The 56,826-nt window shown below is 74.3% G+C and carries 54 protein-coding genes (1 of these 54 only partly in view); 27 read left to right on the forward strand and 27 right to left on the reverse strand.

From position 1 onward, the window contains the following. Positions 1-60 precede the first annotated feature (60 nt). The 3 genes from ACRYR2_RS15345 to ACRYR2_RS15355 all read right to left on the reverse strand — a co-directional run bounded on the left by ACRYR2_RS15345 (position 61) and on the right by ACRYR2_RS15355 (position 2,380). On the reverse strand, positions 61-666 hold the full coding sequence (locus tag ACRYR2_RS15345; RefSeq protein WP_432563754.1) for a DUF2332 family protein: 606 nt from the start codon (positions 664-666) through the stop codon (positions 61-63). A gap of 51 nt (positions 667-717) precedes the next feature. Then, positions 718-1,287 carry a maleylpyruvate isomerase family mycothiol-dependent enzyme gene (locus ACRYR2_RS15350; RefSeq protein WP_432563836.1) on the reverse strand — a complete coding sequence of 190 codons (570 nt, stop codon included), beginning with the start codon at positions 1,285-1,287 and terminating at the stop codon, positions 718-720. Between the two features lie 64 nt (positions 1,288-1,351). Next, a complete protein-coding gene (locus ACRYR2_RS15355) occupies positions 1,352-2,380 on the reverse strand; it encodes an aldo/keto reductase (protein WP_432563755.1) in 1,029 nt (342 codons plus the stop codon). Positions 2,381-2,468: 88 nt separating this feature from the next. Between ACRYR2_RS15355 and ACRYR2_RS15360 the strand changes: the two genes are divergently transcribed. Both ACRYR2_RS15360 and ACRYR2_RS15365 read left to right on the forward strand, forming a co-directional pair. Next, positions 2,469-2,732 (forward strand): hypothetical protein, encoded by a 264-nt coding sequence (locus tag ACRYR2_RS15360; protein WP_432563756.1) that lies wholly within the window; start codon positions 2,469-2,471, stop codon positions 2,730-2,732. Between the two features lie 54 nt (positions 2,733-2,786). Continuing rightward, the gene (locus tag ACRYR2_RS15365) at positions 2,787-3,674 is read left to right on the forward strand and encodes a DUF418 domain-containing protein (RefSeq protein ID WP_432563757.1); all 888 of its coding nucleotides are present in this window, start codon (positions 2,787-2,789) and stop codon (positions 3,672-3,674) included. A 7-nt stretch (positions 3,675-3,681) separates the two neighbouring features. Here the strand turns inward: ACRYR2_RS15365 and ACRYR2_RS15370 are convergent, their stop codons facing one another. After that, a complete protein-coding gene (locus ACRYR2_RS15370; RefSeq protein ID WP_432563758.1) occupies positions 3,682-4,740 on the reverse strand; it encodes a winged helix DNA-binding domain-containing protein in 1,059 nt (352 codons plus the stop codon). Positions 4,741-4,768: 28 nt separating this feature from the next. Continuing rightward, positions 4,769-5,524 carry a sulfite exporter TauE/SafE family protein gene (locus ACRYR2_RS15375; RefSeq protein ID WP_432563759.1) on the reverse strand — a complete coding sequence of 252 codons (756 nt, stop codon included), beginning with the start codon at positions 5,522-5,524 and terminating at the stop codon, positions 4,769-4,771. Positions 5,525-5,628: 104 nt separating this feature from the next. On the opposite strand from ACRYR2_RS15375, the gene ACRYR2_RS15380 reads away from it, so the two are divergent. From ACRYR2_RS15380 to ACRYR2_RS15390, 3 genes are all read left to right on the forward strand, one after another. Beyond that, positions 5,629-6,948, forward strand: coding sequence for a DNA polymerase IV (locus ACRYR2_RS15380; RefSeq protein ID WP_432563837.1), 1,320 nt, complete (start codon positions 5,629-5,631; stop codon positions 6,946-6,948). Then, positions 6,945-7,814 carry an AlkA N-terminal domain-containing protein gene (locus ACRYR2_RS15385; RefSeq protein WP_432563760.1) on the forward strand — a complete coding sequence of 290 codons (870 nt, stop codon included), beginning with the start codon at positions 6,945-6,947 and terminating at the stop codon, positions 7,812-7,814. The genes ACRYR2_RS15380 and ACRYR2_RS15385 overlap by 4 nt, the downstream gene beginning before the upstream one ends. Positions 7,815-8,119: 305 nt before the next feature. Next, entirely contained in the window at positions 8,120-8,854 is a 735-nt protein-coding gene (locus ACRYR2_RS15390; protein WP_432563761.1) for an SDR family oxidoreductase, read from the forward strand. 17 nt (positions 8,855-8,871) lie between these two features. Here the strand turns inward: ACRYR2_RS15390 and ACRYR2_RS15395 are convergent, their stop codons facing one another. Next, on the reverse strand, positions 8,872-9,783 hold the full coding sequence (locus ACRYR2_RS15395) for a LysR family transcriptional regulator (RefSeq protein ID WP_432563762.1): 912 nt from the start codon (positions 9,781-9,783) through the stop codon (positions 8,872-8,874). Positions 9,784-9,856: 73 nt separating this feature from the next. Here ACRYR2_RS15395 and ACRYR2_RS15400 point away from each other — a divergent pair, with 73 nt between their 5' ends. After that, entirely contained in the window at positions 9,857-11,098 is a 1,242-nt protein-coding gene (locus tag ACRYR2_RS15400; RefSeq protein ID WP_432563763.1) for an MFS transporter, read from the forward strand. Beyond that, entirely contained in the window at positions 11,095-11,940 is an 846-nt protein-coding gene (locus tag ACRYR2_RS15405) for an NAD-dependent protein deacetylase (protein ID WP_432563764.1), read from the forward strand. The genes ACRYR2_RS15400 and ACRYR2_RS15405 overlap by 4 nt, the downstream gene beginning before the upstream one ends. Here the strand turns inward: ACRYR2_RS15405 and ACRYR2_RS15410 are convergent. Then, positions 11,912-13,153, reverse strand: coding sequence for an APC family permease (locus tag ACRYR2_RS15410; protein WP_432563765.1), 1,242 nt, complete (start codon positions 13,151-13,153; stop codon positions 11,912-11,914). The two genes, ACRYR2_RS15405 and ACRYR2_RS15410, sit on opposite strands and share 29 nt — an antisense overlap. A 55-nt stretch (positions 13,154-13,208) precedes the next feature. After that, the gene (locus tag ACRYR2_RS15415) at positions 13,209-13,802 is read right to left on the reverse strand and encodes a TetR/AcrR family transcriptional regulator (protein WP_432563766.1); all 594 of its coding nucleotides are present in this window, start codon (positions 13,800-13,802) and stop codon (positions 13,209-13,211) included. A gap of 38 nt (positions 13,803-13,840) precedes the next feature. Here ACRYR2_RS15415 and ACRYR2_RS15420 point away from each other — a divergent pair, with 38 nt between their 5' ends. Continuing rightward, positions 13,841-14,302, forward strand: a complete 462-nt coding sequence (locus ACRYR2_RS15420) for a GNAT family N-acetyltransferase (protein WP_432563767.1) — start codon at positions 13,841-13,843, stop codon at positions 14,300-14,302. Between the two features lie 58 nt (positions 14,303-14,360). After that, positions 14,361-15,479, forward strand: coding sequence for a 23S rRNA (uracil(747)-C(5))-methyltransferase RlmC (gene rlmC / locus ACRYR2_RS15425; protein ID WP_432563768.1), 1,119 nt, complete (start codon positions 14,361-14,363; stop codon positions 15,477-15,479). 109 nt (positions 15,480-15,588) lie between these two features. Here rlmC and ACRYR2_RS15430 read toward each other — a convergent pair whose 3' ends face one another. The 3 genes from ACRYR2_RS15430 to ACRYR2_RS15440 form a co-directional block, all read right to left on the reverse strand. After that, positions 15,589-16,224, reverse strand: a complete 636-nt coding sequence (locus ACRYR2_RS15430) for an acyl-CoA-like ligand-binding transcription factor (protein ID WP_432563769.1) — start codon at positions 16,222-16,224, stop codon at positions 15,589-15,591. 315 nt (positions 16,225-16,539) lie between these two features. Next, complete coding sequence (locus ACRYR2_RS15435) at positions 16,540-18,072, reverse strand: chemotaxis protein CheW (RefSeq protein WP_432563770.1); 1,533 nt, start codon at positions 18,070-18,072, stop codon at positions 16,540-16,542. Continuing rightward, positions 18,069-20,132, reverse strand: coding sequence for a PAS domain S-box protein (locus tag ACRYR2_RS15440; RefSeq protein ID WP_432563771.1), 2,064 nt, complete (start codon positions 20,130-20,132; stop codon positions 18,069-18,071). The genes ACRYR2_RS15435 and ACRYR2_RS15440 overlap by 4 nt, the downstream gene beginning before the upstream one ends. 127 nt (positions 20,133-20,259) lie before the next feature. On the opposite strand from ACRYR2_RS15440, the gene ACRYR2_RS15445 reads away from it, so the two are divergent. Beyond that, complete coding sequence (locus ACRYR2_RS15445) at positions 20,260-20,820, forward strand: NYN domain-containing protein (protein ID WP_432563772.1); 561 nt, start codon at positions 20,260-20,262, stop codon at positions 20,818-20,820. A gap of 122 nt (positions 20,821-20,942) precedes the next feature. Here ACRYR2_RS15445 and ACRYR2_RS15450 read toward each other — a convergent pair whose 3' ends face one another. Together ACRYR2_RS15450 and ACRYR2_RS15455 are read right to left on the reverse strand one after the other, a co-directional pair. Continuing rightward, positions 20,943-22,475 carry an ATP-dependent DNA ligase gene (locus ACRYR2_RS15450; protein ID WP_432563773.1) on the reverse strand — a complete coding sequence of 511 codons (1,533 nt, stop codon included), beginning with the start codon at positions 22,473-22,475 and terminating at the stop codon, positions 20,943-20,945. Between the two features lie 57 nt (positions 22,476-22,532). Then, the gene (locus ACRYR2_RS15455) at positions 22,533-22,883 is read right to left on the reverse strand and encodes a DUF3817 domain-containing protein (RefSeq protein WP_432563774.1); all 351 of its coding nucleotides are present in this window, start codon (positions 22,881-22,883) and stop codon (positions 22,533-22,535) included. Positions 22,884-23,281: 398 nt separating this feature from the next. Here ACRYR2_RS15455 and ACRYR2_RS15460 point away from each other — a divergent pair, with 398 nt between their 5' ends. Then, a complete protein-coding gene (locus ACRYR2_RS15460; protein WP_432563775.1) occupies positions 23,282-24,148 on the forward strand; it encodes an LLM class F420-dependent oxidoreductase in 867 nt (288 codons plus the stop codon). Positions 24,149-24,232: 84 nt separating this feature from the next. On the opposite strand, the gene ACRYR2_RS15465 is transcribed toward ACRYR2_RS15460, so the two are convergent. Both ACRYR2_RS15465 and ACRYR2_RS15470 read right to left on the reverse strand, forming a co-directional pair. Next, positions 24,233-25,162, reverse strand: a complete 930-nt coding sequence (locus tag ACRYR2_RS15465) for a cation diffusion facilitator family transporter (RefSeq protein ID WP_432563776.1) — start codon at positions 25,160-25,162, stop codon at positions 24,233-24,235. Continuing rightward, the gene (locus tag ACRYR2_RS15470) at positions 25,159-25,509 is read right to left on the reverse strand and encodes an ArsR/SmtB family transcription factor (RefSeq protein WP_432563777.1); all 351 of its coding nucleotides are present in this window, start codon (positions 25,507-25,509) and stop codon (positions 25,159-25,161) included. Before ACRYR2_RS15470 ends, ACRYR2_RS15465 begins: the two co-directional genes overlap by 4 nt. A gap of 70 nt (positions 25,510-25,579) precedes the next feature. Between ACRYR2_RS15470 and ACRYR2_RS15475 the strand changes: the two genes are divergently transcribed. Together ACRYR2_RS15475 and ACRYR2_RS15480 are read left to right on the forward strand one after the other, a co-directional pair. Then, entirely contained in the window at positions 25,580-26,401 is an 822-nt protein-coding gene (locus ACRYR2_RS15475; protein ID WP_432563778.1) for an alpha/beta hydrolase, read from the forward strand. A gap of 96 nt (positions 26,402-26,497) precedes the next feature. After that, positions 26,498-27,475, forward strand: a complete 978-nt coding sequence (locus ACRYR2_RS15480) for a glycerophosphodiester phosphodiesterase (RefSeq protein WP_432563779.1) — start codon at positions 26,498-26,500, stop codon at positions 27,473-27,475. A gap of 7 nt (positions 27,476-27,482) precedes the next feature. Here the strand turns inward: ACRYR2_RS15480 and ACRYR2_RS15485 are convergent, their stop codons facing one another. The 4 genes from ACRYR2_RS15485 to pdxA all read right to left on the reverse strand — a co-directional run bounded on the left by ACRYR2_RS15485 (position 27,483) and on the right by pdxA (position 31,500). Further along, the gene (locus ACRYR2_RS15485) at positions 27,483-28,043 is read right to left on the reverse strand and encodes a Clp protease N-terminal domain-containing protein (protein WP_432563780.1); all 561 of its coding nucleotides are present in this window, start codon (positions 28,041-28,043) and stop codon (positions 27,483-27,485) included. A 17-nt stretch (positions 28,044-28,060) separates the two neighbouring features. Further along, positions 28,061-28,282, reverse strand: a complete 222-nt coding sequence (locus ACRYR2_RS15490) for a helix-turn-helix domain-containing protein (RefSeq protein ID WP_432563781.1) — start codon at positions 28,280-28,282, stop codon at positions 28,061-28,063. Between the two features lie 93 nt (positions 28,283-28,375). Beyond that, the gene (locus ACRYR2_RS15495) at positions 28,376-29,188 is read right to left on the reverse strand and encodes a DeoR/GlpR family DNA-binding transcription regulator (protein ID WP_432563782.1); all 813 of its coding nucleotides are present in this window, start codon (positions 29,186-29,188) and stop codon (positions 28,376-28,378) included. Next, entirely contained in the window at positions 29,185-31,500 is a 2,316-nt protein-coding gene (gene pdxA, locus ACRYR2_RS15500) for a 4-hydroxythreonine-4-phosphate dehydrogenase PdxA (protein WP_432563783.1), read from the reverse strand. Before pdxA ends, ACRYR2_RS15495 begins: the two co-directional genes overlap by 4 nt. A gap of 183 nt (positions 31,501-31,683) precedes the next feature. On the opposite strand from pdxA, the gene ACRYR2_RS15505 reads away from it, so the two are divergent. Genes ACRYR2_RS15505 through ACRYR2_RS15545 form a run of 9 tightly spaced genes read left to right on the forward strand, consistent with a single transcriptional unit; the run spans position 31,684 to position 40,706 of the window. Then, positions 31,684-33,306 (forward strand): ABC transporter substrate-binding protein, encoded by a 1,623-nt coding sequence (locus tag ACRYR2_RS15505; RefSeq protein WP_432563784.1) that lies wholly within the window; start codon positions 31,684-31,686, stop codon positions 33,304-33,306. A 4-nt stretch (positions 33,307-33,310) separates the two neighbouring features. Further along, complete coding sequence (locus tag ACRYR2_RS15510; protein ID WP_432563785.1) at positions 33,311-34,246, forward strand: ABC transporter permease; 936 nt, start codon at positions 33,311-33,313, stop codon at positions 34,244-34,246. Next, positions 34,243-35,211 carry an ABC transporter permease gene (locus ACRYR2_RS15515; protein WP_432563786.1) on the forward strand — a complete coding sequence of 323 codons (969 nt, stop codon included), beginning with the start codon at positions 34,243-34,245 and terminating at the stop codon, positions 35,209-35,211. The genes ACRYR2_RS15510 and ACRYR2_RS15515 overlap by 4 nt, the downstream gene beginning before the upstream one ends. 14 nt (positions 35,212-35,225) lie before the next feature. Then, positions 35,226-36,122, forward strand: a complete 897-nt coding sequence (locus ACRYR2_RS15520) for an ABC transporter ATP-binding protein (RefSeq protein ID WP_432563838.1) — start codon at positions 35,226-35,228, stop codon at positions 36,120-36,122. 25 nt (positions 36,123-36,147) lie between these two features. Next, positions 36,148-36,975, forward strand: a complete 828-nt coding sequence (locus tag ACRYR2_RS15525) for an ABC transporter ATP-binding protein (protein ID WP_432563839.1) — start codon at positions 36,148-36,150, stop codon at positions 36,973-36,975. Positions 36,976-36,998: 23 nt separating this feature from the next. After that, entirely contained in the window at positions 36,999-37,991 is a 993-nt protein-coding gene (locus tag ACRYR2_RS15530) for an aldo/keto reductase (protein WP_432563787.1), read from the forward strand. A gap of 29 nt (positions 37,992-38,020) precedes the next feature. Continuing rightward, the gene (locus tag ACRYR2_RS15535; RefSeq protein ID WP_432563788.1) at positions 38,021-38,815 is read left to right on the forward strand and encodes an HpcH/HpaI aldolase family protein; all 795 of its coding nucleotides are present in this window, start codon (positions 38,021-38,023) and stop codon (positions 38,813-38,815) included. A 47-nt stretch (positions 38,816-38,862) separates the two neighbouring features. Continuing rightward, positions 38,863-40,038 (forward strand): sialidase family protein, encoded by a 1,176-nt coding sequence (locus tag ACRYR2_RS15540; RefSeq protein ID WP_432563840.1) that lies wholly within the window; start codon positions 38,863-38,865, stop codon positions 40,036-40,038. Positions 40,039-40,052: 14 nt separating this feature from the next. Continuing rightward, entirely contained in the window at positions 40,053-40,706 is a 654-nt protein-coding gene (locus tag ACRYR2_RS15545) for an SDR family NAD(P)-dependent oxidoreductase (RefSeq protein WP_432563789.1), read from the forward strand. A gap of 80 nt (positions 40,707-40,786) precedes the next feature. Here ACRYR2_RS15545 and ACRYR2_RS15550 read toward each other — a convergent pair whose 3' ends face one another. Next, entirely contained in the window at positions 40,787-41,218 is a 432-nt protein-coding gene (locus ACRYR2_RS15550; protein WP_432563790.1) for an SAM-dependent methyltransferase, read from the reverse strand. 402 nt (positions 41,219-41,620) lie between these two features. Between ACRYR2_RS15550 and ACRYR2_RS15555 the strand changes: the two genes are divergently transcribed. After that, positions 41,621-42,841 (forward strand): alpha/beta hydrolase family protein, encoded by a 1,221-nt coding sequence (locus tag ACRYR2_RS15555; protein WP_432563791.1) that lies wholly within the window; start codon positions 41,621-41,623, stop codon positions 42,839-42,841. Between the two features lies 1 nt (position 42,842). Here ACRYR2_RS15555 and ACRYR2_RS15560 read toward each other — a convergent pair whose 3' ends face one another. Further along, on the reverse strand, positions 42,843-44,990 hold the full coding sequence (locus tag ACRYR2_RS15560; RefSeq protein WP_432563792.1) for a RecQ family ATP-dependent DNA helicase: 2,148 nt from the start codon (positions 44,988-44,990) through the stop codon (positions 42,843-42,845). A 262-nt stretch (positions 44,991-45,252) separates the two neighbouring features. On the opposite strand from ACRYR2_RS15560, the gene ACRYR2_RS15565 reads away from it, so the two are divergent. The 3 genes from ACRYR2_RS15565 to cls are packed head-to-tail and all read left to right on the forward strand — an operon-like array spanning position 45,253 to position 48,429. Further along, positions 45,253-46,290 carry a ketopantoate reductase family protein gene (locus ACRYR2_RS15565; protein ID WP_432563793.1) on the forward strand — a complete coding sequence of 346 codons (1,038 nt, stop codon included), beginning with the start codon at positions 45,253-45,255 and terminating at the stop codon, positions 46,288-46,290. Between the two features lie 13 nt (positions 46,291-46,303). Continuing rightward, positions 46,304-46,954, forward strand: coding sequence for a VOC family protein (locus ACRYR2_RS15570; RefSeq protein WP_432563794.1), 651 nt, complete (start codon positions 46,304-46,306; stop codon positions 46,952-46,954). Continuing rightward, on the forward strand, positions 46,954-48,429 hold the full coding sequence (gene cls, locus ACRYR2_RS15575) for a cardiolipin synthase (RefSeq protein WP_432563795.1): 1,476 nt from the start codon (positions 46,954-46,956) through the stop codon (positions 48,427-48,429). The genes ACRYR2_RS15570 and cls overlap by 1 nt, the downstream gene beginning before the upstream one ends. A 183-nt stretch (positions 48,430-48,612) precedes the next feature. Here the strand turns inward: cls and ACRYR2_RS15580 are convergent, their stop codons facing one another. Together ACRYR2_RS15580 and ACRYR2_RS15585 are read right to left on the reverse strand one after the other, a co-directional pair. Beyond that, on the reverse strand, positions 48,613-49,233 hold the full coding sequence (locus ACRYR2_RS15580; protein WP_432563796.1) for a hypothetical protein: 621 nt from the start codon (positions 49,231-49,233) through the stop codon (positions 48,613-48,615). Positions 49,234-49,258: 25 nt separating this feature from the next. Next, complete coding sequence (locus tag ACRYR2_RS15585; RefSeq protein WP_432563797.1) at positions 49,259-51,139, reverse strand: cation:proton antiporter domain-containing protein; 1,881 nt, start codon at positions 51,137-51,139, stop codon at positions 49,259-49,261. Positions 51,140-51,251: 112 nt separating this feature from the next. Here ACRYR2_RS15585 and ACRYR2_RS15590 point away from each other — a divergent pair, with 112 nt between their 5' ends. Next, complete coding sequence (locus tag ACRYR2_RS15590; protein ID WP_432563798.1) at positions 51,252-51,791, forward strand: helix-turn-helix domain-containing protein; 540 nt, start codon at positions 51,252-51,254, stop codon at positions 51,789-51,791. On the opposite strand, the gene ACRYR2_RS15595 is transcribed toward ACRYR2_RS15590, so the two are convergent. From ACRYR2_RS15595 to ACRYR2_RS15610, 4 genes are all read right to left on the reverse strand, one after another. Beyond that, positions 51,772-53,262: a Na+/H+ antiporter NhaC family protein gene (locus ACRYR2_RS15595; protein WP_432563799.1), complete on the reverse strand. Its 1,491-nt coding sequence runs from the start codon at positions 53,260-53,262 to the stop codon at positions 51,772-51,774. The two genes, ACRYR2_RS15590 and ACRYR2_RS15595, sit on opposite strands and share 20 nt — an antisense overlap. Continuing rightward, a complete protein-coding gene (locus tag ACRYR2_RS15600) occupies positions 53,259-54,428 on the reverse strand; it encodes an aminotransferase class V-fold PLP-dependent enzyme (protein WP_432563800.1) in 1,170 nt (389 codons plus the stop codon). Before ACRYR2_RS15600 ends, ACRYR2_RS15595 begins: the two co-directional genes overlap by 4 nt. 61 nt (positions 54,429-54,489) lie before the next feature. Continuing rightward, positions 54,490-56,136: a thiamine pyrophosphate-binding protein gene (locus ACRYR2_RS15605; RefSeq protein WP_432563801.1), complete on the reverse strand. Its 1,647-nt coding sequence runs from the start codon at positions 56,134-56,136 to the stop codon at positions 54,490-54,492. A 3-nt stretch (positions 56,137-56,139) separates the two neighbouring features. Continuing rightward, a protein-coding gene (locus ACRYR2_RS15610; protein ID WP_432563802.1) for a cyclase family protein crosses the window boundary here: on the reverse strand, positions 56,140-56,826 show its 3' portion. Its footprint extends 87 nt past the window's final position; the window shows 687 of its 774 coding nt (coding positions 88-774); the start codon falls outside the window, past its right edge — the gene reads right to left on this strand; it ends in the stop codon at positions 56,140-56,142.

Raw genomic sequence — 56,826 nt, forward strand, 5'->3', positions numbered from 1 at the left:
AAGTGCTTGATCACGGCGGGACGGGTGGGAGGGACCTGCCGTGATCAAGCACTTCGGTGATCAAGCACGGCCCTCGGAGGCGCTCGCCAGCCAGGACAGCGCCCGGCCCCGGGACCAGCACCGGCCCAGCGCCTCGGCGTGCAGGGTCCCGTGCCGGAACAGCGCCAGGCCGGTGGTGCTGTGGCCGGAGGCGTGGCGGTCGCCGAACGTCGGGACCGCGGGAGCCACGCCGACGCCCTCCACGGACACCCACGCCACCGTGCGGTGCGTGGCCGCGGCGTCGAGGAGCTGCAGGAACCGCAGGCGGTCCTCGCGCGTGAACCGCGCCAGGGTCCAGGTGGTCGTGACGACCGGCAGGGCGCCCGCGGGAACCTGGGCGAGCGCGTCGGTCAGCGTTCCGGTGACCTCGACGCGAGCGACCACCTCCGGCACCTCGCGCGCCGGAACGGGAACCCGTCCCACGAGCCGCGCCGACACCTGCACGGCGGCCGCCGGATCACCCAGGACACGGCCGTCGCTGTAGGTGATGCCCACGCGGTCGACCTGCAGGTTCGGGCCGCCCGGGGGCCCGACGTCGACCAGTCCCACCGTGGTCGCACCCGTCCGGTGCGCCGCCTCGGCGATCGCCGGGTACAGGACCGCGCAACGCTGCGCACCGTCGTCCACGCGCGAACCCTAGAGCCCCGGGACCGACCCCGTCCGGGTGGGCGCCGGGTCTCAGGCCGAGGCGATCCGCTCTCGCAGGACCGGCGCCCCGTCGCCGCGCAGGAACTCCAGGGCCGCGGTGCGGCCGGTGCAGGCCAGCAGCAGCGCGTCGGCGTCGCCGCTCACCGTCGGGCCCGTGCCGTGGGACCAGTCGAGGTCGTCCGCCACGAACCGCAAACCGTCCAGTGCGCCCTTCGGCACGAAGCCCGCAGGTGCGCCCACGAGGAACGTCAGCGCCGTCCGCGCCCGGTGGTGCGGCACCTCGCGGCGCAGTCCCAGCGGCCGGCGCACGTCGAGCCCGTGGACGAGGACGTCGACGAGCGGTGCCTCCGGTCCCGAACCCGGCGGCGTGAACCGGGCGTCGGCCCCGCGGTGCAGCACGTCGACGAGTTCGGCGAACGGGCGCCGCGCCAGCCGGCGGGTCACCCGATCGTTCGCCCGGTCGAAGTTCCCGCCCGCCACCAGGACGGCCAGGGCGAACCTCGGCAGGCTCACCTCGAGCGGGGCGACGAGGTGCGCGACGACGTCGTGCACGGTCCACGCCGAGCACAGGCTCCGCGTCGCCTGCTGTTCCCGGGTCAGCCGGCGAGTTGACCGGCCAGCGCGCGCCGTTCGTCGGCGATCTCGGTGAACAGGTCCCCGCCGGTCACAGGGTTGCGCCGGAGGCGGCGGCGAACTCCTCGACCGCTGTCAGCTCGGAGTCGGTCAGTGCGGGAACCCGGGCCGCGGCGACGTTCGCCTCGAGCTGCGCCACGCTGCTGGCACCGGCCAGCGCGGTGGTGACGCGCTCGTCGCGCAGCACCCACGCCACCGCCAGTTGCGCCAGCGTGCAGCCGTGCGCCGTCGCGATCCCGTGCAGCCCGCGCGCCCGGCGCACGACGTCCTCGGTGATGTCCTCGCGGTGCAGGAACCGGCTGCGGGTGGCCCGGGAACCCTCCGGCACCCCGTCGAGGTAGCGGTCGGTGAGCCGGCCCTGGGCCAGCGGTGAGAACACCGCCACACCCGCACCCACCTCGGCCGCGGCCTCGATCACCCCCGCCTCGGGACGGCGGTCGAACAGGGAGTACGCAGGCTGGACGAGGGTGAGCGCGACGTCCTGTTCGCCGAGCAGCTGCGCGATCCGCCGGACGGACTCCGGGTCGTAGTTCGACACCCCGACGTACAGGGCCTTGCCCGACGTCACGGCCCGCACGAGCGCCCCGGCGGTCTCCTCCAGCGGCGTGTCCGGGTCGCGTCGGTGGTGGTAGAACACGTCGACGTACTCCAGACCGGTCCGGCGCAGCGACGCGTCCAGGCTGGCGATGAGGTACTTGCGGGACCCGCCGTCGCCGTACGGGCCGGGCCACATGTCGTACCCGGCCTTGGTGGAGACGAGGAGTTCGTCGCGGTGACCGGCCAGGTCGCGGGCCAGGACGTCGCCGAACGTGCGTTCGGCCTCGCCGTAGGGCGGACCGTAGTTGTTGGCCAGGTCGATGTGCGTGACGCCGAGGTCGAACGCCCGGCGCAGCAGGTCCCTGGCCGTCGCGGCGGGGCGGTCGGCGCCGAAGTTCTGCCACAACCCCAGCGAGACCGGCGGCAGCAGCAACCCGCTGCGTCCCGCGCGGCGGAACGGGGCGTCGACGTAGCGGTCGGGGGCCGGGCGCCAGCTGCGGTCTTCGTCGTCCACGGTGATCACGGGGTGAACCTACCGGGGCCGGGATCCGGGATCGACCGTCCGCCGTGCGGGGGATCCCCCCGCCGCCGGACCGGCCTACCGTCCCGGCATGAGCGCACCTCCCGCGGGTCCGGGGCTCGACCGCGCCACCCCGTCGTCCCGTCGCGCGCCCGCCCCCGACCTCGCACGCGGAACGCTGCTGCTGCTGATCTGCCTGGCCAACGTCCACCTGTACCTGTACCGGGACCCGCTGGGCCTGCGCGGGTACCCCACCGCGCAGCGGATGAGCGAGGCCGACCGGGTCGTCGCCGCGCTCCAGACCCTGCTCGTGGACGGCCGGGCCTTCCCGATGTTCGGGATGCTCGTCGGGTAGGGGATCGTCCAGCTCTCCCGCAGCCGGCTGGAACGGGGCCGGAAACCCGCCGAGGTGGTCCGCCTGGTGCGTCGGCGCGGCGCGGTGCTGATCGGGATCGGTGCCCTGCACGGGATCCTGCTGTTCGCCGGCGACGTCGTCGCGGTCTACGGGTTGCTGGTCGTGCTCTTCGCGGTGCCGTTGGTCGCCACCGGGCCACGGCCGCTGTGGTGGATCGCCGGTGGTGGGTTGCTCGGCGTGCTCGTGGCCGGCGCGACCGAACTGCTCGTCGTGACCGGTGGCGTGACGGTGTGGGACTTCGTGCTGTCCCCGACGTACCCGCTGGCGACGTGGCAGCGGCTGATCGACTGGACCCTCGTGGGTTTCGCCGCCCAGACGGTCAGGGTCTGCGCCTCCGTGGCGATCGGGGCGCTGGCCGCCCGGCACCGGCTGCTGGAGGACGTCGGGGACCACGCCCGGCTGCTGCGCCGGGCCGCGGTGGGCGGGTTGCTCGTCGCGGTCGTCGGTGGGTCGCCGCTGGCCCTGGCGACGGTCGGCGGGTGGGAACCGGGCACGGGTGCGGTCGCGGTGATCGGCGCGCTGCACGCCCTCACCGGGTACGCCGGGGGAGCCGGGTACGCGGCGCTGGCCGCCGTGGTGGTCCTGGCGCTGCGCGACCCGCAGCAGCCGCCCCGCGCCGGTCCGCTGGCCCTCGGGCAGCGGTCGCTGACGGCGTACCTGCTGCACTCGGTGGTGTTCGTCCTGCTGTTCACGCGGTTGCACGCCGGTCTGGGCGACGACGTCGGGGTCGCGCAGGCCTCCGCGATCGCCGTCGCGACGTGGCTGGTGCTGCTGGCCGGGGCGGTGGCGATGGACCGGGCGGGAGTGCGGGGGCCGGCCGAGGTGGCGTTGCGGTGGCTGACGTACGGGCGGCGGCCCGGCGCGCGTCCGGTGCCGGGATGAGCAGGGGCTACCCCAGCCACCCCGACGGCAACCGGCGCTCGCGCCGCGCCAGCGCCGCCTCCTGTGCCGTGGAGAAACCCGTGAACGCTTCCGTCGTGATGCCCGCACCCTTCCTCGTCCACGTCCCCACGACCCGACCACCCACCACGACGGTCCCGCGGAACACGCCGTTCCCGCCGGGCGCGACGCGGTCGGCGTGCTCGGCCGGCAGGACGTGGCGGCGGTCCCCGTAGCCCAGCAGGAACTCGTCGAAACCGGGCAGCACGTGCAGCGCCCGGGCGGCGCGGCGGTGCGCGGCCACCAGGTCGGGCAGACCGGGGTCGAGGAGGTGCTCGACCCCGTCGACGAGCACCGCCTCGAACTCGTCGCGCACCGCCGCGAAACCCCGCCGGGCACCGCCCAGGGTCAGTCCCGCCCAGGTCGCGAAGTCGGCGGGCGTGGCCGGGCCGTGGCCGCGCAGGTAGCGGCGGGCCCACTCGGCCAGCGGGTCCGCCGGCGCGCGGCGCTCGCGGATCCAGTCCGCGACCAGGACGAAGAGCTGTTCGCGCCCGGCGAGCGGTCCCAGGCACAGCACCCCGGTGAGGGCCAGGTGGACGACGAGGTCGTACCCGCGCTGGCCCCCGGTGGCCTGACCGCCGTCCTGGAACGCGGCCAGGAGTTCGGCACGTGTGGCCCGTCCGGACCGGGTGAGGAACTCCTCGGCGATCTCGCGGGCCGCGACGAGGTCGGACTCGGTGGTGCCCCGCTGCCGGCGGATCCGCGCGGTCGCGGCGGCGACCCGGCCCGCGCACAGCCCCAGCACCCAGGGCAGGTCCGCCGCCGGCAGCAGGTGCAGGGTTCCCCGCATCGGCCAGGACCGGACGACCCGGCCGGCGTCGAGGGCGGCGGCCAGCCCGGTCGTGGTCCCGGCGGGGGTCCTCAGCGCCACGGCCGTCGCGGCCGCGCGCAGGTCCTGGGCCTGGACGGCGGCCAGGTGCTCGACGACGGCGGCGGCGTCGTCGAGCGCGGGGACGACGCGCTGGGCGACCAGACGCCAGGTCCCCACCTCGCGGGCGGCGAGTTCCACGGCGGACACGCTGCCCGCCGTGCGGGGATCAGCGCAACAGGTTCACGCTCGCGACGACCTGCGTCCCCAGCACCCAGCCCTCGAACTTCTTCTGGTCCATGCGCCTGGCCAGCCACCACCCGATGAGGGCACCCACCACGACGGCCGGGGCCAGCCGCAGGTCCAGCCACAGCGAGTCGAGGCTGATCAACCCCAGGGCGATGCTGAACGGAACCTTGAACACGTTGACGATGAAGAAGAACCACGCCCCGGTGCCCAGGAACGCCATGACACCCAGCCCCATGGTGAACAGGTAGATCGACATCGGCGCGCCGCCGGCGTTGGCGACCATCGTGGTGAACCCGGCGAGCAGGCCGAAACCGAGGGCCGTCACCTGGCGCTTCGCCGACGACATCGGCACCACGGTCTCCTGCTTGCGCAACCGGTGCTGCCGCCACAGGTGGATGGCGACGAGCAGGATCAGCAGGACCCCGATGGAGCGGCGCATGACGGTGTCGTCGACGACCCGCACGAACCCCGCGCCGGCGACGACGCCGACCGCGACGCTGGGGAACAACCGCACCAGCAACCCCCAGTCGGCGTGCCGGCGGTAGATCGAGATCGCGAACAGGTCGCCGAGGATGAGCAGCGGCAGGATGATCCCGGTCGACTCCTTGGCCGGCAGCACGGCCGCGAAGATCGCCACGGCGATGGTGCCGGCGCCGCCGATGGAGGTCTTGGAGAACCCGATGACGAGGGCCGCCAGGTACAGGGGGATCAACTGCGTCGTCGTCAGGTCCAGCACCGTCGGAGCGTACTGTCGGAGGTCCGGGGGACACTCGGGGGGTGAGTGAGCAGACACCCGCGGTGGTCCGGTCGGGACGCCCCGACCCCACGCGCCCCGGTGTCATGCACCTCGACCTCGACGCCTTCTTCGCCGCCGTCGAGCAGCGCGACAAGCCCTCCCTGCGGGGCAAGCCCGTCGTCGTCGGCGGCACCGGCGGCCGCGGGGTCGTGTCCACGGCGAGCTACGAGGCGCGGGTGTTCGGCGTCGGCTCGGCCATGCCGACCGCGCGCGCCCGCCGGTTGTGCCCCAACGCGGCCTACCTGGGCGGCCGCTTCGAGGCCTACCGGGTCGTCTCGCACCAGGTCATGGACCTCGCGCACGAGTTGTCCCCGCTGGTCGAACCGCTGTCGATGGACGAGGCCTTCGTCGACCTCGGCGCCGTCCACGACGGGCTCGACGTCGAGGCGGTCACCGAGATCGCGACGAGGTTCCGCGCCGACGTCCGGACCCGGACGGGCCTGACGGTGTCGGTGGGGATCGCCGCCAGCAAGCTCGTCGCCAAGATCGCCTCGGACCTGCGCAAACCCGACGCGCTCGTCGTCGTCCCGCCCTCCGAGCAGGAGGCGCTGCTGGCGCCGATGAGCGTGCGCAAGATCCCCGGCGTCGGCGCCGTGACGGGTGACCGGCTCGTGCGCAGCGGGCTGAGGACCATCGGCGACCTCGCCGCCGCCGACGAGGGTGAACTGGTCCGGATGCTGGGCCGTGCCCACGGCAGCGCGCTGCTGGCCTTCGCCCGCGGGATCGACCCGCGGCCGGTGGTGCCCGAGCGGGAGGCCAAGTCGGTCTCGGCCGAGGAGACGTTCGCGGTCGACCTCACCGACCGGCGCGACCTGGCGGAGCGGTTGCGCCGCATGGCCGACCGGGTCGCCACCCGGCTCACCGGCGCGGGCCTGTCCGGGCGGACGGTGACGATCAAGGTGCGCCGCTACGACTTCAGCACGCTCAACCGGTCCCGCACGGTGCCGCACGCGACGAGCACCGCGCGGGAGATCGCCCAGCACGCCGCCGAACTGCTCGACACGATCGACGTCGCCGACGGCGTCCGGTTGCTCGGGGTGGGGGTCTCGGGGCTGAGCGAGTACAGCCAGGCCGACCTGCTGGCCGAACTCGAACCCGACGAACCCGTGGTGGAGGACGAGGAGGTCGTCGAAACGCAGTCGCCGCAGCCGTACGGGCCGCCGGCCGCGCTCGGGTGGCGGCCGGGGCAGGACGTCGCGCACACCGAGTTCGGCCCGGGCTGGGTGCAGGGATCGGGCGCGGGCCGCGTCACGGTCCGCTTCGAGGGGCCGCACACCCCGGTCGGCCGGATCCGCACCTTCCGCGACGACGACCCCGACCTGGCCCCCGCCGACCCGCCCGTCTACGTGCCGGAGCAGGCGTGAGGCAGCCCTCCGTCCTCGTCGCCGTCCCGGGAGGCGGGCTGCCCGCGGACCCGTTGCGCCGCTTCCTGCTCGCGCACGCCCTGCCCGGCGCGGAGGTCCACCTCGACGGCGTCCACCAGCGGGTGTTCTGGACCGCCGCCGGGGCCGTCGAGGCCTCCGTCGACGTCGGGACGGGCGAGCGCTGCGAGCAGGTCGTCGTGCGCGCGCCGGCCGGCGGCCTGGAGGAGGTCGCCGCGGTGGTCCGCCGCTGGCTCGACCTCGACGGCGACCACGTCAGCGCCGAGGCGCACCTGGCGGCCGACCCGCTGCTGGCCCCGCTGGTCGCGCGGCGGCCCGGGTTGCGGGTGCCGCGCGCGGTGCGCGGGGCCGAGACGGCGGTCCTGACCGTCCTGGGCCAGCAGGTCTCGCTCGCCGCGGCCCGCACCTTCGGCGGACGTCTCGTCGCGGCGTACGGAACACCGCTGGACGCCCTGGTCGCCTTCCCCGGACCGCAGGTCCTGGCCGCGGCCGGCCCCGACGCGATCCGGGCCGTGACGGGGGTGACCGGGGCGCGGGCCCGCACGGTGCACGCGCTGGCCGCGGCCCTGGCCGACGGGCTCGACCTCGACGGCGCCGCGACGGATCCCGGACTGGCCGGGAAGGCCCACGCCGAACTCCTGGCGCTGCCCGGCATCGGCCCGTGGACCGCGGACTACGTGGCGTTGCGGGTGTTCGGCGACTCCGACGCCTTCCTGCCCTCCGACCTCGTCCTGCGCCGCGCGCTGGGTGGCGTCACCGCGCGGGAGGCGGCCGCCCGGGCGCAGGCGTGGCGCCCGTGGCGCGGGTACGCGCTGCTGCACCTGTGGACCCACGAGGTGTTCGGCTGAGGGCTCGGGTGGGCCGGTGGTCCTCGCCGGCGGCGCGACCCGGTCGCTCAGGGGCGCGCCGGCCCGTGTCGGCGCGCGGTGACCTCGCGCTCGATGACCGCGCACGCGGTGACATCGCGCTCGAACCCCGGCGGGCGCGCAGTGGGCGCGCGGTGACCTCGCGCCCGATGACCGCGCACGCGGTGACGGCGCGCTCGAACCCCGGCGGGCGCGCAGTGGGCGCGCGGTGACCTCGCGCCCGATGACCGCGCACGCGGTGACAGCGCGCTCGAACCCCGCCGCCGGCCGCGCACTACGGTGCGTCCGTGGACGGAACCGTGGTGGTCACTGGTGGTAGCCGAGGCATCGGGGCGGCGGTGGTCCACGCGCTCGCGGCCCGCGGTGTGCGCACCTGCTTCAGCTACAACACCCACCGGGAGGCCGCCGACGTCGTCGCCGCGACGGCGGCCGACCTGGGCACCGAGACGATCGCCGTGCAGGCCGACGTCTCCGTGGAAGCGGACGTCAGGCGCCTGTTCAGCGCGGCGGAGCGTCTGGGGCCGATCACCGGGCTGGTCAACAACGCCGGCGTCACCGCTGCGCAGTCGAAGGTCGTGGACCTGGAGGTCGCGCGGATCCGCCGCCTCCTGGACGTCAACGTCGTGGGGGCGTTCCTCTGCGCGCGCGAGGCCGTGAAGCGGATGACCGGCAGCGGCGGCGGGACCATCGTCAACGTGTCCTCGCGGGCCGCGGTGCTCGGCAGCGCGGGGGAGTACGTCGACTACGCGGCCTCCAAGGCCGCCGTCGACGCCCTGACCGTGGGGCTGGCCCAGGAGGTCGCCGCCGACGGCATCCGCGTCGCCGGGGTCCGGCCGGGACTGATCCGCACCGACATCCACGCCAGCTCCGGGGAACCCGGGCGGGTCGAGCGCCTGCAGAAGCAGGTTCCCCTCGGGCGTGGCGGCGAGGCGAGCGAGGTCGCCGAGGCCGTCGTGTGGTTGCTGTCCGACGCCGCCAGCTACGTCACGGGGACGACGCTGGACGTCTCCGGTGGCCGGTAGCCCGGGAGGACACCGGCTCAGGGCAGCAGCAGGTGCGGGCTGGCCAGGACGAGGTCGCGGAAGGCGGCGGTGACGCGGGGCAGCGGTTCGTCGCGCCACACCAGTCCCAGGGTGCGCGCCGAGACCGGCCCGGCCAGTGGACGTTCCACCAGTCCCGCGAACCCCTCCGACGTTCCCGGCCGCGCCACCGGGACCAGCGCCACCCCCAGCCCGGCGGCCACCAGGCCCCGGATGGTGTGCGCGTCCTGCCCCTCGAAGGCGACCCGCGGCACGATCCCGGCGCCCGCGAACAGCGCGTCGGCGGTCTCCCGCAACCCGTAGCCGGGTTCGAACAGCACGAACTCCTCACCGGCCACGGCGCCCAGGTCCAGCGGCCCGTCCCCGGCCAGCGGGTGGTCGCCGGGCAGCGCCACCACCAGGGGCTGCTCGACCAGTTCGGCGTGGGCCAGACCCGGCCGCCGCGGGACCGGGGAGGTGAGCAGGAGGTCCACCTCGCCCCTCGTCAGCTGCTCCAGCACCGCCCCGGCCGCGCCCTGGTGCAGCTGGAAGCGCACGCCCGGGTGGTCCTGGCGGAAGGCGCGGACCAGCGCCGGGACGGCGACCTCGCCCAGGGTGTGCAGGAAACCCAGCGCGACCCGGCCGGTGTCGACCGCGTCGTCCTCGCGCACCGCGCGGATCCCCCGCTCCAGCTCGGCCAGCGACCGGGTGGCCGTCTCGCACAGCGCGCGACCCGCGGCCGTCAGCCGCACCCCGCGGCCGTCGGGGACGAGCACGGGCACCCCGACGGCCTGCTGGACGCGGGCCAGCGCCCGGCTCACGGTCGGCTGCTGCAGGCCGAGGGCCTCGGCGGCGCGGGTGACGTGCTGGTGCTCGCCGACCGCCGCGAGCACCTGCAGCGGCCCGGCGAGCACCCGGATCGGATCGTCCACCCGTGAAGTGTGCATGAGTTCGGCCCGCCTGATGCATTGGACGCATCGGTCCGGGATTCCTACCGTCGATCGGGTGAGCACCCAGGAGCAGACGGCGACCACGCCCTGGCTGGGGCACGAACGCGGCAGCGCCGGGTACCGGCGCACCGCGGTCGCCCTCTTCGCCGCCGGCGTCGCCACCTTCGCCCAGCTCTACTCCGTGCAGGCCGTCCTGCCGGGCCTGGCCGCCGGCCTGCACCTGGACGCCTCCGACGCCGCCCTCGGGGTGTCGGTGGCCACCGGGGCGCTCGCGGTCTCGGTCGTCGGCTGGAGCGCGGTGGCCGACCGGCTCGGCCGGGTCCCGGCGATGGTGGTCTCGGTGGTCCTGGCCACCGCCCTGGGGTTCGCCGTCCCCCTGGCCGGATCGCTCGGGCCGCTGCTGGTGCTGCGGGCCCTGCAGGGCGCGGCCCTGGGCGGGCTGCCGGCGGTCGCGATGGCCTTCCTGGCCGAGGAGGTCCACGCCCGGCACGTCGCGCTGGCCGCCGGCGCCTACGTCTCGGGCAACTCCGTGGGCGGGCTGACCGGCCGGATCGTGTCCTCGACGGTCGCCGACGTCCTCGGCTGGCGCTGGGGGGTGGCGGCCGTCGCCGTCGTCGGGCTGGTCGCGACCGTCCTCTTCTGCGCCGTCGTCCCGCGCGCCCGGGGTTTCGTCCGCCACCGGGCGAGCGGCTCCGGTCCCGGGCTGCTCGCCCGCGTCCGCGAAGCGCTGTCGCAGCCGCGTCTGCTGGTGCTCTACGCCCAGGCCCTGCTGCTCATGGGCGCGTTCGTCACGATCTACAACTACCTCGGGTTCCGGTTGCTGGCCGCGCCGTTCTCGCTGTCGCAGACCGTCGTCGGCCTGCTGTTCGTGGTGTACCTGGCCGGGACGGCGAGTTCGTCGCTGGCGGGCCGGCTGGCCGTGCACGGCCGGCTGCGGGTCCTGCTCGGGTCGGCCGCCGTGTTCGCCCTCGGGTGCCTGCTGACGCTCTCCTCCTCGGTGCTGGTCGTGGTGGGCGGCCTGGTGCTGCTGACGGCCGGGTTCTTCGCCGCGCACGCCGTGGCCAGCGGCTGGGTGGGGGCGAGCGCGGCCCCGCGGATCCGCGCGCAGGCCTCGGCGCTGTACACCTTCGCCTACTACGCCGGTTCCAGCGTCGTCGGCTGGCTGGGCGGGTTCGCGTTCGGCGACGGCGGCTGGGGGGTCGTCGTGGCGGTCGTGGTGGCGCTGGTCGCCGGCGCGGCGGCGCTGGCGGCCCTCGGACTGCGCGGCCGGACGCCGACCGGCACAGTGGTGGCGTGACCGACCCGCTGGGCGACCTGACCGACCTGATCTCCGGCGGCGGGGTCGTCGTCCTCGAGGGGGCCGGGATGTCCACCGGTTCGGGCATCCCCGACTACCGCGGGCCGAACGGCTCCCTGCAGCGGCACACCCCGATGACCTACCAGGAGTTCACCGGGTCGGCGGAGAACCGGCGCCGGTACTGGGGTCGCAGCCACGTCGGCTGGGAGCACTTCCGGCGGGCCCGGCCCAACGAGGCTCACCGCGCCGTCGCCGCCCTCGAGCAGGCCGGCCTGGTGACCGGGACGATCACCCAGAACGTCGACGGCCTGGACCTGGCGGCCGGTACCCGCGAGGTCGTCGAACTGCACGGCAACCTCGACCGGGTGGTCTGCCTGAACTGCGGGGAACTCACCGACCGGGCCGAACTCGCCGTCCGGCTGACCGAGGCCAACCCCGACTTCCACGCCCGCGTCGAGGAACTGCACGCCCTCAACCCCGACGGCGACGCCGACCTGACCGACGCCCAGCTGGAGGGTTTCCGCACCGTGCCCTGCCGGCGCTGCGGGCAGGACGCGCTGAAGGCCGACGTCGTGTTCTTCGGCGAGACCGTGCCGAAGGACCGGGTCGCGCGGTCCTTCGAACTCCTCGACGCCGGCCGGAGCCTGCTGGTGCTCGGCTCCTCCCTGGCGGTCATGTCGGGCTACCGGTTCGTCCTGCACGCCGCGAAGCACGGGAAACCGGTTGCCATCGTCACGGCCGGGCCCACCCGCGGCGACGCCAAGGCGCAGGTTCGCCTCGACGCCCCGCTGCAGCAGGTGCTGCCGGAACTGCTCAGCCGGCTGCGCGTCCGCGCCGCGTGAGCAGGCGCCGGAACACCACCCCGACGCCCAGGACGATCAGGCCCTGCACGACCACCCCGGCCGGCAGGGTCAGCGCCAGCGTCGCGCAGCCGAGCAGACCGAGCACCTGCAGCGCCCGCGGGTACCGTCGTTCGGCGACCGGCTGGCGCAGCGCGGACAGGTTCGCCACGAAGTAGTAGACGAGCACGCAGAACGAGGAGAACCCGATCGCGTCGCGCAGGTCGGTCGTCAGCACCAGCAACCCGACGACGACACCGACCAGGACCTCGGCCCGGTGCGGCACCGCGAACCGGGGGTGCACGGCGTCCAGGCCGCGGGGCAGGTCACCCGTGCGGGCCATCGCCAGCACCGTGCGGCCGACCCCGGCGACCAGGGCCAGCAGGGCGCCGGTCGCGGCTGCGGTCGCGCCGATCACCACCAGCGGCGAGAGCGGCCAGCCCGCAGCCTGCACCACGTCGGACAGCGGTGCGTGCGAGGCGGCCGTGGCCGGGGCGCCGAGGGCGTGCAGCACGGCCCACCCGACCGCGGCGTAGACGACGACCGTCACCGCCAGCGCCAGGACGACGGCGCGCGGGATCGTCCGGGCCGGGTCGCGGACCTCCTCGCCCAGGGTGGCGATCCGCGCGTACCCGGCGAAGGCGAAGAACAGCAGTCCCGCGCTGGACAGCACCCCGCTCACCTCCACGGGCGAACCGGTCGTGGCGACGGGCCCCGTCGAGAACCCCGCGGCCACCACCAGCGCCAGGACGGGCAGCACGACCGCCAGCAGCACCCGCGTGAGACCTGCCGTGCGCGTGACGCCCCGGTAGTTCACCGCCACCAGCAGGACCACCACGGCCAGCGCCACCGGACGCTGCCAGGCGGCGGGCACCGTGTACGCCGCGACGGTCAGCGCCATCGCCGCGCAGCTGGCCGTCTTGCCGACGACGAAACCCCAGCCGGCCACGAAACCCCACCACGGCCCCAGCCGTTCGCGGCCGTGGACGTAGGCGCCCCCGGCCTCGGGACGGGCCGCGGCCAGCTGCGCCGAGGCCGTCGCGTTGCAGAAGGCGACGACGGCCGCGACGAGCAGGCCGGCCAGCAGACCGGACCCGGCGGCGGCCGCGGCGGGAGCGAACGCCGAGAACACTCCCGCGCCGAGCATCGATCCCACCCCGATGACGGTGGCGTCGAAGGTGCCCAGCCGTCGGGACAGCCGTGTGGGAGCGCTCACGTGAGGCCTCTCGTCCGAACCGTGGTGTCGTCTGGACGCTACCGTCCGCGCTGGTTCACGCGCGCTCGCCCACCAGGCCGGCCAGTGCGCGGTCCAGGGCCAGGCGCTGCCGGTGCGGGGAGTAGGTCACCGGGTCGGCGGCCGCCAGCGTGTTGAGCCCCTCGACCAGGGCGACCAGGCTCACGGCGTGGTGGGTGCGCTCGGCGCGGGACAGGTCGGGCCGGCCCTGGCCGATGAGCGTCTCGACCCGCTGCACGAAGGCGCGGTTGTGCTGCACGTGCAGGTCCCGCAGTTCCTCGTCGGAGGCGGCCGCGGCGAGGAACCCGGTCCAGACCCGGGCCTCCTCCCGCTTCTCCTCCGACAGCGGCAGGGCCTGCAGGGCGACGGCGCGCACGGCGTCGAGGGGATCCGCCGCGGCCTGCCCGGCGGCGTCGGCCCGCTCGCGGGTGCGGCTGTGCAGCAGTTCGCGCGCGTGCCGCAGCAGGGCGCGCTTGTCGGCGAACGTGTGCAGGACCAGCCCCGTGGTGCAGCCGGCGCGTTCGGCCACCGCGCGCAGCGTCAGTCCGCTCAACCCGTCGCGGGCCAGCACGTCCCACACCGCGGCGGACAGCCGTTCGCGCTGACCGTCGACGTCCCGTCGTCTGGGCACCTCGTCCCCTTTCCGTAGTGACTGTTACGGTAACGGATGTGACGAAACGATTCACCGTGTCCCGCGCGGCGTGGGAGGCCCAGGACGGCGTCCGCCTGCGCGCGGCCCAGCGCGCCGAGCTCGACGCCCGGTACGGCAACGACGACCACGAACCCGGGACCGCACCGACCGCCGTCGACGTCCCCGTGTTCCTCCTCGCCCGGGACCCCGGCGGCAGCGCGGTGGCCTGCGGGGGGCTGCGCCCGCTGGGGGCGGGGACGGCGGAGGTCAAGCGCATGTACGTCGAGCCGGCCTTCCGCGGCAGCGGGGTCGCCACCCTGGTCCTGCGGGCGCTGGAGGAGGAGGCTCGCGGCCTCGGGGTCACGCGGATGCTGCTGGAGACCGGGACGCTGCAACCGGAGGCGCTGCGGTTCTATCGGCGCGAGGGGTACGAGGTGATCGAGAACTTCGGGCCCTACGCGGGGGAGGAGCTGTCGATCTGCCTGGCGCGCGACCTCTGAGGGGCGGCGCCACGACCGGGCCTGCGGGACCCGGGACCTCTGAGACACTGGAGGGGCCATGCAGTGCTCCTACTACGACGCCCACCAGTGCCGCTCGTGCACGCTCATCCAGGTCCCCTACGCCGACCAGGTGCGCGACAAGGAGGAGCGCTGCGCCGAGCTCCTCGGCGACCACCCCGGGCTGCAGTGGCTGCCCAGCGTCCGCAGCCCGGAGTCGGGGTACCGGAACAAGGCGAAGATGGTCGTCGGCGGCACCGTGCGCCACCCCACCTTCGGGATCCTCGACGCCGCCGGTCGCGGGGTGGACCTGCGCGAGTGCGGCGTGTGCTCGCCCGGCATCACCGACGTCCTGCCGCTGCTGGCCCGGTTCACCGCCCGCGCCGGGCTCGTCCCGTACGACGTCCCGCGCCGTCGGGGGGAACTGAAGTACGTCCTGGTGACCGAGTCGCCCTCCGGCGAACTCATGGTGCGCTTCGTGCTGCGCTCCGAGCGCAGCATCCCGGCGCTGCGCGAGCACCTGCCCGGGCTGCTCGCGACGGCGCCGCGCATCGTCGTCGTCACCGCGAACCTGCTGCCCGAGCACAAGGCCGTCGTCGAGGGGGACGTCGAGGTTCCGCTCACCGAGCGGACGACGCTGACCATGCCGCTGGGTGGCGTCAGCCTGGACCTGCGTCCGCAGAGCTTCTTCCAGACGAACTCGGCCGTCGCCGGGGAGTTGTACGCCCAGGTCGCGCGCTGGGTCGACGAGATCGACCCGGCCAGCGTGTGGGACCTGTACTGCGGCGTCGGTGGTTTCGCCCTGCACTGCGCCGCGCCCGGGCGCCGCGTCGTCGGCATCGAGGTCAGCGCCGAGGCGGTCGAGAGCGCCCGCTCGGCGGCCGGTGACCTGCCCGGGGTCGAGTTCGCCGCCGGGGACGCCACCCGCTTCGCGCTGGAGTCCGACGAGGTTCCGGAGCTGGTCGTCGTGAACCCGCCGCGGCGCGGGACCGGGCCCGAACTGGCCGGCTGGCTGGAGGAGTCCGGAGTTCGGCACGTGGTGTACTCCAGCTGCAACCCCGTCACGCTGGCCAGGGACCTGGCGGCCATGCCGTCGCTGCGGCCGGTGCGCGCCCGGGTGCTCGACATGTTCCCGCAGACACCGCACGTCGAGGTCGCGACGCTGCTGGAGCGGACCTAGCGGTCGCGTCGCGCGCGACGGTGCCCCACGCGGCGGTGCCGCCGCGGTCGGCCGGCGAGGGACGCACCACGTCCCTCGCCGCCGTGCGGGCCGCGTCGTGGGACGCGGCTCAGGTGGCCGGTTCGTCCAGCCACGCCTGCAGGACCCGGCTCATCGGCTGCAGTTCGCGGTCGAGGTCGGGCAACAGGGCTTCGTCCGGCTTCTCCACGGTCAGCCAGCTGCGCAGCACCGCCACGTAGGCGGCGTGCACGGCACCGGCGATGGCCTGGGGCGCGATGGCCCTGGGGTCCAGACCGTGCCGGCGGGCCACGAACGAGGCGACGTTCTCGGCCCACCTGGCCCACTGCTCGGATTCGCCCGAACGGAGTTCGTGCGAGGCGTCCAGAACCCTGAAACGTTGCATCCACAACCCCTGGTCGTCGATGACCCGTTCCACCGCACCGACGACCGCGGCGCGCACGAGGTCGAGCGTCTTGCCCTCGGCCTCGACCGACTCCTCCAGGAGGGAGGCGAAACCCGCGGTGTACTCGTCGAAGCGCCACCAGATGATGGAGCCCTTGGAGGGGAAGTACCGGAAGAAGCTGGTCTTGCTGACACCTGCGCCTGCGGTGATCTCCGCCAGGGTGGTCTCCTCGAAGCCCTTGCGCAGGAACAACTCGAGAGCGACCGATTCGATCTCCTCGCGGGAGGAGGCCGGGGGACGGCCGCGACGGGGGGCAGGAGTATCCGCTGACTGCTCACTCACGTGTGACAGCGTGCCACAAACGTGACCCTCCGGAGAGGGGCGCGTACCCCTCTGTGTCGGGTTTCCGCGCGAGCCTGACACGTCGACGACCCCGCGACCGCACCGGCAACGCCTCCGTCGCGGAGTTCCACGAGGACCGCCGGCAGGACGAGCCGCGCCCGACGCCGGTCCGCGGTGGTGGATCGTCGACACCTCCTGCGTCAACGGGTACCGCCCGCCGGAGTTCGCGCCGGAACTGTCGGTGCTGAACCGATTCGGGCAGCCTCGTGAGGTTGCGCGGAGGAGCCGGGGCTGGGCTCGGGCGCCCCGGCCACGTCACGGGCGCGACGTACCCGTGGACGCGGGGTCCGCGGACCGCCGGGCAGGCGCCCGGCCGGAACGGAGGCCGGGACCGACGACCCCGGCGGCGACCTCGAACAGGTCGACGCACGGCAGCAACGACGCCGGTGAGCCGTCGGCCGGGCCCACCCGCACCAGCGGCGAGCGTTCCTCGGCGGCGGCCTCGTCCAGGTCCTCGCGCCACACCGGACGTTCGATGCCCACCAGGCCCTCGACGACCAGACCCACCCGCCGGGGCGCGTCGTCGGGCGTCCGGGCCGGCGCCCGGACCAGCAGGACGACACCGGCCCGCGGATCCGCCAGCCGGCCCCGGCCCAGCTGCTCGGCCAGGTCGACCAGCGGGACCACGTCGTGCTCGGTGACGAGCGCCCCCAGCGCCGAGGTGCCGCCGACCCACGGCACCGGATCGGCGGGGAACGGCACGACGCCGTCCACCTGTTCCAGCGGGGACGTCAGGGTGCCCCGGGCACGGAACAGCACGACCGGGGCGTGGGTGGTTCCCGCACCGGCCCCAGAACCCCGCTCGCCCCTCGCGCCGGCCGAGGTGTTCAGCGCGGTGAGCGCGCTCAGCTCCGGGTCGGCCAGCAACGCCGCGACGTCGAGGACGAACGCCGGACCGTGCGGCAGCCGCACGACCGCGCGCACCGCGGCACGCGCCCGGCCCGTCGCCGGCGGCGGCGCCGAGTGGGCCTTCGCCGGGGCCCGGACGATGTCGAGCGCCTCGTCGAAGACCAGCGCCAGCAGACCCCGTTCGGAGCGCACCAGCAGCGCCTGCCACGACCGCGCGGCGTCCACCGGCGCCAGCCCGAGCCAGGTCAGCGGATCGACGACGGGCAACCGCACGTCACCGTGGTCGGTGACGCCCAGGCACAGGTCCGAGCTCAGCTGCGACGGCTGCGGGACCAGCGAGGGCAGCGTCGTGTGCACGTCCGCGACGTCGACGGCCAGCAGCACCGACGACCCCGCGGCGCCCGTGCAGCGCACGACGAGGTAGGCCGCGTCGTCCACCGAACCCGCCGCGTCCGCGTCCGCGGCGAAGGCGTTGCCGCCCACGTCGTCGGCGGCCATGGCCAGCACCCCGGGGAACCCCAGCACGGCGGCCGGGTCGAGCAGGCTGCCGACCTCCCCGGTGCCCGGGCGCACGAACGCCGCCGTGAACAGCCGGCCGGAGGCCGCGACCGGCTGCAGCGCGGCGTCGTCGAGGTCGACGACGTCGTGGACGCCGTCGACCAGCAGCCCCAGCGCGCGGCCCTCGTGCACGAGCACGACGACCCCCATGGCCTCGCGGGACCGCGGGGTCCCGCTCAGCGCCCCCAGGTCCAGGACGGGCAGCACCGAGTTCCGCAGCAGCAGCGCCCCCACCAGGCCCGGTGCCGTCGTGGGCAGGGCGTCGAGGTGGTCCGGCAGCGGGACGACCTCGCGCAGCACGTCGACCGGAAGCGCCACCAGCGCGTCCTCCACGCGCAGCAGCCCGACCCTCGTCGAGCGCGCACCGACCGACGAGGTCACGAGTCCCCGCTGGTCCGCGCGGCCAGGTCGGCGATGAGGCCGCGCACGACGGCGGAGGTGTCCTGCTGCAGGCGGGTGGCGCCGGCGATCGTCGAGATCGACTCCGACGTCTGCGCGACGCTGCCGACGATGCTCTCGAAGGCGACCTGCGCCGACCGGGAGACCTCGGCCCCCTCGGCGACGCGTGCCTCGGACTCGGCGATCAGCTCGGCGATCTGCCCGGCCGCCGTGGAGGACCGCTCGGCCAGCTTGCGGACCTCACCGGCCACCACGGAGAACCCGACGCCGTGCTCACCGGCGCGGGCGGCCTCGATCGAGGCGTTGAAGGCCAGCAGGTTCGTCTGCGCGGCGATCTCACCGATGACGCGGACGATCTCGGCGATCGACCCCGACGACCGGCGGATGAGCTCGATCGCGGCCATCGAGCTCTTGAGCGCCTCGAAACCCTGCTGCGCGTTGGTGTGCGTCTGCGCCGCCAGGTCCGAGGCGTGCACGGCGTTGGAGGCGATCTCGTCGATCGAGTGCGACAGCTCGCTGACGGTCTCGTTCATCTCCCCGCTCTTGGCGGTGATGAGCTGCTCCAGCTGCGCCTGCGCGGTGACGTCGTAGGCGTACTTGATCACCTTGAACGGGTTGCCGCGCAGGTCGAAGATCGGGTTGTACGTCGCCTGGATCCACACGTCGCGGTCGAACTTGCCCACCCGGTGGAACCGGCCGGCGATGAAGTCGCCCTTGCGCAGCCGCAACCAGAAGTCGCGGTACTCCGCCGAGATCCGGTACTCGGGGGAGCAGAACAGGCTGTGGTGCTGCCCCTGCAGCTCCTTGAGCGAGTACCCCACGGTGCGCAGGAAGTTCTCGTTCGCCGTGAGGATGTTGCCCTCGAGGTCGAACTCGATGACGGCCTGCCCGCGGTCGACGGCCTGGACGCGGCTGGCGTACTCGGCGTTCTCGACGGTGCTGCGGGTGACGTCGACGGCGTACTTGACGACCTTCAGCGGCCGGCCCTCGGGGTCCAGGATCGGGTTGTAGGTGGCCTGGATGAAGACGTCGCGGCCGTCCTTGGTGATGCGCCGGTAGGTGCCCTCGTCGAAGCTGCCCTTGCCGAGCTTCTCCCAGAACCGCTGGTACTCGCTGGACGCGGCGTCCTGCGGGTCGACGAAGATGCGGTGGTGCTGGCCCTGCACCTCCGGCAGCGTGTACCCCAGCAGGCCGAGGAAGTTCTCGTTGGCGGTCAGGACGTTGCCCTCGAGGTCGAACTCGATGACGGCCTGCGACCGGTCGATGGCCGAGACCCGACCCTCCATCTCGACGGCGCGGCGGGCCGTCCCGGTGACGTCGTAGGCGTACTTGATGACCTTGACGACCTTGCCGTCGGCGCCGAACACCGGGTTGTAGGTGGCGCGGATGCGCACCTCCTGGCCGGTCGCGCCGTAGCGGGTGAACTCCCCGGCCTCGGTGCTGCCCGTGCGCAGCCGCCGCCAGAAGGCGACGTACTCGGTGCTCGCGGCGTAGCCGGGGTCGCAGAACATGCGGTGGTGCTGCCCCACGACGTCGTCGGCGGTGTACCCGAGCAGCTCGAGGAAGTTGTCGTTGGCGCGCAGCACGAGGCCGTCGGGGCAGAACTCCACGACCGCCTGGGCGCGCTCGATGGCCCGGGACTTGCTGCGCAGGTCGTACACCTCGGCACGGATCTCGCTGATGTCGGCGGCCAGCACGAGGGTGGCGTCCGTGCCCTCGATGCGGCGCGAGGAGCAGCGGACCCACCGCTCGCCCGTGGCCAGGGTCACCAGGAGGTCCAGCGGCTGGGTGCGGTCGCCCAGCAGTTCGCGGACGTCGCCGTCGCGAGGAGCCGAGGCGAGGTCGAACAGGGTGCGACCGGCCAGGCCGTCCACCGTGGTGCCGAACACCTCGGCGACGCGCGGGTCGGCGTGCAGGACGGCGCCCGTGGCGGCGTCGACCACGAGGACGGCCTCGCGCTCGCCGACGAGTGAGGTCAGCGTCTGCTGCAGAGCCGTCGCCCCGAGGTCCACGGCGCGGACGGTGGTGGGTCGAGCGGTCATGGGAGGCCCTTCCGGGGTCGGGTCGACGGGCGCCCTGTCGCGACACCACCGGTGGTGGTCATCGACTCCCCGGGGGGACGCCTTGAGGGTCCCGCGATGGCATAGCCTCGACGTCGTGGTGACGAGCGTGGCTGACCGGACGACGTACGTCGTCGTCGACGGGGAGAACATCGACGCGACGCTGGGTGCGTCCATCCTCGAGGGCCGGCCGGCGCCCGAGCAGCGGCCCCGCTGGGAGCGTCTGCTCGACTTCGCGCGCACCACCTTCCAGCAGCCCGCCAAGGGGCTGTTCTTCCTCAACGCCTCCAACGGGCACCTGCCGATGTCCTTCGTCCAGGCCCTGCTGGCGCTGGGCTACACGCCCATCCCGCTGGCCGGTGGCCCGGGTGAGAAGGTCGTCGACATCGGCATCCAGCGCATGCTGGACGCGCTGGTCGACCGCGACGGCGACGTCCTGCTCGGCAGCCACGACGTCGACTTCCTCCCGCAGATCGACCGGCTGCTCACCGGCGACCGGCTGGTCGGGCTCGTCGGGTTCCGCGAGTTCATGAACTCGCAGTACGCCGGGCTGGCCGAGCGCGGGCTGAAGGTCTTCGACCTCGAGGACGACGTGCGGGCGTTCAAGGTCGTGCTGCCCCGCGTCCGGATCATCCCGCTGGCCGACTTCGACCCGACCCGCTACCTCTGAGCGCCGCCTGACCCGCCTTCCGCCCACTCCGTGATCGAGCACTTCCGTGATCGAGCACTGTCGTGCTCGATCACGGTGGGGTGCGTCGAGCGGTGCAGGGCGGTTCGGCGGGTCGAGTCCCGTCAGGGGGTGGGGCGGGCCAGGGCGCGGACGGTGTCGATGGTGTCCGCCTCGGCGGCGGTCTTGTCCTCGCGGTAGCGCACGACCCGCGCGAACCGCAGCGCCAGCGCGCCGGGGTAGCGCGTCGAGCGCTGCAGCCCGTCGAAAGCGATCTCGACGACCTGTTCGGGGCGGACGGTCACGACGTGGGAGTCCTCGCCCACCTGCAGTTCGCGGAACCGCTGCGTCTGCCAGGCGAGCACTTCGTCGGTCATGCCCTTGAACGTCTTGCCCAGCATGACGAAACCCCCGCCCTGCGGGTCCCGGGCCCCGAGGTGGATGTTCGACAGCCAGTCCCTGCGCCGGCCCGACCCGCGCTCGACGGCGAGGACGACCAGGTCCAGGGTGTGCACGGGTTTGACCTTGACCCAGGCCCCGCCGCGGCGGCCGGCGGCGTACAGCGAGGCCAGGTCCTTCACGACGACGCCCTCGTGCCCGAGCGCGACGGCCCGCTCGGCGAACTCGGTGGCGGCCTGCGCGTCAGCGGTGACCAGCCGCGGAACCCGGTGGCGTTCGGGGACCAGGCCGTCCAGGACGTCCAGCCGCTGCGCCAGCGGGACGTCGAGCAGGTCGTTCCCCCCGGCGTGCAGCACGTCGAAGAAGTACGGGGTCACGGCCGTGCCGGTGGCCTGCGCGGTCCGGGAAGCGGTGTCCTGGAACGCCTTGGGCCGTCCGTCCTCGTCCAGGGCCAGCACCTCGCCGTCGAGCACGATGTCCCCGCCGGGCAGGCCGGCCACGACGGCGACGACCTCCGGCAGGCGGGCGGTGATGTCCTCCAGCGTCCGGGTGGCGATGGTGGTGCCGTCCGCCGTGCGGTGCACCTGGACGCGGATGCCGTCGAGCTTCGTGTCGACCGCCACGGGACCGTCGAAACCAGCGACCGCCTCGGCCACCGACGTCGCGCTCGAGGCCAGCATCGGCAGCAGCGGCCGGCCGACCCGCAGTCCGAAACCCGCGAGTTCCCCGGCGCCGCCGTGCAGGGCGGCGACCACGGCGGCCACCGTCGAACCGGCCAGCATCGCCGCGCGCCGGACGTCGGCCGCGGGAACCCCGGCGACGGCCGCGGCGGCGTCCTGCACGAGCGCGTCCAGCGCCCCCTGGCGCAGTTCGCCGGTCACGATCCCGCGCAGCCAGCGCTGCTCGTCGGCGGTGGCCCGCCCGAACAGGTCCGCGACGGCGGCCTCGCGCCGTCTGCGCGACCCGGCTCCCTGCAGGGCCGCGATCTCCTCGAACCGGCGGTGCACGTCCAGGACCGTCAGCGAGGGCTCACCGGCCGCGACGGGCAGCGACGCCAGGCTGCGCCACCCCAGGCCCGTCCGCCGCTGGCGCAGGCTGCCCCCGAGGTAGGCGGTCACGACGGCGGCCAGCTGGATGTCCGTGCCCGAGCCGGTGGGGCCCAGCCGGCCCAGCAGGTCGGCGATCTCGGCGACCTTGCGGGTCCGGGCGCGGGTGGCCGCCACGGCGGCCGAGGTGGCGACGACGTCGGCGAGCAGCACGGCCCCATCCTGGCCGTTCCCGCCCGGGGGCACCCGTCCGAGGACCGGCCGGGGACCTCAGCCCTGCGAGGCGACGGCCGCGGTCTGCTCCCCGGCGGAGCGCGGGGTGAGCTTGCCGCGGCGCAGCAGCCACCGCTCGAAGACGATGGTGCCGAACGGCGGGACGCCCGCGGCGAGTCCGACGAGGATCGTCGAGGGGTTCCAGCGCAGCGCGATCCCGGCCCAGACGGTCGAGAGCAGGTAGACCACGAAACCGATGCCGTGGACCATCCCGACCACGGGGACCCCGCCCTCGTGCGGAGCGTGGACGACCCACTTGAGGAACATGGCGATCAGCAGGGCGGTCCACGAGATCGCCTCGAAGGTCGCGATGACGCGGAACCAGCGGGCGGCGAGCGGCCCGTTCATGGGGGTCCTCCTCCGGGATGGGTCGTCCCCCAAGTCTGACGCGCCGCAGGAGACGCCAGGGCCGCGAGCGGTGTGTGATCCCTCACCTCGCGACGAGCTCGTTTCCCGGCCCGCGAGCGCCGCCGAGCCGGGTGACGAACCCCGGCACGTCCCCGGCCGGCATCGCCGTCCCGAACCAGCGGCCCTGGGCCCGTTGCCCCCGGCGAACGCGGCGGGGCGAGCTGGTCGGCGCGTTCGACGCCCTCGGCGAGGACGTCCATGTCCATGTCCATGTCGCGGCACAGCGCGGCGATGCCCTCCAGCAGCGAGGTGTCGCCGCTGGTGACCAGGCAGGTCCACGCGGTCGGGGCGCACGCACGGTGAGGAACAGCGGCGACGGGTCACCGGTTGCGCCGGACATGGCACACATCAGCTTGTGGGGCGGCGCACCGTGGCAGGACCCGGCCCGGGTGAGCGAGGCGCGCGAGGTCGCCGCGGAGGTCGAGGAGCTCGGGTACCACCGGTTGTGGTTCTCCGGCGGGTTCGGGGACGGTGTCCTGCCGGCCTTCGGCGAGCTGCTCGCCGGGACGCGGACGCTGGGCGTGGCCAGCGGGATCGTCAGCATCTGGACGGCCACGCCGGAGCAGTCGGCCACGGCGTTCGAGGAGCTGGAGGCGGCGCACCCGGGCCGGTTCGTGCTGGGCCTGGGCAACTCGCACGCCCCGGCCGTGGAGGGTCAGGGGGCCCGGTACGAGAAGCCGTTCACGCGGACGGTCGAGTACCTCGACGCCCTGGCCGCGCAGCCGCGGGCGGTGCCCGCGGACCGGCTGGTGCTGGCGGCGCTGGGGCCGAGGATGCTGGAGCTGGCCCGCGAGCGCACCGCCGGCGCCCACCCGTACTTCGTGACCGTCGAGCACACGGCCTTCGCCCGCGAGGCGCTCGGGAGCGGTCCGCTGCTGGCCCCCGAGGTCGGTGTGGTGCTCGAGACCGATCCCGACCAGGCGCGGGCGACGGCCCGGGACCACATGGAGATGTACCTGCAGCTGCCGAACTACACGAACAACCTGCGTCGCTTCGGCTGGGGCGACGACGACCTGCTCGGCGGCGGCAGCGACCGGCTGGTGGACGCGCTGATCCCGTGGGGTTCGGTGGAGGACGTCGCGGCCGGGGTGCAGCGGCACGTCGACGCCGGCGCGGACGAGGTCGCGGTCCAGGTGCTCGGCGGGGGCGGGGACTTCCCGCGCCAGGACTTCCGCACGCTGGCCGCGGCCCTGATCGACGCCTGAGGGACCCCGCGGAAACAACAGTCTCCGTCGCCGTGGAGCCTTCACAGCGACGGAGACTGTTGTTTCCGCGGGGAAGTCAGTCAGTCAGTCGTGCGTCGAGGTCTCGTGGCCCGCGTGGCCGAGGGGTTCGAGCTGGAACGTCGCGTGCTCGACGGCGACGGGGAAGTGCTCGGCGACGCACGACTGCAGCCGGTCCAGGATCTCGGGGGCGTGCCCGTCGCGGAAGCAGGTGTCGTCCAGGACGACGTGCGCGGACAGGACCGGCAGGCCCGAGGTGATCTGGCTGGCGTGCAGGTCGTGGACGGCGTGGACGTGCGGGACCTCCAGCAGGTGCCGGCGCACGTCCTCCAGGTCCAGGCCGGGTGGGGTGGACTCCAGCAGGACGGCCGTCGTCTCCCGCAGCAGCTTCACGGTGCGGGGGATGATCAGGACGCCGATGAGCAGCGACACGACGGCGTCGGCGCGGGTCCAGCCGGTGAGGGCGATGACGGCGGCGGCCAGCAGCACGGCCACCGAACCGAGGGCGTCGTTGACGACCTCGAGGATCGCCGCGCGCACGTTGACGTTGCGTTCGCCGCCGCCGCGCAGCAGCAGCGCCAGCGCGAGGAGGTTGCCGAGCAGGCCGACGGCGCCGAAGACGAGCATGGCGCCGGAGTGCACCTCCGGCGGTTCGAGCAGCCGCTGCACGCCTTCGACCAGGACGAAGACGCCGATGGCCAGCAGCGCCGCGGCCTGCAGGGTGGCGGCCAGCACCTCGGCGCGCCGGTAGCCCCAGGTGCGCCGGGCCGAGGGCGGCCGGGTGGCCAGCGTGGCCGCGAGGAGCGCGATGGACAGCCCGGCGACGTCGGTGAGCACGTGCCCGGCGTCGGCGAGCAGGGCGAGGCTGCCGGAGACGACGGCGCCGACGGCCTCGGCGACCAGGACGGTGGCGGTGACGGCCAGCGCGGCGGCCAGCCGGCGGCGGTTCTGCTCGGCGGCTCCGTGGCCGTGCCCGTGGCCGTGCCCGGCGCTCACGAGGCGGCCCCGGTCCGGGCGGCGCAGAGGTCCTCGTCGACGGCGAGCACGACGCCGAGCACGACGCCGAGCAGGTCGGTCAGGGCGTGACCCATCCGCGGGTCGGCCAGTTCGTAGCGCACGCGCCGGCCCTCGGGCACCGGCACGACCAGGCCGCAGCCGCGCAGGCAGGCCAGGTGGTTCGACAGCGACTGCCGGGAGACGCCGAGCAGGTCGGCCAGTTCGGCGGGGTAGCCGGGCGCCTCGCGCAGCGCCAGCAGCAACCGCGACCGTGTCGGGTCGGACAGCGCGTGGCCGAACCGGGCCAGGACCTGGGCGTGCGTCGCGATCACGCCTCGACGGTACATCCGGCCGTGAACCGTCGGAACCCGGTACGTTGCAGTTCCGCCCGTCGACGACGACTCCAGGAGACACCAGGTGAGCACCACCGAGGCAGCGCGCGACGTCGCGGTCCCCGGCCCGCACGGCGACGTCGAGGTCCGCGTCTACGAACCGGCCGGGACACCGGCGGCGGCGCTGGTCTGGGTCCACGGCGGCGCCTTCGTCGCCGGCGACCTGGACATGCCCGAGTCCGACGCGGTGGCGCGACGGCTGCGCGAGGACGGCGTCCTCGTCGTGGCGGTCGGGTACCGGCTGGCCGGCCCCGGGACGTACTACCCCGTCCCCTCCGACGACGTGCTGGCCGCCTGGCGGTGGGGCCGGGAGTTCGCGCTGGCCGCCGGGGTGCCGGAGTCCCTCGTCCAGCTCGGGGGCGCCAGCGCGGGCGGGAACCTCGTCGCCGGTGCCGTCCTGCGGCTGGTCGCCGACGGCGGCCCGGTCCCGTCCGCCGTCGTGCTGGCCTACCCGACGCTGCACGCCGTCCCGCCGCAGCCGTCCCCGGCCGCCGCGGCCGCGGTGCAGCGGCTGCCGGAACCGGAACGCTGGCCCGCCGCGGCGGTCGCGGACATGTACCGCGGTTTCCTCGGTCACGACCCCGCCGGTGCGCCCGCGTCCGCGGTGCCCGGCACCGCGGACCTGACGGGTTTCCCGCCGGCGTTCGTGTTCACCAGCGAGGTGGACGGTCTGCGCGGTTCGGCCGAGGAGTTCGTGCACCGGCTGGTGAGGCAGGGAACACCGGTGCTGTCGGTGTGCGAGCCGGGAACCGAGCACGGGCACCTGAACCGGCCGGGTCCGGAGTTCGACGCGGCGCTGCGACGGATGGTGCGCTGGCTGCTCGCGGCCGGCGAACTCACGCGCTGAGCCACCGGGCGGGGTTCCTGGTGCTGGCCCCGGGGGTGCGCGACCATGACGTCCACGGCGTCCCGACCAGCGTCGGGCCCGACCGGAGGAGGTCTGGTGAGCAACGCGATCGTGAGGCAGACGGGCGACGGGTCGGTCGTCGCCGACAACATCTGGCAGTTCCGGCTGGGGGCGGTGCCCCTGGTGCTGGGCCTGGTCGCCGGCGCGTCCGCGGCGCTGCTGGCCGCCCGGGCGCTGGGGCGTGCGCGGCGGGCGCCGGACGGTCCGCCGCCCACTTCGCCGCCCACTCCGCGGTCCTGGCCGGTGGTCTTCGCCCACCGCGGTGGCCGGTACCTCGTTCCCGAGGACACCGTCGAGGGGTTCGCGGAGACCCTGCGGCGGTTCGGTGACGTGGTGCTGGAACTCGACGTCCACGCCACGGCCGACGGTGTCGTCGTGGTGCTGCACGACGACACCGTGGACCGGACGACGGACGGCACCGGCGCGGTCGCGGAGATGACGCTGGCGGAACTGCAGGAACTGGACGCCGGCTACCGGTTCAGTCCCGACGGCCGGAACTTCCCGTGGCGCGGCCGGGGGGTGCGCGTCCCGACCTTGGCGGAGGTCTACCGGCAGTTCCCCGGCCGGCCGGTCAACGTCGAGGTCAAGGGCGGGCGGTCCGGGATCGAGGAGGCGGTCTGGCGCGTGGTCGAGGCCGCCGGCGCCGCGGACCGCACGCTCGTGGTCACCACGAGCGGTGCGGCGATCCGGCGGTTCCGCCGCGCCAGCGGGAACCGCGTGGCGACCGCGGCCTCGGTGGGGGAGTTCGTCCTCTACCGCGCGCTCGGCGTGATCGGTCTCGCGGACCTGCAGAACCGCAGGTTCCAGGCGCTGCAACCGCCGGACACCTGGCGGGGAGTTCGCGTCACGACCCCGGGGCTGGTGCGCCGGGCCCACGACGACGGGCTGCGGGTGGACGTGTGGACCGTCGACGAGGAGGCGGACGTGCGCCGCCTGCTGGGGTGGGGGGTCGACGGGATCATGACCGACCGGCCCGACGTGCTCGCCCGGGTGCTCGGCCGGGTGCCGGCCTGAGCGCGGTTCACGCGGACTTGCGGACCTCCGCCAGCACGAGGTCGACGGCGGTGTCGCGGTCCAGGGTGACGCCGGCCTCGCGCAGCACCCGGGCCGCGTTGCCGTCGGGGCGGCCGAGGATCGCCAGCAGCATGTGCTCGGTGCCGATGTAGTTGTGCCGCAACGACAACGCTGCCTTCAGGGAGTCCTCGAGAACCTTCTTCGCGCTGCGCTCGAAGGGGATGTGGGACGGCGCCCCGCGCCCGAACGGCCTGCGGCGGCGCGGTACGCGTTCCAGGGCGCCCGGTCCGAACACCTCCTCGGCCCGGCGGCGCACCTCGTCGAGGTCGATGCCCAGGGACCGCAGCGCCTCGGCGTCCTCGTGGGGGGTTCCGTGCCACCGGACGAGGTCGCGGACGGCGGTGGCGTCGGCACCGGAGCGGCTCAGGATCCGCTGGGCGACCGAGGGGGTGTCGAGGACGCCGAGCAGCACGTGCACGTCGCCGATGCGGTCGTGCTGCAACTGTCGGGCCTCGTCCTGGGCGGCGATGACCGCGACCCGGGCGTTCTTCGTGAAGCGTTCGAACACGGAGTCCTCCTGGGAGTTCAGATCCGGCGGGAGTGCTTCTTGTGGACGGCCTGCTTGGTGACGCCGAGCGCGTCGGCGATGTCGGCCCACGACCACCCCAGGCGGCGGGCCTGGGCGACCTGCAGGTCCTCGAGCTGCTCGAGCAGGCGGCGCAGCGCCGCGACGGCCCGCAGGCCGATCGCGGGGTCGGGGTCGGTCCCGCGGGTGACCAGGGTCTCCTGGCCGGCCGTTTCACTCATGGGGTCAACTGTGGTTGACGAACGGCGATCCGTCAACCCCTGTTGACGACCGGGTCGGGGCGGCCCTGCGGGACGTCCGCCGGGGTGCTGCGCTCAGACGACGGCTCGGCCCTCCGCGTCCACGACCACGACCTCCAGCCCCTCGACGTGGAAGGGGGCCAGGGAACGCGCGTCGGCGGAGTCGTCGGTCACCAGCGTCCACCCCGGCTGCAGCCGGGCCCAGGCGTGGAAGGGACGGTGGCCGAGCTTGCCGGCGTGGGCGAGCACGTAGACCCGTCCGGCGCGGCGGGCCATGAGTTCCTTGAGCCGGGTCTGACGGTGGTCGGCCTCGCAGATCCCGTCCTCGGCGGTGACGCCGTCGGCGCCCAGGAACACCCGGTCGGCGGTGACCCGTTCCAGGTTGGCCTCGGTGAAGGGGCCGATGAACCCCTGGCTCACGTGGCGCAGTTCGCCGCCGAGCGAGATCACCTCCACGTCGTCGGCCTCGGCCAGCGCCTCCAGCGCGGTGAGCCCGACGGTGACCGCCGTCAACGACGTGTGGGTGCGCAGTTCGTGGGCGAGGGCGCCGACGGTGGTGCCCGCGTCGAGCAGGACGGTCTCGCCCGCGAGCACCTGCGCCGCGGCCCACCGGGCGATCCCGCGCTTGGCCGCGTAGGCCTCGCCCGTGCGCTGGCGCAGGGTCTCCTCGGGATGGGCGGTCGTGGGCACCGCGCCGCCGTAGGTGCGGGTGACCAGGCCCTCCTCGGTGAGCTTGGCCAGGTCCCGGCGGATGGTGGAGGCGGTGACGCCGAACCGGAGGGACAGTTCCTCGACGCTGGCCAGGCCGGACGTGCTGGCCAGGTCCAGGATCCGCTGCCGGCGCTCGCGCGAGGACAGGCTGGTCGACTCCGGTTCCAGGGTGCTCATGCGGGAACGGGTTCGCGGGGGCGCTCGGCCGGCGGGGTCGCCGCGAGTTCCACGGCCTGGCGCAACGCCTCGATCATGCTGCCGACCTCCACCTTGCCGCTGCCGGCGATGTCGAACGCCGTGCCGTGGTCGACCGACGTGCGGATCACGGGCAGCCCCACGGTGATGTTGACCCCCGCCTCGATCCCCAGCACCTTCACCGGGCCGTGCCCCTGGTCGTGGTACATGGCGACCAGGAGATCGTAGTCACCGCGCCCACCCAGGAAGAAGGCGGTGTCGGCGGGCAGCGGGCCCACGGCGTCGACGCCGGCGGCACGGGCCGCCTCGATGCCGGGCGTGACCTTCTCGGCCTCCTCGCCGTAGCCGAACAGCCCGTTCTCCCCGGCGTGCGGGTTGATGGCGCACACGCCGATCCGCGGCGAGGCGATCCCGGCGCGGACCAGCGCGTCGTGGCCGCGGCGGATCGTGCGCTCGACCAGGCCCGGCTCGATCCTGGCCACCGCGTCGATGAGCCCGATGTGGGTCGTGACGTGGATGACCTTGATCTTCGGCGTCGTGAGCATCATGGAGACCTCCTCGACACCGGTGAAGTGGGCCAGCAGCTCGGTGTGACCGGGGTAGAGGTGGCCCGCCGCGTGCAGGGCCGCCTTGTTCAGCGGAGCGGTGCAGATGGCCTGGACCTCACCGGCCACGGCCAGTTCGCAGGCGATCCGCACGTACTCGTGCGCAGCGTGCCCGGCCTCGGGGGAGATCCGTCCCCAGGGCAGGTCGGCCGGCAGCAGCTGCGGGTCGATGACGTTGATCCGTCCCGGCGTGAACTCGGCGTCCGCGACGCGCTCGACGGGCACGACCTCGACCGTCAGGCCGAGGGCCTGCGCGCCCAGGCGCAGGCGGTGCGCGTCGCCGACGACGACGGGCCGGCCGTCGCGGTAGGCGGCCTCGTCGACGAGGGCGCCGACGGTGACCTCGGGGCCGACGCCGGCGCCGTCGCCCATCGTCACCGCGACGACGGGGCGGGTGTCGGCGTCGGCCCGGGAGCTGGTCTGGGTGCTGGTCATGGCGTCTCCTGCGATCGGGGTGGTGGGGTCGGTGCCGCGCAGCGCGCGGACCGCGGTGACGAGTTCGGCCAGGACGGCGGGACCGCCGAAGCTGCCGGGTTTGGTGGCGACGAGGCGACCGTCCTCGGCGGTGCTCACCACCGCGCCGTGGGCGACCTGGCCCACCGGGCGCAGCCGCCGGACGCCGAGGCGGTCCAGGACCGCCCGCGCGGTCTCCCCGCCGGTGAGGACCAGGTCGTGCCCGCCCGCGACGCGGACGGTGCGCTCGGCCAGTTCGGCCACCGCCGTCCGCGGGTCGCGCCGGGTGGCGCCGAGGGTGAGCAGGTGCTCGACGTCGGTTCCGGGCGGGGACCCGTGCGTGCCGGCCGCCGCGACCTCCACGGCGAGCCGTTCCGGGTCCGACGACCGCAGGTGCGCGATCTGCGCAGCAGCCGCCGACGAGCCGCTGCCCACGGCGACGGTCACCGGCCGCGGGCGCCCTCCGCCGCCGGGCCGCGGGGGGCCTCCGGTGACGAGCCCGGTCTCGGCGGCGGCCGCGACCAGGCCCGCGGTCCCCACGAGGGCGACCCGTCGTCCCGTCGCCCCGGTGGCCTGCCCGGTGGTTCGCGCGGTGGCCTGCACGGCGGCCGCAGCCGCCGTGCGCAGGTCCTCGTCCGTCTCGCCGTCCAGGACCAGCAGGTCCCCGGCCGGCAGCCGCCACTGCGGCGAGCGCAGCGTCGGCAGGTCGACGTGGACGGCCCCGGTCAGGCCGAAGGACTCGTCGAGACGTTCCGGCGGGGAGCCGGGCTCGAGCTCCCACAGGTCGGTGCCGGCGAGCGGCCTGCCCGCCACGAGCGGCCGGCCGTCGACCACCGTCCGGCCCAGGGCGGGCAGCGCCCCGGCCAGGACGACGTCGAACCCGTTGTCGCGCAACGTGCGGAGGGTGAGGGCGACGTGCCCGCGCCACAGCGAGTCGATCTTCACCAGCACGACGCGCAGCCCGGCGTGCGTCAGCACCCCGCGCAGCCGGGTGCCGGCCCCGGCCGCGTCGAGAGCGCGGGAGTCCAGGTCGACGACCGTCGCCCCGCCCTGGCCCTCGGCGGCGGGGACGGGGAGGCCGGTCCCGGCGAGCAGCACCTCACTGCCCACGCCGCGCACCAGCAGGGCGCCGGCCACCTCCGCGGCCCCGGACAGGTCGTCGGCCAGCACCCACCCGATGGTGGGGCACGCCCCGGTCGAGGCGACCGGTGTGCCCGGGGGTGTGGCTGTCGTCATGTGCGTCCCTCCGCTGGCTCCGTCGCCGTGGGTGCTGGCGTCGATCGTGACACAACCTGCGCGATCCGCGCCAGCCCGTTGCGCGGACCACGCAGATGGGTGCACAGTGGTCCCGCCCCACCGGCGAGGCGCCTCCCCGTGTCGACGTCGGACCCGACTGCAGAGTCGACCGAAGGGTCAACGATGACCGAACCGATGAGCCACCGCTCACCCCGTCCGGCGCCCCGGACGGCCGCCCCGACGCCGCTCCCGGCCGCCGGGCGCCCGGTGTCCCGCCGCACCCTGCTCGCCGCGGGCGGCGCGGGACTGGGACTGGGGGCGCTGACGGGGTGCGCCGGCCCGACCGGCGCCTCCGGACCGGGCACGCTGACCCTGGCGCTGAACCGGTCGCTGGTGAGCCTGGACAACAAGCTCAACCAGTTCGACGCCGCGGTGACGGTGCAGCGCGCGGTCCGGCAGGCGCTGACCGAGATCGGCACCGACGTGAAACCGCACCTGGTGCTGGCCGAGAGCTTCGAACCCACCGCGGACACCCGGTGGACCGTGCGGTTGCGCCCCGAGGCCTGCTACTCCGACGGTTCCCCGGTCACCGCGCAGGACGTCGCCGCCGCCGTGGCCGCCTACGCGGCCACCGACGCCAGCTTCGTGATGTCGTTCTTCCCCGAGGTCCCGACGGTGAACGTGGTCGACGACCGCACGCTCACCCTGGACACCGAGCGGCCGCTGCCGACGCTGGACGCCCTGATGAGCAACCTCCTCATCACCCCGGCGGCGGCCAACGCCCCGGAGGAGCTGCAGGACGGTCTGGGGTCCGGGCCCTACCGGATGACGTTCCACGACCGGGGGACCGGGACGTACACGCTCGAGCGGAACCCGAACTACTGGGGGGAACCCGGCCTCGTCGAGACCGTCGACGTCCGGTTCCAGCCCGAGGAGTCCAGCCGCATCATCGCGATCCGCAGCGGCGAGGTCGACGTCATCGACTCCATCAGCCCGGACGCCGCCCAGCAGTTGCGCGGGCTGCCCGGCATCGAACTCCTCGAGACGCCCAGCCTGCGGTTCAACCAGATCTTCTACAACTTCCGCAAACCCCCCGGTCACCCGCTGGCCGACCCCCGCGGCCGGCAGGCGCTGAGCATGGCCATCGACGGTGAGACCCTGGTCAACGAGGTGCTCGCGGGCACCGCCGTGCAGGCCGAGGGCGTCGTCACGTCCAACCAGGCCGGTTACGTCAAGACCGGTGAGTACGTCTACGACCCCGGGGCGGCGAGGAAGATGCTCGCCGCCCTGAACGCGCAGGACCTCGAGATCACCATCATCTGGGAGAGCGGGGAGTTCCCCGGCGACACCTTCGTCATGGAGGCGCTCGTCGAGATGTTCGGCGACATCGGCGTCCGCGCCCGGTTGCAGGAGTTCCAGCCCGGTGGCGACATCATGAGCTGGCGGCAGGGCCGGGCCGGGGACTGGGACCTGCTCGGCAACGGCATCCCCGGCCCGACCGGTCAGGCCATCGTGATGCTGCAGGGGATGTACGCGGGAACCGCCGAGAAGGAGGCCACCCGCGACACCTACCAGGGGTACGTCGTCCCCGAGGTCACCGACCTCATCGCCGCCGCCGCGTCCGAGGCCGACCCGGTGCTGCGGCAGGAGCTGACCGCCAAGGCCCAGCAGGCCGTCTGGGACACCTGGCCCTGCGCCTGGCAGTTCAACCCCAAGGCGATCCTGGCCCACCGCCGGCGGGTTCGGGGGATCGACCTCTCGCCCGCCAACAACTACCGCCTCACCGCGGTCGACCTGAGGAGCTGACGGCGTGGTCACGTACGTCCTCAAACGCGTGGGACAGGGTCTGCTCACCGTGTTCCTCGTCGTCTCCACCGTCTTCGTCCTGATCCGGCTGGCCCCCGGGGACCCGGCCCGCGCCTACGCCGGTCCGCTGGCCACCACCGAGCAGCTGGACCAGGTGCGGGAGCGGTTCGGCCTCGACGACCCGCTCGGCACCCAGTACCTCGCCTTCCTCGGTCAGGTCCTGCGCGGGAACCTCGGGGAGTCCTACAGCTTCCAGTCCCCGGCGCTGTCCGTGGTGGCCGACCGCCTGCCCTACACCCTCACCCTGTCCTGCGCGGCCATCGTCATCGCCGCCGTCGTCGCCATCCCGCTGGGGGTGTGGATGGCGCGCCGCCGGGACAGCCGGGGCGAACTGGGCGCGAACGTGGCCACCATCGCCGGTCAGTCCATGCCGGACTTCTGGATCGGCATCCTGCTGCTCACGGTGTTCGCCGTCACCCTCCCGGTCCTGCCGGCCTCGGGTTTCACCACCTGGAGCGGCCTGCTGCTGCCGGCCGTCACCATCGCGATCCTGCAGATCGCGCTGCTGTCGCGGCTGGTCCGCCGCGAGATGGTCCTCAACCTCGCCGCCCCCTACTTCACCGTCGCCCGCTCGCGCGGGTACAGCGAGCGCCGGCTGGTCTGGCGCTACGCGATGGGCAACTCCGCCGTTCCCGTCTTCACCGCCCTGGGCACCCGTTTCGCCGCCATGCTCAACGGTGTCGTCGTCGTGGAGGTCGTCTTCGCCTGGCCCGGCGTCGGTTCGCTCGTGGTCCGGGCCCTGGAGACGCGCGACTACCCGCTGATCCAGGCGACCGTGCTGATCACCTCCGTCCTGGCCGTGGGCGTGCAGCTCCTGGTCGACCTCCTCTACCCGCTGCTCGACCCGCGGGTCCGACTCGGAAAGGCCGGCGCCGCATGACCCCGCCCAGCTCCAGCACCCTGGACCCCGTGACGCCGCGCACCAGCGCCGTCACCGCCCGGGACGTGGCCCGCGCCGCGACCACCCGGCTGCGCCGGGCCAACCGCACCAAGGTCGTCGCCGGCGCCCTGTGCGCGGCCCTGGTCGTCCTGCCCATCCTGCTGGTCAACCTCCTGCCGCTGCCCGATCCGAACGCCCAGGACCTCGGGGACCGCCTGCTGCCGCCGCTGAGCGCCGGGCACCTGCTGGGAACCGACCAGCTCGGCCGGGACCTGCTCTCGCGGGTCCTGCACGGCGGGCAGGTGTCGCTGACCGTCGGCGTCCTGGCCGTCGTCGTCTCCGGCGCCATCGGCCTGGTCCTCGGGTCCGCGGCCGGGTTCTTCGGCGGCCGGGTCGACACCGTCGTCTCCCGACTGCTGGAGGCGCAGATGTCACTGCCGCTGCTCATGATGCTGCTGCTGGTCGTGGCGCTGTTCGGGCAGTCCATCCCGATCATCACCCTCGTCATCGCGATCGCGCAGTGGCCCGAGGTGGCCCGGCTCACCCGCTCGCTGGTCCTCGTCGAACGGGAGAAGCCCTACGTCGCGGCGGCCCGCACGCTCGGGTTGCGCCGCAGCGGGATCCTGGCCAAGCACGTCGTGCCGAACGTGCTGCCGCAGACCATGCTGGTCGTCCTGCTGCTGCTCGCCCAGGCCGTGCTGCTGGAGAGCGCGCTGAGCTTCCTCGGCGCCGGCCCGCAGCGGCCGTTCGCCACCTGGGGCCGCATCGTCTCCGACGGCCAGGACTACATCGGCACCGCCTGGTGGCTGGTCACGGCTCCCGGCCTGGCGATCGTGCTGCTCGTCGTCGGGGTCAACCTGCTCGGCGACGCGCTGCGCGACGGCGCCGGGTCCGGGCTCGTGGCGCGGCTGCGGGCCCGCCGCACCCCTTCGCGCACCGCAGGCACCCCCGGGAGGAACTCGTGAGCTCCGCCAACGCGCTGCAGGCGCGCCCGCACACCGACGCCTCGACGAGGTCGGACGCCCCGCGTTCGGCTCCGCTGCTGGAGGTCCACGACCTGCAGGTCGAACTGATCACCGGCCGTGGTGTCGTCCGGGCCGTCGACGGGGTCTCCTTCACCGTCGACCGCGGCGAGACGGTCACCCTCATCGGCGAGTCCGGTTCGGGCAAGTCCACGACGGCCATGGCCGTGCTGCGGCTGCTGCCCGACGACCTCGCCGTGGTCTCCGGTTCGGTCGTCCTGGACGGCGTCGACGTCCTGACCGACGACCGCGCGCTGCGCGCGGTCCGCGGCCGGACCGTCGCCCTCGTCCCGCAGGACCCGATGACCGCGCTCAGCCCCGTGCACAGCATCGGCTCGCAACTGCGCGAGGCGGTCCGGCAGGCCGGTGCCGCCAGCGGGCGGGCCGCGGTGCAGGCCCGCGCGGTCCGGCTGCTGGAACAGGTGCACATCCCCGACGCGCCGGCCCAGCTGCGCAAGTTCCCGCACCAGTTGTCCGGCGGCATGCTGCAACGGGTGCTCATCGCCATGGCGCTGGCCAGCGAACCGCAGTTGATCGTCGCCGACGAGCCGACGTCCGCCCTGGACGTCACCGTGCAGGCGGGTGTCCTCGACCTGCTGATGGAACTGCAGGAGCAACGCGGGGTCGCGCTGCTGATGATCACCCACGACCTCGGGGTCGCCCGGCTGATCTCCGACCGCATCCACGTCATGCGCGCGGGGGTGTTCGTGGAGTCCGGGGAGGCCGAGGCGGTCGTGCACGACCCGCGCGAGGAGTACACCCGGGCCCTGCTCGCGGCGGTGCCGACGCTGGGGGACTGGGACGAGACGGAGGCCGAGAAGAGTGGGGGCCAGGAGGTGGGCGGTCGTGGCTGAACCCGCGTCGCAGGAGCCGCAGGAACTGCCGGAGGCGGTTCTCGAGGTCGAGGACCTCGTCGTCGAGTACGGCTCGGGGCGCACCGCCTTCCGCGCGGTCGACCGGGTCTCCTTCCGGGTGCGCCGGGGCACGACCCTGGCCGTGGTGGGCGAGTCCGGGTGCGGGAAGTCCACGGTGGCCAAGGCCGTCATGCGGCTGCTCGAACCCACCGGCGGCCGGATCCTGCTCGACGGGCAGGACATCGCGCACCTGCCCGAGCGGCGGCTGCGACCGCTGCGGCACCGGTGGCAGATGGTCTTCCAGGACCCCTACGGTTCGCTGGACCCGCACCTGAACGCCGAGGAGATCGTCACCGAGGCGCTGCGCATGCGCGGCAGGGGTTCCCGGGCCGACCACGCCACCCGCGTCCGGGAACTGTTCGACCTCGTCGGGCTGCCGGCCAGTGGGCTGGGCCGCCGGCCGGGGGAGTTCTCCGGTGGTCAGCGCCAGCGCATCGGCATCGCCCGGGCCCTGGCCAGCGAACCGGACCTGCTGCTGTGCGACGAGGCGACCAGCGCGCTGGACGTCTCGGTCCAGGCGCAGGTCCTGGAACTCCTGCGCACCGTGCAGCGCGAATCCGGCATCAGCTGCCTGTTCATCTCCCACAACCTGGGCGTGGTCCAGGGCATCAGCGACGACATCGTCGTGATGCGCCGGGGCGGCGTGGTCGAGTCGGGACCGACGGCCGACGTGCTGACCAGTCCCGGGCAGGAGTACACCCGGCGGCTGCGCCGGGCCGCGCTGGACCCCAGCGTCATGCAGGGCCGCAAACCCCGGCACCTCGTGCGGCAGGCGCTGAGCGCGTCCGCGTGAACCGACCAGACCAGGAGGAAACCGTGACGACTCAGCCCACCTCGCCCCCCGTGGCGTTCCGCGCCGCAGGGACGGCGGCCGAACTCGTCCTGGGGACGATGACCTTCGCCGACACCGTCGACGAGCAGACCGCGGGCCGGATGCTCGACGTGGCCCTGGCGCACGAGGTCACCTCGATCGACACGGCCAACGCCTACACCGGCGGGCGCACCGAGGAACTGCTGGGCCGGCTGCTGGCCGGGCGGCGCGACGAGGTCCGGCTCGCCTCCAAGGTCGGCATGCCGCACGCCGACGCCGGCGGCGACGCCCTGCTGTCCCCGGCGGCGGTGCGCCGGTGCGTCGAGGCGAGCCTGCGCCGCCTGGGCACCGACCGGCTGGACCTGCTGTACCTGCACCAGCCGGACCGTTCCAGCCGACTGGCGGACACCCTGTCGGCGGTGGCCGACCTCGTGACCGAGGGCAAGGTCCTGGCCCTGGGGGTGTCGAACTTCGCCGCCTGGCAGATCGGGGACGTCGAGACCACGGCCGCCGCCGTCGGTGCGCCGCGGCCCGTCGTCGCGCAGCAGCTGTACAACCTGCTGGCCCGGCGCATCGAGGAGGAGTACGTCGAGTTCGCCCGGACCCACGAACTGGCGACGATGGTCTACAACCCGCTCGGCGGTGGCCTGCTCACCGGGCGGCACCGGTTCGCCGACCAGCCCACCCAGGGACGTTTCGGGAACTCGGCGCTGGCCGCCATGTACACCCAGCGGTACTGGGACGCCGAGCTGTTCGCCGCCGTCGACCGGCTGAAGGCGATCGCCGACACGGCGGGGACGACGCTGGCCGAACTGGCCCTGCGCTGGACGGCGCACCAGCCCGCCGTGGACGCACTGCTGCTCGGTGGCTCGCGCAGCGAGCAGCTGGAGGCCAACATCGCCGCCGTCGCCCGAGGCCCCCTGCCGGCGGACGTGCTCGCCGCGTGCGACGAGGTGGGGGCCGCGCTGCGCGGACCCGCCCCCGCCTACAACCGCTGAACCACCCACCGAGGACCCCAGGAGGAACCGTGTCCGCCCCCACCGACCGACCCGATCCGACCACCTTCGCCGCCCGGGTACGGGCACGCGAGACCGTCGTGGGGTACTGGATCACCCTCGACGCCCCACCGGCCACCGAACGGGTGGCGCGGTTGGGGTACGACTACGTCGCCATCGACGCCCAGCACGGCCTGCTCGGCTACTCCGGCGTGCTGACCGGGCTGATGGCGGTCGACGCCGGCGGTTCGGCCGGCGTGGTGCGGGTCAGCGCCAACGACCCGACGGCCATCGGCAAGGCCCTCGACGCCGGGGCCCGGGCCCTCGTCGTCCCGCTCGTCGACGACGCCGCCGGCGCCGCGGCGGCCGTCCGTTCGGCCAAGTACCCGCCGCTGGGCGTCCGGTCCTACGGGCCCATGCGCTCCGGGCTGCGCGTCGGACCGGTCCCGGCGCAGGCGAACGAGCAGACCGCCGTGCTCGCGATGATCGAGACGGCCGACGGTCTGGCCAACGTCGAGGAGATCGCGGCCACCCCGGGGCTCGACGGCGTGTACGTCGGGCCGTCCGACCTGGCCATCGGCATCGGGGGCGCCTTCCCCGGTGACCCGGCGGTCCAGGAGGAGTTCGACGCCGCCCTGGAACGGGTCCGCAAGGCCGCCGAGGCAGCCGGGATCGCCGCCGGCATCCACACCCCCCACGGGAACGTGGCCCGCCGGCGGCTGCAGGAGGGCTGGACGTTCGTGACGGTCGCCAGCGACGTCGTGCACCTGGAGGCCGCCGCCCGGGACCACCTGCAGACGGCTCGCCGGAGCGGGGACCAGGCGTGAGCGTCGACGCGATCGGAACCCTGCACCTGCCCGAGGTCCCCTCCGACGTGGAGTTCACCGGCACCCTGCAGGCCTCCGGGAACCTGCGCCACGGTTTCCTGCCCGCCCCGACGGTGCAGTGCCACGCGGCCAACCTCGCCCTCCTGCCCACCGGTGAGCTGGCCTGCACGTGGTTCGGCGGGACCCAGGAGGGTGTCGCCGACATCGACGTCTGGCTGTCCCGGCTGGCACCGGGCAGCGACGTCTGGTCCACCCCCGAGCGCTTGTCCGGTGATCCCGACCGCTCGGAGCAGAACCCCGTGCTGTGGACCACCCCCACCGGTGAGGTGTGGTTGCTGCACACCGCCCAGCACGCCGGGAACCAGGACACCGCCGAGGTCCGCCGCCGGATCTCGACCGACGGTGGCCGGACGTTCGGGCCGACCGGGACGTTCGTCCCGGCCGACGGGGGAGGGGGCGTCTTCGTCCGCCAGGTGCCGGTCGTGACCCGCAGCGGACGCTGGATCCTGCCGCTGTTCCGCTGCCCGGTGACACCCGGTGCGCGCTGGCGCGGGGACGACGACGACAGCGTCACCCTCGTCTCCGACGACGCGGGCGCCACGTGGCGGCAGGTCGACGTCCCCGCCAGCCGCGGCATGGTGCACATGAACATCGCGGTACGCCCCGACGGGACGCTGGTCGCCCTGTACCGCAGCCGGTTCGCCGACGCCGTCCACCGCTCGGAGTCCTCCGACGACGGGGACACCTGGTCGGCGCCCGAACCCACCCCGGTGCCCAACAACAACTCCTCCGTCCAGGTCACCACCGCACCCGACGGCCGGTTGCTGCTGGTGCACAACCGCATCCGGGCCACCGACGACTCACCGCGGCGGGAGTCGCTGTACGACGAGATCGACGACCTCGGCGTCGCCGGGCAGCAGGAGTCCGCACCGGTGGAGCACACCGGTGGTGGTGCGGTGTGGGGCACACCGCGAGCGCCCCTGTCCCTGGCCGTCTCCCGGGACGGCGGTTCCACCTGGCCCGTCTGCGTCGACCTGGAGACCGGTGACGGGAACTGCTTGACGAACGACTCCCGCCAGGGCGCCAACCACGAACTGTCCTACCCCAGCGTCCTGGTCACCGACGAGGACGGGACGGCCGTCGTCCACGTGGCCTACACCTGGCACCGGCGGGCGATCCGGTACGCGCGGTTCCCGCTGGCGGCGCTGGGCGGGGCCGGGTGAGTCCGCTCGCCGTCGTGACGGGGTCCAGCTCGGGGATCGGCCGGGCCGTCACCGAGCACCTGCTGACCGCGGGGTGGGCGGTGCGCGGGTTGTGCCGGCGCGATCCCGGGATCGACGCGCTCGACTGGGTCGCGACGGACCTGAGCCGCCCGGGGTCGGTCGCCGACGCGGTCGCGGACCTGCCCGCCGTCGACGCGGTGGTGCACGCGGCGGGTTTCCAGCGGACGAACCCGCTGGGGAACCTGCGCGCCGCGGACCTGCAGGAGATGTTCGACGTCCACGTGGCCGCGGGCGCCGTCCTCGTCGACGCGCTCGTCGACCGGATCACCGACGGCGGGCGGGTGGTGCTCATCGGCAGCCGGACGATGACCGGCGTCGCCGGCAAGAGCCAGTACTCGGCGACGAAGGCGGCGCTGGCGGGCATGTCGCGCAGCTGGGCCGCCGAACTGGCTCCCCGGCGCATCACCGTGAACGTGGTGGCGCCGGGACCGACCGCCACCGCCATGACCGAGGACCCCGGCCGGGCCGGGACCCCGGTGAAGGTCCCGCCCCTGGGTGCCCTGGTGGCGGCGGACGACGTGGCCGCGCTGGTCGGTTTCGTCGTGGGCCCCGCGGGCAGGTCCATCACCGGGCAGGTGCTGACGATCTGCGGAGGCGCCTCGCTCTGACCGCCGGCCCAGCCGGTCAGGTCGACGTGCACCCGGGCCACGGGCCGCAGGGGCTCGCGCGGGGACGCCCCCGGTCGGCCTCAGGGTTCGTGCGGTGTCAGCTCGCGCAGCGAATCACCGCCGTCGACGAACACCCGCCCGCCCGGGGCGAGGACGGCCACGACGCGTTCCAGCGCCCGCCGCCCCGCCTCCGGGTGCCGGCCGTCCAGCGCCCCCACCCGGACGGCGAAGACCACGTCGAACGGCTCGTCGCCCTCCTCGGGGGTGAAGTCCTCGATCGCGCACTGCCGCAGGCGCAACCGGCCGTCGGCGAGTTCGTCGGCGCAGCCGCGCCGGGCCTGCTCCACGGCCCTGGCCGAGCGGTCGATGGCCAGGACGTGCCCGGTCGTCAGCCGCTGGGCGACCGCGCGCGCCGCGGCACCCGGACCGCAGCCGATCTCCAGGACCCGCGCGTCGGGGGTCAGTGGCAGGGCGTCGACGATCTGGGCGAGGCGGGGCGAGAGGCCGTCCACGTCCGCCAGGTTATTGCGCCGCGGGTCCGGGCGCGATGGGCTGGACGTCGTGGACCCCGAGGTGGGTCCCGGGGCGCATCCCGAGGTGCCGGCCGGGCTGTGCGCGAGTCCCGTCCTCGCCGGGGACGAGGGTCGTCGCCGGCCGGCGGTCCCCGCCGCCGCCGGCGTTCCTTCCACGCGGCAGGAGGCACGGGCGATCGCGGGAACCGTCGCGGACGCCCGTGGGACCGTTCCCGGAGCCCGGGTGGGCTCGCGCAGCGGTGCGCCGCCGGACTCGCCGGGCTCACCGAGGACCCGGTGCGGTGCCGGGTGCTGCTGGAGGAACTCCTGGGGTGGTCGAGGCGGTCGCGCGGAGGGTGAGGGCGCCGCGGAACCCGGGGCGGTCGTGATCGTTGCCCAGACGTGGGTGGTGCGGGAGTCGAGGAGCTGGCCCGGTCGCTGGTCGGGCGCGGTGGTGGCACCGTCGAGCGTCCGCTCGCCGGCGGCGGGACGTTCCCCCTGGCGTACGTGCGGTCCGGCCCGGTCACCTCCCGGCCGGTGCTGTTCGTCCCCGGTGGCCCCGGGCTGGCCTCCGTCGTCCCGTACCTGCGGTTCCGGGCGCAGGCGGCCCGGCGGGGCCTGGACGTCCTGATGGTCGAGCACCGGGGGACCGGTCTGTCCCGGCGCGACCACGGCGGTCGTGACCTGCCGGTGGACGAGGTCACGGTGGAGGCGGCGGCCGACGACCTCGCGGCCGTCCTGGACGCGGTGGGGGTCGAGCGGGCGGTCGTGCACGGCAGTTCCTACGGCAGCTACCTCACCCAGGTCTTCGGCGTGCGGCACCCGCACCGGGTGGCCGCGATGGTGCTGGACTCACCGATGCTGTCCGTCGAGGGTGACCTCGCCGTCTCACGCGCGTACCGGCGACGGTTGTTCTGGAACGGTGCGGACCCCGCGACGGCCGAGGTGGCCACCGTCGTGCGCGCCGCCGCGGCGGCCGGGGTGCCGATGGCGGAACTGGTGGCCGTGACGCAGGTCGTCCACGAGTTCGCCGGCCCCGAGGTGCTGCGCCGGTTGCTGCTGGCCCGCACCGCGGACCGGCTGGGGCGCACCTGGCGGCGCGTCGTGCGGCTGGGTCGTGAGGAGTTCGAGGGCCCGGGGACGCCCTACGTCCACGAGCCCGACCTGGTCGCCGGGATCGCCTACGGGCAGCTCGGTTTCGGCCTCCCGCCCGACGGCGGGCCGATGGACCCGCAGCTGGTGTTCGCCGACGCCGCGGAACGGGCCCCGGCCTTCCGCGGTGAACCCCTCGACCTGCCCTCGGTGGTTCCGGGGTTCACCTGGCCCACGGTCGTCGTCTCCGGGGACCGGGACCTGCGCACCCCCCGGCCCGTGGCCGAACGGCTCACCGGACTGGTCCCGGGGGCCGTCCTGGTTCCGCTGGCCGGCCTGGGGCACAGCGCGCTGGACACCCACCAGCTCGCCGCGCTGCACATCGCCCACGCCGCCGTGGCCGGCGCGACCGACCGGCTACCCGCCCTCGCCGGCCGTCTCGCGGCCCTGCCCGGCCGGGGCCCGTCCCGGCTCGTCGGCACCGCGGTGGCCGCCGTCGTCACCGCGGCCAGCACCCTGCGGCCCGTGTGACCTACTCACCCTCGGCCAGCACGAAGGGGTGCACCGAGTCCGCTCCGGCGCGGCGCAACTGCCGCGCCGCGACCGTCAGGGTCCACCCGCTGCGGGTCCGGTCGTCGACGAGCAGGACCTTGCGTCCCGCGACCACCTCGGGTTCGGGCAGGTCGAACCGGCGGGCGACCTGGGCCAGCCGGTGCGCGGAGTTCACGTCCGTCCGCGTCGGGGTGTCCTCGAGCAACCGGAACGTCGTCAGCAGCGGCAACCCGGTGTACTTCGCGAGGCCACCGGCCAGGTGCGCGACCAGCTGCGGGTGGGACGCCGAGCACATCGCGACGATCCCGTCGAGCCCGAGGTCGCGGGCCCAGTCGTCCAGGACCGCCGCGGCGGCGTGCCGCAGCGGCACCGGCGTCTCGCCGTCGGGAACTCCCGGGGCGAACAACTCGCGGACGGCGTTGCCCCAGCCCAGGTCGGTGACGCGGGCCACCGCACGTCCCGTCGCGGGCTGCTCGGCCGGTGCGATGCGTCCCGAGACCGGCACGCCCAGCGACTTCATCCCCGAGGGCCACATCTTCTTCGGTTCCAGCGGAACCCCCGGCCGGTCCAGGTCGGCGCCGGCCTGGGAGACCGCCACCTCGTCGACGTCGCGCGCCACCTCGAAACCCCCGCAGTTGTCGCAGCGCCCGCACGGCGCGGCGTCGGGGTCGTCCAGGGCGCGGCGCAGGAACTCCAGCCGGCACCCCGTCGTCGCGACGTAGTCGACCATCGCCTGCTGCTCGACCTCACGGGTCTGGCTCACCCGCGCGTACCGCTCGGCGTCGTAGGCCCACTCCTGACCCGTCGCCTGCCACCCGCCGCGCACCCGGCGGACCGCGCCGTCCACGTCGAGGACCTTGAGCATCATCTCCAACCGGTTGCGCCGCAGGGTGACCCGACTCTCCAGCGCTTGCGTCGACATCGGCTCACCCGCATCACCCAGCACGCTCAGCGCCAGCCGCACGTCCTCCTCGGCGGGGAACCCGATGGAGGCGAAGTAGCGCCAGATGTCCCGGTCCTCCGCCCCGGGCAGCAGCACCACCTCGGCGTTGTCGATGCCGCGGCCGGCGCGCCCCACCTGCTGGTAGTAGGCGATCGGGGAACTCGGCGCGCCCAGGTGCACGACGAAACCCAGGTCGGGCTTGTCGAAACCCATGCCCAGGGCGCTCGTCGCGACGAGCACCTTGACGCGGTCGTTGACCAGGTCGTCCTCGGCCTGCAGCCGTTCGGCGGCCTCCGTCTGCCCCGTGTAGGCGACGGCCTCGATCCCGTGCGCCCGCAGGTGGGTCGTGACGTCGGCCGCGGCCGAGACCGTGAGGACGTAGACGATCCCTGACCCGGGCAGTTCCGGCAGGTGCTGCACCAGCCAGGCCAGCCGGTGGGCGTGCGAGGGCATCCGCACCACGGCCAGGCGCAGCGACTCGCGGTCCAGCGAACCCCGCAGCACCAGGACGTCCTCCAGCGTCCGGGTGCCCGTGACGGACAGCTGCTCGGCGACGTCGGCCGTCACCCGCGCGTTGGCCGTCGCCGTGGTGGCCAGCACGGGGATGCCGTCGGGCAGGTCGGCCAGCAGCGTCCGGATCCGGCGGTAGTCCGGGCGGAAGTCGTGGCCCCAGTCGGACACGCAGTGCGCCTCGTCCACGACGAGCAGACCCGTCGTCGCGGCCAGCTGGGGCAGGACCTCGTCCCGGAAGCCGGGGTTGTTCAGCCGTTCGGGGGAGACCAGCAGCACGTCGACCGCGCCGGCCCGCACCTCGTCGTAGACCCGGCCCCAGTCCTCGGCGTTGGTGGAGTTCACCGTCACCGCGCGCACCCCGGCCCGCTCGGCGGCCGCGATCTGGTTGCGCATCAGCGCCAGCAGCGGGGAGACGATGACCGTCGGCCCGGCCCCGCGCGCACGCAGCAGCGCCGTGGCCACGAAGTACACCGCGGACTTGCCCCAGCCCGTGCGCTGGACGACCAGCGCCCGGCGGCGGTGCGCCACGAGCGCCTCGACGGCCGTCCACTGGTCCTCGCGCAGGCTCGCGCCGGCGTTCCCGACGAGTCGGCGCAGGACCTCCTCGGCCTCGGCGCGCAGCACGGCGGGATCGGACTGGACCGTGGATCCGGGGCTGACCTGGGTGGGCATGGCGACGATGCTGCCACCGCCCCCGGACACGGCCCGCCCGGCGCAGGGGCTGTCCACGGGCCGGCCCTCGAGGGCGCCCTGTGCACTCGCGACCCCCGACCGCCCCCGCCGCTTCCTCCGCCCCGCTTCCCCGCCCGGCGGCGCCGAGCGCGGCCGGGACGGCGCTGTCGGTCCCGGCCCAGGAGGGGAGCCGGGGACCCGTCCGGCCGAACACCCCGGGGGCCGGGGCGACGGGGCCGGGCCCCGGTGCTTGACTGCCGGGGTGCGCTACGTCGTCATCGGGGCAGGGGCCATCGGCGGGACCATCGGGGGGCGCCTGGGCCAGCACGGTCACGAGGTCGTCCTCGTCGCCCGTGGCGCCCATGCGGACCGGCTGCGACGCAAGGGCTTGCGGCTGCTGACCCCGACCGGGCCGGTGGAGCTGCACGCCCCGGTCGCCAACTCCCCGGCCGACGTCGTCCTGACTCCCGACGACGTCCTCGTGCTGGCCGTCAAGGTGCAGGACGCCGCCGGGGTGCTCGCCGACTGGGCGGCAGCACCGGTCGGCGACTCCACCGCCGGGCAGGTCCTGCCGATCGTGTGCGCCCAGAACGGGGTGGAGGGCGAACGGCTGGCCCTGCGCTGGTTCCGCCGGGTCGTCGGGGTCTGCGTCTACCTGCCCGCCAGCCACCTCGAACCCGGGGTCGTCATCTCCGAGGGCACCCCCGTCTCCGGCGGGTTCGTCCTGGGCCGCTACCCCCGCGGGCGGGACGGGCTGGTCGAGCAGATCGCGGCCGACCTGGCCGACGCGGGCTTCGCGACGACCGTCAGCGACGACGTCATGGCCGCCAAGCGCGGCAAGCTGCTGGACAACACCGGCAACGCCGTCGACGCGGTCTGCCGGCCGGGGCAGGGCTGGGACGACCTGCGCCGCCAGGCCCGGGAGGAGGGTGCCGCGGTGCTGGCCGCCGCCGGAACCCCGCCGCTGGGCCGCGAGCAGGCCCTGCCGCAGCTGGCCGAGCTGGGGTTCCACGCCGAGGCCGTCGCCGGCGCCGAGCGGCTGGGGTCCTCCAGCTGGCAGAGCCTGCACCGCGGCGGTTCCGTCGAGACCGACTGGCTCAACGGCGAGATCGTCCACCTGGGCCGGCTGCACGGGGTCCCGACGCCGGTCAACGAGGCGTTGCAGGTGCTCGCCGACGCCTCGGTGCGACGAGGGCTGGGGCCGCGGGCCTTCGACGTGGCCGACGTGCTGCGCCTGGCCGGCGACCTGCCCGGACCCGCCCCGGCCGAACCCCGCGCACTCGACCGGGAACGGGCCTGAGAAGCTGACCGGCATGCGCGTCGACCACGTGGGCTTCGCCGCGGGGCCGGAGGGCCTGCAGGAGACCGCCCGGTCCCTGGCGGCGCGACTCGGCGTGCGCGTGGTCGACGGCGGCCCGCACCCGCGCTTCGGGACCCGCAACGTCGTCCTCCCGCTGTCGCGGGGCAGCTACGTCGAGGTCGTCGAGGTCCTCGACCACCCCGTCGCCGACAAGGCCCTGTACGGACGCGCCGTGCGCCAGCACACCGAGGCCGGTGGCGGCTGGTTCGCCTGGGCGGTGACCGTCGACGACCTGGCGGGCTACGCCGCCCGGCTGGGCGAACCGGCCGAGGAGGGCGTCCGCCGCCGGCCGGACGGCGTCGAACTGCGCTGGCGGCAGATCGGCGTGCCCGCGCTGCACACCGAACCCCAGCTGCCGCTGCTCATCGAGTGGGACGGGCCGGCCACCCAGCACCCGTCCTCCCTCTCGCTGGCCGGGGGGACGCGGCTGGCGGGACTGACCATCGCCGGGCAGCGCGACCGGGTGCGCAACTGGCTGGGCCTTCCGCCGGAGTTCAGCACCGTCGAGGTCGACTTCACGTGGATCGACGTGGTGGGCAGCCCCCGCGCCACGGGACTGCGGTCGGTCACGTTCGAGACGCCGCGCGGCACCATCGAGATCTGATGGACTGGCTGCCCGACTGGGCCCCCTCCGTCACGGCCTCGGCGGTGGTGCTGCTGCTGGTCGACCTCGTCGTGCGCCTGACCGCCATCGCCGTCGTGCCGGTCAACCGCCGGCCCAGTTCGGCCCTGGCCTGGTTGCTGACGATCTTCTTCATCCCCTACGTCGGGGTCGTCGCGTTCCTGCTCATCGGCAACCCGAAGCTGCCGCGCTCGCGCCGGCGCAAGCAGCGTGAGATCAACCAGCTCATCCTCGACTCCACCAAGGGCATGGACCTGGTCTCCAACGACCACCCGTGGCCGTCGTGGCTGGCCGGGATCGTCGAGCTGAACCGGAACCTGGGGTCCATGCCGCTGGTCGGCGGGAACTCCGCGCACCTGGTCGGCGAGTACGACGAGGCGATCCGGGCGATGGCCCGTTCGATCGACGACGCCCGCGAGTACGTCCATGTCGAGTTCTACATCATGACCAAGGACGCCACGAGCGAGCCGTTCTTCACCGCCCTCCAACGCGCCGTCGAACGCGGGGTCAAGGTCCGCGTGCTGCTGGACCACCTCGGGTCGCTGCGCTACCCCGGCTACCGCCGCACCGTCCGGTTCCTCGACGGGGTCGGGATCGAGTGGCACCCGATGCTGCCGGTGCAGCTGCACAAGCTGAAGTACCAGCGGCCGGACCTGCGCAACCACCGCAAGCTCCTCGTCGTGGACGGCGACGTCGCCTGGGTCGGGTCGCAGAACGTGCTGGACCGCAGCTACAACAAGCGCGGCAACGTCAAGCGCGGGCTGCAGTGGCAGGACCTCATGGTCCGGCTGGAGGGCCCCGTGGTGTCCGGGGTCGAAGCCATGTTCATCACCGACTGGTACTCCGAGACCGACGAACTGCTGCAGAACGAGCGCCCCGAGGTGTCCCCGGTCGGTTCCCCCGGCCGGCTGGAGTGCCAGGTCGTCCCCAGCGGTCCGGGGTTCGACGGGGAGAACAACCTCAAGCTGTTCAACGCGCTGCTGTACTCCGCCCAGCGGCGCATCTCGATCACCAGCCCGTACTTCGTGCCCGACGAGTCGATGCTGTCGGCGATCACGACGGCCGCCGAACGCGGGGTCGACGTCGAACTGTTCGTCTCCGAGTACGGCGACCAGTTCTTCGTGCACTACGCCGAGTGCTCCTACTACGAGGACCTGCTGCGCGCCGGGGTGCGCATCCACCGCTACCCGGCGCCGTACGTGCTGCACGCCAAGCACATGACCGTCGACGAGGAGGTCGCCGTCATCGGTTCCTCGAACATGGACATGCGCTCGTTCCTGCTCGACCTCGAACTCACCCTCATGGTGTGTGGGCGGGAGTTCTCCGACGACCTGCGCCGGGTCGAGGACGAGTACCGGGCCCGGTGCACCGAGCTCACCCTGGAGCAGTGGCTGGCCCGGCCGCGCTGGGACGTCATCAAGGAGAACGTGGCGCGGCTGACGTCGGCCCTGCAGTGATCCGCAGGTGGACGACCGGGGTGCTGACCCCGGAGTGCGACCGGAGAACGAGCATGTCGGCACCGGCTGACCCGCACCCACAGCGATCAAGGATCCACCAGTCGTTGGCCCCGAGTCGGATCCTCGATCGCCGAGGACGGGAGGGACGTCGCCGCGACCCGTGCCCCGGTAGGGCCGCGGGAGTCACGGGAGGGGATCGGCTGATCGACGCCGCACGCCCAGCGCGGTGAGCTCCACGTCGGCCAGCGCCCGCACGGCGTCCTCGTCCCCGTCCCGCCACGCCCCCGCCGGGTCGGCGCTGACGGCGAACAACCGCCGCGCGTCCCGCCGCTGCAGCGCCCGCAGCGCCAGCACCCGGTCGCCGGCCGGTGTCGCGGTCAGCCGGTGGGCGTCGCGCACCCGGGCCGCCCACCGCAGCCGCTGGGCCAGCCGCACGGCGCTCACGAGCAGGATCGGCAGCAGCGCCACCAGCACGCCGAGGGTCGTGGCCAGGTCCAGCAGCGAGTCCCGCTGCCCGGCCGCGGCCTGCGCCAGCGACGCCGCGCTGTCGGCCGAGCGGTCCAGGACGTCGGCCACCTCGTCGCCGACCAGCGGTGTCCCGGCCACGGCGTCCCCGGCGTCGGCCAGCCGCTGCGCCAGGGAGGTCGACCCGTCGGCGAAGCGCTGCGCCGGTCCGGCCGCCGAGGCGACCGTCCCGTGCACGGCCCGGCCCGTGAGGACGGCGAGCACGACGAGCACCAGCCACACCGCGTCGGCGGCGAGCTGGCGGGCGCGGCGGGCGGGCAGGTCGGCGTAGAGGTGCACCGGCTGAGCTTGTCAGGCCGGCGTCTCAGCCCAGCTCCTCGTCCACCCAGCACCAGCGCCACGCCTCACCGGGTTCGGCGCTGACGATCGCCGGGTGGGCGGCCTCGCCGAAGTGGGCACGGGCGTGCCGCAGTTCGGAGGAGTCGCAGCAGCCGGTGTACCCGCAGGCCAGGCAGGTCCGCAGGTGCACCCACTGCGCCCCCACGGCGACGCAGTCCGCGCACACGACGGGCGGTTCGCCCCAGCGGGCGGTGGCCTCCTCCCGGGTGCCGGCCGTGCGCAGGTGCGCGCAGGCGCTGCCCGGGGTGGGGGCGAGGCCGCGGTCGCCGGGCAGCGGGTCGAGGTCGTCGAGCCGGTCCAGCAGCGACTCCTCCACGTCGATGTCGGCCAGCGCCCGCTGCAGCACCTCGGGCTCGGCGGTGCCGCGGTCGCGGGCCCGCACGACGACGGACCGCTCGGCCGCCAGCATCTCCGACCGCAGCCGGGAGTACAGCACCGAGGGGGTCATGACGTCCGACAGCGGCCGGCCCAGCCGTTCCCAGGCGGCGTGCGAACGCGCCTTGGACCGGCCGCGCAGCTGCAGCACCACGTGCGGGGGCTCGTCGCCGGTGAGCAGCTCGTCCAGCCGCCGCAGCCCCGCGCCGTTGGCCGCGTCGCCGAGGGCGGCGGCCTGCAGGGCGTCCTGCGCCGGGTCCGGCCCCGGCAACCGCAGGGCCCGCACCACGGCTGGCAACGACAACCCCTGCACCAGCAGGGTCCCCACGACGACCGTGAACGCCGCCAGCAGCAGGACGTCGCGGCCGGGCACGTCCTGCGGCAGCAGCTGCGCGGCCGCCAGCGTCACCACGCCGCGCATCCCCGCCCACGACAGCAGGAGGGAGACGCCGAACGACCACGCCCGCGGGCGCAGCGGCGGGACGGCGTGGAACACCCCGGCCGCGGCGAACACGAACACGAACCGGGCCACGATGGTCGCCACGAGCACCCCGACGCACACCAGCAGGACCCGGCCGCCGCTGAACCCGCTGGCGGCCGCCCCGCGCAGCAGCTGGGGGAACTGCAGGCCGATGAGCAGGAACACGGCGTTCTCCAGCAGGAACGCCACCGTCCGCCAGTTCACGGTCTCGGCCACCCGGGAGGCGGCCGTCTGCACGCGCGGCGACAGGTGCGCCATCGCCAGTCCGGTGACGACGACGGCCAGGACGCCCGACACGTGCAGCGCCTCGGCCGGCAGGAACGCCAGGTAGGGCGCGACGAAGGAGACGGCGGTGTCCAGCACGGGGTTGCGGATCCGGGTGCGGACCACCGCCAGGACGACGGTGACCAGCCCACCGATCAGCAGCGCCCCGGCCACGGCCAGCAGGAACTCGACGCCGATGTGCGGCAACGACAACTCGGTCGTCAGGGCCGACGTCGCGGCCGCCAGGGCGATGAGGGCGGCGGCGTCGTTGAGCAGGCTCTCCTCCTCCAGCATCGTCGCGACCCGGCGGGGCAGCCCCAGCCGGCGGCCGATGGCGGTGGCGGCCACCGCGTCCGGCGGGGCGACGACGGCGCCGAGCGCCATGCACGCGGCCAGCGCCACCCCGGGCAGCAGCCACGACGTCGTCCACCCGACGACCAGCGTCGTGAACACGACCAGGACGACCGACAGCAGCAGCGTCGCCGTCTTGTTGCGGGTCAGGTCGACCAGGGACGTGCTGCGCGTCGCGGCGTACAGCAGCGGGGGGAGCAGCCCGTTGAGGACCAGTTCGGGGCCGAGGGTGAACTGCGGCACGCCGGGGACGAGGGCGACGAGCGCCCCCACCACGACGAGGACGAGCGGTGTCGGCCACCCGAACCGGTCGCAGGCCGCGGCCACCGCGCACACCCCGACCGTCAGCGCCACGAGCGCCATCGCGATCTCCACGACGCGCGAGCCTAGGGGCGCTTCCCGCCGCTGGGAACGCCGGGAGGCCGGCCGTAGGATGGCCGGACTGCGGGAACGGCAGCACGGTGGGAACGACGAGCGGAGCAGGTGCGTGGACGGGTTCCGCATCCGGGAGGTCCGGGTCGCCCAGGGCCTGACCATCGCCCAGCTGGCCACGGCCGCCGGGGTTTCGGCGGCGATGGTGAGCCAGGTCGAACGCGGGCTGGCCGATCCCAGCCTGGCCACGCTGCGCCAGTTCGCCAGGGCGCTCGACGTCCCGTTGTTCGACCTGTTCGAGGCCGCACCGAGGGTCTCGCCGGTGGCGGTGACGCGGGCGGGCAAGCAGGTGACGATCACCTCGCCGAACGGGGACACTTCCTACGCGAGGCTGTCCGTCCCCTACGGGCAGCTGGAGGTCCTGCGGGGGGAACTGCGCCCGGGTGGGGTTTCCCACGAGGAACCGTGGAGCCACCCCGCCCACGAGTGCGTCACGGTGGTGCAGGGCCGGCTGCTCGTGGAGGTGGACGGGGAGTTCCACCGGCTCGAGGAGGGGGACAGCTGCTACTTCGACAGCCGTCTGCCGCACCGTCTCGTCAACGAGACCGAGCAGCCGACCCGGTTCATCGTGGCGGTCACGCCACCGAGCTACTGAGCCCTTCCGGACGGGTCCTGACGGGGGCGCCGCCCTCGCCCTCGAACCGCCGGCCCCAGCCGGTGAGCACGGCCACGAGGGCCACGACGGTCAGCACCAGCGGGTAGAAGGTCGCCGGGAAGACCTGCAGCGCCGTCACTTCCGGTGCTCGCCCGCCCTGGGTCAGCAGCGCGGCGATGAGCAGGAACGAGCTCACCACGGGAACGATCGAACCCAGGCCCAGGGTGAAGCAGTCCATGACGTTCGCCCGGCGGTAGGGGTGCAGCCCGGCGCGGGCGCCGATCCGGTCGGCCACCGGGCCGAACATCATCATCGACGGGCCGTTGACCCCGGCGAAGACGGTCGCGGTGACGACGGCGCCGGCGCCGATGCTGAGTTCGGCCCCGACCGGGGTGCGGCTGAACGGCGCCTTGGCGATGCCGTCGACGATCATGTCGAAGATCCCGGCGTCGGTCAGCACGCCGATGATCCCGAAGACCACGATGCCGACGCCGATCAGCGGCAGGGTGTCCGCGATGCCCGTCACCAGCAGGCCCCCGGCGTTGCCGTCGTCGGTGGTGTTGATGATGTCGGCCGGGGCGATCAGCCCGGAGGCCAGCGCGACGACGAGCCCGGAGACCAGCCCCACGGTGGTGGCCAGGAAGATGTCCCGCTTCACGACGGCCGTGACCAGCAGCAGCGCGATCGGCACGAGCATCAGCAGGCTGAGCGGTGAGCCGGTGGTGCCCGTCGATCCCTGGACGTCGGTGGCCCGTGCGGAGCCCACGACCAGGAACAGGACGCCGGCGATCGCGGCGGCGACCAGCGCGTACTTGGCGCGGGCCTTCACGACCCCGCCGATGTCGGCGCTGCCCGCGATCCGCCGGTACCGCTGGGTCGAGGCCGACACGATGGTCGAGTCCGAGATCGGGGCCAGGTTGTCGCCGAACAGCGCCCCGGACAGGATCGCCCCGGCCATGAGCGCCGGGTCGGCGCCGAGGACGGCCCCGGCCGGGTACAGGATCGGGAACACCGTGAACAGGGTGCCGATGGAGGTTCCGGTCGAGACCGCGATGGCGCAGGCGATGAGGAACGCGGCCAGCGTGAAGCCGCCGCCGGACACGCCGAGCGACGTGGCCAGCCAGACGAAGCCGTCGGACACCCCGGCCTGGCCGATGAGGGCGGAGACCAGGCTGACCATGAGCAGGACGAGCAGGAGCAGCACCGACGTCTTCGAGGCGACCCCGTCGACGACGGCCGCCCAGAACCGGCTGTAGTTCCTCGACAGCAGACCGGCGAGCAGGATCCCGACGGCGCCGGAAGCGGTGAGGGCGTTCATGTCGAAGACGCCGAACACCACGAAGTAGGCCACGACACCGACGAGGAACACGGCCGGGGCCACCAGGGCGCCCAGAACCCCGCCGCGGAACCCCAACCGGTCGGTCGCCGGTCGCGCCTGGGTCGGCGGTCGCAGTTCGACCTGCTCGCTCACCGCTGGGCCCCGGTGATCTCGACGAGGGCGTCGAGCGCGCGCTGCAGGTCGGCCTCGACGGTGTAGTAGTGCAGCGACATCCGCAGCAGGCGGCCGCGCGGGGCGGTCATGACGCCACGTTCGTGCAGCTGCAGCGCCAGCTCGTCCGGGTCGTCGACGACGATGCTGACCTGCGGCCCGCGGCGCGCCTCGTCGTCGGAGGCGCTGACCTCGAAACCCTTGGCGCGCAGAGCCTGGATGAAACCGTCGCGCAGTTCCCGGACGTGCGCCCAGCCGGCCTGCTGGTCGACGCCCTCGAGCAGGTCCAGGCCGGCGTGGGCGGCGTAGACGGACGGGACCGACGGGGTTCCCCCCTCGAACCGGCTCGCGGAACTCGGGTAGTCGACCAGTGCCGGGTCGAACGCGAAGGGGTTCGTCCGCCCGAACCACCCGGTCATCTCGGGGGAGCGCTCGGACGTCAGCCCGCCGCGCACGTACAGGAAGGCCACCCCGGCCAGACCGAGCATGTACTTCAGCGTCCCGGCCACGAGGTAGTCGCAGTCCAGTTCACGCACGTCGATCGGCACGACGCCCATCCCCTGGTAGGCGTCGACGAGCACCTGGGCGCCCACGGCGTGCGCGGCGGTCGTGACCTCGGCGAGCGGGGCCATCGCCCCGTCGTGGTAGCTGACCAGGGGGATCGAGACCAGCCGCACGGTCTCGTCGAGCCGGGAGGTCCAGGTCTGCGCGTCGAGCGCCGCGTGCCGGTCGCCGACGGAGCGGACGTCGGCGCCGTGGGCGCCCTGCGCGCGCAGGACGTGCCCGACGGAGGGGAACTCCAGGTCCGAGGTCAGCACGCCCGGCCGCCCGGTGCTCCAGTCGAAGCTGCTGGCCACCTGGTAGGCCCCGGCCGAGGCCGAGGGCAGGATGGCGATCTCGTCGGGGTCGGCGTGGATGAACGCCGCGAAGCGCCGGCGCAGGCGCTCCCACTCCTGCATCCACTCACCCCACGGGGCGGCCGCGTGGTGCAGGCCCGCGGTGAGCCGGCCGAGCGAGGTCTCGAGCTGACCCGAGATCGCGCCCTGGCTGCAGCTGGCGAGGTGGCTGAAGGACTCCAGCGCGGGGAAGTCGGCGCGGAAGGCCGCGGCGTCGAAGCGCGCCTGGGCGCGCGCGGGGGAGCTCAACATGCGTCGACGGTAGGGACGGTGTTCAACCTCGTCAATGGACGTAAACCAGATTTAACAATGCTCAGTGCCCCTTGAACGCCTCCGCCAGCCACCACGACCCGCCGTCGTCGGCGATCTTCGCGTCGAGCACGAACGGCAGCTCCCGGGGACCGGCCAGCCACTCGTCCACGGCCGCCAGGTCCGCCACCGAGCGCACGACCGCTCCCTGCGCCCCGTACCCGCGGCCGACCGCGGCCAGGTCGACGTCGGGGAAGGTGACGGTGGACAGGTCGGCCCCGCCCGGACCGAAGTGGTGCACCTCGGCGCCGTAGGCCGCGTCGTCGTAGCAGACGACCAGCATGCCGATCCGCAGCCGCACCAGGGTCTCCAGCTCACTGGCGGCCATGAGGAACCCGCCGTCGCCGACGCCGAGCACGGGCAGCCGGTCGGGTCGCGCCAGCGCCGCCCCGATCGCCGTGGCCAGCCCCAGCCCGACGGCCTGGAACGCCTGGGTGAAGCAGAAGCCCTGCACGTCCGGGACGGCCAGGTAGGCGGCGGGGTAGCCCATGAAGTTCCCGGAGTCCACCGCGACCGTCCGCTCCCGCGGCAGCCGACGGTCGAGTTCCCGGCTCAGGACGCGGGGGTCGATGCGGTCCGCGGTGGACAGGTCCGGGGTGTCGACGTCGGGCCAGCGGACGGTGGTGAGGCGGTCGGCGACCTCGCGGGAGCGGTACCCCGGCACGGGCAACGGGGAACGCTCGCGCAGCACGGCCAGCACGTCGGTCGCGGTGGCGGCGACGTCCCCCAGCACGCCGAGGTCGACCGGCCGGTTCGCGCCGAGCGCCGCGTCCTCGAGGTCGACCTGCACGACCCGGGTGCCCTCGCCGATCAGCGTGCCGTGGCGCATCGTCCACATGTTCAGCGTGCAGCCCCACCCGACGACGAGGTCGGCACCCCGCACGAGGTCCGCCGCCACCGGGGAGGAGAACCCGCCCGAGATGCCCAGCGAGAACTCCTTCCCCTCGAACAGGCCGTTGGCCACCGCGGAGGTGGCCAGCAGGGCGCCGCAGTGCCCGGCCAGTGCGATCAGTTCCGTCCCCGCCTGGCGTGCGCCGCGGCCGGCGACGAACACCGGGCGGCGGGCCGTCTGCAGCAGGTCGGCCAGGGCGGCGACCGCCTCCCGCCCCGGGCGGACGGGCGCCGGGGGGTGGAGGGGTACCGCGGGTCGTGCCGCAACGGGTTGCGCCTGCACGTCGAGCGGGAGGCTGAGCACGACCGTCCGCCGTTCGTGGACGGCGGTGCGCACGGCGCGGGTCACGTCGGCGACGGCGCTGCCGGCGGAGTGGACGCGTTCGGCCACGGCCCCCACGCTGCGGACCAGGACGTCGGTGTCGATGCGGAAGTTCGACCGGACCGCGGCGCCGGCGGTGTCGGCGGTCAGGACCAGCAGGGGAGTGCGGCTCTTGGCGGCTTCCCCGATCCCGGTGAGGGCGTTGGTCAGCCCACACCCCTGGTGGGTCGTGACCGCCGCGAGCCGGCCGCTGGTGCGGGCGAAGGCGTCGGCCATGGTGGCCGCGCCGCCCTCGTGCCGGGCGGCGGTGAACGGGACACCGGCGGCGACCAGGGCGTTGGTGAGGGCGAAGTTCCCGCTGCCGACGACGCCGAAGACGTGCGCCAGGCCGAGGTCGGCGAGGGTGCGCCCGACCAGTTCGGCCACCGTTCCCGCCACGCTTCAGCCCTTCTCGACGAACGCGAAGACGCGCGCGGGGCTGCCGGTCCCGCCCACGACGGGCAGCGGCGACACGACGATCACGGCGCCCGTGGTGGGCAGCCGGTCGAGGTTCTGCAACTGGGTCAGCCCGTACTTGTCGGCACCCAGCAGGAAGTGGTGGGCGGGGAACGGCGGGTCGAAGGCACCGGCGCCGCCGGCGTCGATGCCGACGGTCTCGACGCCGAAACCGGAGACGGGGGACCCGGCCAGCCAGCGCGCCGCGGCGACCGAGACGCCCGGCGTGTGCGGGCCCTGCTCGTCGGCGTTGAGGAACGTCTCCTGCGATCCTCCGCGGGAACTCCAGCCGGTGCGGAACAGCAACCAGGCCCCGTCGGGGATCGGGCCGGACTCGGCGACCCAGGCCTCCAGGTGCTCCGGTTCCAGCAGGAAGTCCGGGTCCGCCGCGACCTGGGCCGTCCCGTCCAGCACCACGACCGGCCCCACGAGCCGGGACGGCGGGATGCGGTCCACCGAGAGCCCGTCGCGGCCGGTGATCCAGTGCACGGGGGCGTCGAGGTGGGTTCCGGTGTGCTCGCCGGTGTGCAGGTTGTTCCAGCCCCAGGCCGGTCCGTCGTCGTCGAAGTCGCTGACGGTCTCCAGGCTCAGGGGGATGGTGTTGGCGAAGGGCGCGGGGAGCTGCAGCACCGG

The sequence above is a fragment of the Kineococcus deserti genome, from assembly GCF_050871945.1.
Taxonomy (GTDB): Bacteria; Actinomycetota; Actinomycetes; order Actinomycetales; family Kineococcaceae; genus Kineococcus.

Bases quoted from the DNA above. Each gene is read 5' to 3' on its own strand.
- ACRYR2_RS15360 (WP_432563756.1), top strand. From the start codon at position 2,469: ATGAGCGCACCTCCCGCGGGTCCGGGGCTCGACCGCGCCACCCCGTCG.
- ACRYR2_RS15380 (WP_432563837.1), top strand. From the start codon at position 5,629: ATGCACCTCGACCTCGACGCCTTCTTCGCCGCCGTCGAGCAGCGCGAC.
- rlmC (WP_432563768.1), top strand. From the start codon at position 14,361: ATGCAGTGCTCCTACTACGACGCCCACCAGTGCCGCTCGTGCACGCTC.
- ACRYR2_RS15440 (WP_432563771.1), bottom strand. From the start codon at position 20,132: ATGACCGCTCGACCCACCACCGTCCGCGCCGTGGACCTCGGGGCGACG.
- ACRYR2_RS15455 (WP_432563774.1), bottom strand. From the start codon at position 22,883: ATGAACGGGCCGCTCGCCGCCCGCTGGTTCCGCGTCATCGCGACCTTC.
- ACRYR2_RS15460 (WP_432563775.1), top strand. From the start codon at position 23,282: ATGGCACACATCAGCTTGTGGGGCGGCGCACCGTGGCAGGACCCGGCC.
- ACRYR2_RS15470 (WP_432563777.1), bottom strand. From the start codon at position 25,509: ATGTACCGTCGAGGCGTGATCGCGACGCACGCCCAGGTCCTGGCCCGG.
- ACRYR2_RS15490 (WP_432563781.1), bottom strand. From the start codon at position 28,282: ATGAGTGAAACGGCCGGCCAGGAGACCCTGGTCACCCGCGGGACCGAC.
- ACRYR2_RS15495 (WP_432563782.1), bottom strand. From the start codon at position 29,188: ATGAGCACCCTGGAACCGGAGTCGACCAGCCTGTCCTCGCGCGAGCGC.
- pdxA (WP_432563783.1), bottom strand. From the start codon at position 31,500: ATGACGACAGCCACACCCCCGGGCACACCGGTCGCCTCGACCGGGGCG.
- ACRYR2_RS15505 (WP_432563784.1), top strand. From the start codon at position 31,684: ATGACCGAACCGATGAGCCACCGCTCACCCCGTCCGGCGCCCCGGACG.
- ACRYR2_RS15515 (WP_432563786.1), top strand. From the start codon at position 34,243: ATGACCCCGCCCAGCTCCAGCACCCTGGACCCCGTGACGCCGCGCACC.
- ACRYR2_RS15560 (WP_432563792.1), bottom strand. From the start codon at position 44,990: ATGCCCACCCAGGTCAGCCCCGGATCCACGGTCCAGTCCGATCCCGCC.
- ACRYR2_RS15570 (WP_432563794.1), top strand. From the start codon at position 46,304: ATGCGCGTCGACCACGTGGGCTTCGCCGCGGGGCCGGAGGGCCTGCAG.
- cls (WP_432563795.1), top strand. From the start codon at position 46,954: ATGGACTGGCTGCCCGACTGGGCCCCCTCCGTCACGGCCTCGGCGGTG.
- ACRYR2_RS15600 (WP_432563800.1), bottom strand. From the start codon at position 54,428: ATGTTGAGCTCCCCCGCGCGCGCCCAGGCGCGCTTCGACGCCGCGGCC.